The 57,671-nt window shown below is 56.0% G+C and carries 52 protein-coding genes (1 of these 52 running past the window's edge); 40 read left to right on the top strand and 12 right to left on the bottom strand.

Features of this window, described 5'->3' with window-relative positions; all coding sequences use genetic code 11:
* On the top strand, nucleotides 1-542 hold the end of the coding sequence (gene otsA / locus SK47_RS13275) for an alpha,alpha-trehalose-phosphate synthase (RefSeq protein ID WP_003859691.1). Its footprint begins 883 nt before the window's first position; only the last 542 of its 1,425 coding nucleotides appear in the window; the start codon falls outside the window, past its left edge; the stop codon is at nucleotides 540-542.
* Nucleotides 543-557: 15 nt separating this feature from the next.
* Here otsA and uspC read toward each other — a convergent pair whose 3' ends face one another.
* Nucleotides 558-986 (bottom strand): universal stress protein UspC, encoded by a 429-nt coding sequence (gene uspC / locus SK47_RS13270; RefSeq protein ID WP_003859692.1) that lies wholly within the window; start codon nucleotides 984-986, stop codon nucleotides 558-560.
* Between the two features lie 796 nt (nucleotides 987-1,782).
* On the opposite strand from uspC, the gene flhD reads away from it, so the two are divergent.
* From flhD to cheW, 6 genes are all read left to right on the top strand, one after another.
* Nucleotides 1,783-2,133: a flagellar transcriptional regulator FlhD gene (gene flhD / locus SK47_RS13265; protein ID WP_003859693.1), complete on the top strand. Its 351-nt coding sequence runs from the start codon at nucleotides 1,783-1,785 to the stop codon at nucleotides 2,131-2,133.
* A 2-nt stretch (nucleotides 2,134-2,135) separates the two neighbouring features.
* Nucleotides 2,136-2,714 carry a flagellar transcriptional regulator FlhC gene (gene flhC / locus SK47_RS13260; RefSeq protein WP_003859695.1) on the top strand — a complete coding sequence of 193 codons (579 nt, stop codon included), beginning with the start codon at nucleotides 2,136-2,138 and terminating at the stop codon, nucleotides 2,712-2,714.
* 123 nt (nucleotides 2,715-2,837) lie between these two features.
* A complete protein-coding gene (motA, locus tag SK47_RS13255) occupies nucleotides 2,838-3,725 on the top strand; it encodes a flagellar motor stator protein MotA (protein ID WP_003859696.1) in 888 nt (295 codons plus the stop codon).
* Nucleotides 3,722-4,651: a flagellar motor protein MotB gene (gene motB, locus SK47_RS13250; protein WP_045337563.1), complete on the top strand. Its 930-nt coding sequence runs from the start codon at nucleotides 3,722-3,724 to the stop codon at nucleotides 4,649-4,651. Before motA ends, motB begins: the two co-directional genes overlap by 4 nt.
* 4 nt (nucleotides 4,652-4,655) lie before the next feature.
* The gene (gene cheA, locus SK47_RS13245) at nucleotides 4,656-6,665 is read left to right on the top strand and encodes a chemotaxis protein CheA (protein WP_048244462.1); all 2,010 of its coding nucleotides are present in this window, start codon (nucleotides 4,656-4,658) and stop codon (nucleotides 6,663-6,665) included.
* Between the two features lie 19 nt (nucleotides 6,666-6,684).
* A complete protein-coding gene (gene cheW, locus SK47_RS13240; protein WP_003859699.1) occupies nucleotides 6,685-7,188 on the top strand; it encodes a chemotaxis protein CheW in 504 nt (167 codons plus the stop codon).
* Nucleotides 7,189-7,233: 45 nt separating this feature from the next.
* On the opposite strand, the gene SK47_RS13235 is transcribed toward cheW, so the two are convergent.
* Nucleotides 7,234-8,493: a dicarboxylate/amino acid:cation symporter gene (locus SK47_RS13235; protein ID WP_003859700.1), complete on the bottom strand. Its 1,260-nt coding sequence runs from the start codon at nucleotides 8,491-8,493 to the stop codon at nucleotides 7,234-7,236.
* Between the two features lie 425 nt (nucleotides 8,494-8,918).
* On the opposite strand from SK47_RS13235, the gene SK47_RS13230 reads away from it, so the two are divergent.
* The 16 genes from SK47_RS13230 (at nucleotide 8,919) to SK47_RS13155 (ending at nucleotide 27,288) form a co-directional block, all read left to right on the top strand.
* Complete coding sequence (locus SK47_RS13230) at nucleotides 8,919-9,491, top strand: Csu type fimbrial protein (RefSeq protein ID WP_003859701.1); 573 nt, start codon at nucleotides 8,919-8,921, stop codon at nucleotides 9,489-9,491.
* 7 nt (nucleotides 9,492-9,498) lie between these two features.
* A complete protein-coding gene (locus SK47_RS13225; RefSeq protein WP_032609535.1) occupies nucleotides 9,499-10,047 on the top strand; it encodes a Csu type fimbrial protein in 549 nt (182 codons plus the stop codon).
* A gap of 16 nt (nucleotides 10,048-10,063) precedes the next feature.
* Complete coding sequence (locus tag SK47_RS13220; RefSeq protein WP_022651454.1) at nucleotides 10,064-10,825, top strand: fimbrial biogenesis chaperone; 762 nt, start codon at nucleotides 10,064-10,066, stop codon at nucleotides 10,823-10,825.
* The gene (locus tag SK47_RS13215) at nucleotides 10,801-13,185 is read left to right on the top strand and encodes a fimbria/pilus outer membrane usher protein (RefSeq protein ID WP_022651453.1); all 2,385 of its coding nucleotides are present in this window, start codon (nucleotides 10,801-10,803) and stop codon (nucleotides 13,183-13,185) included. The genes SK47_RS13220 and SK47_RS13215 overlap by 25 nt, the downstream gene beginning before the upstream one ends.
* Entirely contained in the window at nucleotides 13,182-14,144 is a 963-nt protein-coding gene (locus tag SK47_RS13210) for a Csu type fimbrial protein (protein ID WP_022651452.1), read from the top strand. The genes SK47_RS13215 and SK47_RS13210 overlap by 4 nt, the downstream gene beginning before the upstream one ends.
* A gap of 85 nt (nucleotides 14,145-14,229) precedes the next feature.
* The gene (gene tar, locus SK47_RS13205) at nucleotides 14,230-15,897 is read left to right on the top strand and encodes a methyl-accepting chemotaxis protein II (protein WP_023314355.1); all 1,668 of its coding nucleotides are present in this window, start codon (nucleotides 14,230-14,232) and stop codon (nucleotides 15,895-15,897) included.
* A 44-nt stretch (nucleotides 15,898-15,941) separates the two neighbouring features.
* Nucleotides 15,942-17,543, top strand: a complete 1,602-nt coding sequence (gene tap / locus SK47_RS13200) for a methyl-accepting chemotaxis protein IV (RefSeq protein ID WP_022651450.1) — start codon at nucleotides 15,942-15,944, stop codon at nucleotides 17,541-17,543.
* A gap of 19 nt (nucleotides 17,544-17,562) precedes the next feature.
* A complete protein-coding gene (gene cheR, locus SK47_RS13195; RefSeq protein ID WP_003859714.1) occupies nucleotides 17,563-18,429 on the top strand; it encodes a protein-glutamate O-methyltransferase CheR in 867 nt (288 codons plus the stop codon).
* A complete protein-coding gene (locus SK47_RS13190) occupies nucleotides 18,426-19,475 on the top strand; it encodes a protein-glutamate methylesterase/protein-glutamine glutaminase (RefSeq protein WP_048244460.1) in 1,050 nt (349 codons plus the stop codon). The genes cheR and SK47_RS13190 overlap by 4 nt, the downstream gene beginning before the upstream one ends.
* Before the next feature lie 17 nt (nucleotides 19,476-19,492).
* Nucleotides 19,493-19,882 carry a chemotaxis response regulator CheY gene (cheY, locus tag SK47_RS13185; protein ID WP_000763862.1) on the top strand — a complete coding sequence of 130 codons (390 nt, stop codon included), beginning with the start codon at nucleotides 19,493-19,495 and terminating at the stop codon, nucleotides 19,880-19,882.
* Nucleotides 19,883-19,892: 10 nt separating this feature from the next.
* Nucleotides 19,893-20,537, top strand: coding sequence for a protein phosphatase CheZ (gene cheZ, locus SK47_RS13180; RefSeq protein WP_003859718.1), 645 nt, complete (start codon nucleotides 19,893-19,895; stop codon nucleotides 20,535-20,537).
* A 150-nt stretch (nucleotides 20,538-20,687) separates the two neighbouring features.
* A complete protein-coding gene (gene flhB, locus SK47_RS13175) occupies nucleotides 20,688-21,836 on the top strand; it encodes a flagellar biosynthesis protein FlhB (protein WP_003859720.1) in 1,149 nt (382 codons plus the stop codon).
* A complete protein-coding gene (flhA, locus tag SK47_RS13170) occupies nucleotides 21,829-23,907 on the top strand; it encodes a flagellar biosynthesis protein FlhA (protein WP_048244458.1) in 2,079 nt (692 codons plus the stop codon). The genes flhB and flhA overlap by 8 nt, the downstream gene beginning before the upstream one ends.
* Nucleotides 23,907-24,299: a flagellar protein FlhE gene (locus SK47_RS13165; protein ID WP_003859725.1), complete on the top strand. Its 393-nt coding sequence runs from the start codon at nucleotides 23,907-23,909 to the stop codon at nucleotides 24,297-24,299. Before flhA ends, SK47_RS13165 begins: the two co-directional genes overlap by 1 nt.
* 261 nt (nucleotides 24,300-24,560) lie before the next feature.
* Nucleotides 24,561-26,144, top strand: a complete 1,584-nt coding sequence (locus SK47_RS13160) for an MFS transporter (RefSeq protein ID WP_048244456.1) — start codon at nucleotides 24,561-24,563, stop codon at nucleotides 26,142-26,144.
* A gap of 4 nt (nucleotides 26,145-26,148) precedes the next feature.
* A complete protein-coding gene (locus SK47_RS13155; protein ID WP_048209383.1) occupies nucleotides 26,149-27,288 on the top strand; it encodes a beta-galactosidase BglB in 1,140 nt (379 codons plus the stop codon).
* Nucleotides 27,289-27,322: 34 nt separating this feature from the next.
* On the opposite strand, the gene argS is transcribed toward SK47_RS13155, so the two are convergent.
* The gene (argS, locus tag SK47_RS13150) at nucleotides 27,323-29,056 is read right to left on the bottom strand and encodes an arginine--tRNA ligase (RefSeq protein WP_032609527.1); all 1,734 of its coding nucleotides are present in this window, start codon (nucleotides 29,054-29,056) and stop codon (nucleotides 27,323-27,325) included.
* A gap of 238 nt (nucleotides 29,057-29,294) precedes the next feature.
* Here argS and SK47_RS13145 point away from each other — a divergent pair, with 238 nt between their 5' ends.
* Together SK47_RS13145 and cutC are read left to right on the top strand one after the other, a co-directional pair.
* Nucleotides 29,295-29,855 (top strand): VOC family protein, encoded by a 561-nt coding sequence (locus tag SK47_RS13145; RefSeq protein ID WP_045896070.1) that lies wholly within the window; start codon nucleotides 29,295-29,297, stop codon nucleotides 29,853-29,855.
* Nucleotides 29,856-29,933: 78 nt separating this feature from the next.
* Nucleotides 29,934-30,677 (top strand): copper homeostasis protein CutC, encoded by a 744-nt coding sequence (cutC, locus tag SK47_RS13140; protein ID WP_023324878.1) that lies wholly within the window; start codon nucleotides 29,934-29,936, stop codon nucleotides 30,675-30,677.
* A 260-nt stretch (nucleotides 30,678-30,937) separates the two neighbouring features.
* On the opposite strand, the gene cmoB is transcribed toward cutC, so the two are convergent.
* Genes cmoB through SK47_RS13115 form a run of 5 tightly spaced genes read right to left on the bottom strand, consistent with a single transcriptional unit; the run spans nucleotide 30,938 to nucleotide 34,518 of the window.
* Nucleotides 30,938-31,909 (bottom strand): tRNA 5-methoxyuridine(34)/uridine 5-oxyacetic acid(34) synthase CmoB, encoded by a 972-nt coding sequence (cmoB, locus tag SK47_RS13135; RefSeq protein WP_003859733.1) that lies wholly within the window; start codon nucleotides 31,907-31,909, stop codon nucleotides 30,938-30,940.
* Nucleotides 31,906-32,649 carry a carboxy-S-adenosyl-L-methionine synthase CmoA gene (gene cmoA, locus SK47_RS13130; protein ID WP_003859735.1) on the bottom strand — a complete coding sequence of 248 codons (744 nt, stop codon included), beginning with the start codon at nucleotides 32,647-32,649 and terminating at the stop codon, nucleotides 31,906-31,908. Before cmoA ends, cmoB begins: the two co-directional genes overlap by 4 nt.
* A 40-nt stretch (nucleotides 32,650-32,689) precedes the next feature.
* Nucleotides 32,690-33,085, bottom strand: coding sequence for an MAPEG family protein (locus SK47_RS13125; protein ID WP_003859737.1), 396 nt, complete (start codon nucleotides 33,083-33,085; stop codon nucleotides 32,690-32,692).
* Between the two features lie 51 nt (nucleotides 33,086-33,136).
* Entirely contained in the window at nucleotides 33,137-33,955 is an 819-nt protein-coding gene (locus tag SK47_RS13120) for a DUF72 domain-containing protein (RefSeq protein WP_023314350.1), read from the bottom strand.
* Nucleotides 33,952-34,518 carry a hydrolase gene (locus tag SK47_RS13115; RefSeq protein ID WP_017384353.1) on the bottom strand — a complete coding sequence of 189 codons (567 nt, stop codon included), beginning with the start codon at nucleotides 34,516-34,518 and terminating at the stop codon, nucleotides 33,952-33,954. Before SK47_RS13115 ends, SK47_RS13120 begins: the two co-directional genes overlap by 4 nt.
* Nucleotides 34,519-34,780: 262 nt before the next feature.
* Between SK47_RS13115 and aspS the strand changes: the two genes are divergently transcribed.
* From aspS to ruvB, 6 genes are all read left to right on the top strand, one after another.
* Nucleotides 34,781-36,553, top strand: a complete 1,773-nt coding sequence (gene aspS / locus SK47_RS13110) for an aspartate--tRNA ligase (RefSeq protein WP_021240440.1) — start codon at nucleotides 34,781-34,783, stop codon at nucleotides 36,551-36,553.
* A gap of 1 nt (nucleotide 36,554) precedes the next feature.
* On the top strand, nucleotides 36,555-36,998 hold the full coding sequence (gene nudB, locus SK47_RS13105; RefSeq protein ID WP_003859745.1) for a dihydroneopterin triphosphate diphosphatase: 444 nt from the start codon (nucleotides 36,555-36,557) through the stop codon (nucleotides 36,996-36,998).
* A 27-nt stretch (nucleotides 36,999-37,025) separates the two neighbouring features.
* Entirely contained in the window at nucleotides 37,026-37,766 is a 741-nt protein-coding gene (locus tag SK47_RS13100) for a YebC/PmpR family DNA-binding transcriptional regulator (RefSeq protein ID WP_003859747.1), read from the top strand.
* A 34-nt stretch (nucleotides 37,767-37,800) separates the two neighbouring features.
* Nucleotides 37,801-38,322 (top strand): crossover junction endodeoxyribonuclease RuvC, encoded by a 522-nt coding sequence (gene ruvC / locus SK47_RS13095; protein WP_003859749.1) that lies wholly within the window; start codon nucleotides 37,801-37,803, stop codon nucleotides 38,320-38,322.
* A gap of 80 nt (nucleotides 38,323-38,402) precedes the next feature.
* Entirely contained in the window at nucleotides 38,403-39,017 is a 615-nt protein-coding gene (gene ruvA, locus SK47_RS13090) for a Holliday junction branch migration protein RuvA (protein ID WP_003859751.1), read from the top strand.
* Nucleotides 39,018-39,025: 8 nt separating this feature from the next.
* Nucleotides 39,026-40,036 carry a Holliday junction branch migration DNA helicase RuvB gene (gene ruvB / locus SK47_RS13085; protein ID WP_003859753.1) on the top strand — a complete coding sequence of 337 codons (1,011 nt, stop codon included), beginning with the start codon at nucleotides 39,026-39,028 and terminating at the stop codon, nucleotides 40,034-40,036.
* Nucleotides 40,037-40,088: 52 nt separating this feature from the next.
* Here the strand turns inward: ruvB and znuB are convergent, their stop codons facing one another.
* Both znuB and znuC read right to left on the bottom strand, forming a co-directional pair.
* Nucleotides 40,089-40,874: a zinc ABC transporter permease subunit ZnuB gene (gene znuB, locus SK47_RS13080; protein WP_003859755.1), complete on the bottom strand. Its 786-nt coding sequence runs from the start codon at nucleotides 40,872-40,874 to the stop codon at nucleotides 40,089-40,091.
* Nucleotides 40,871-41,626, bottom strand: coding sequence for a zinc ABC transporter ATP-binding protein ZnuC (gene znuC, locus SK47_RS13075; protein ID WP_003859757.1), 756 nt, complete (start codon nucleotides 41,624-41,626; stop codon nucleotides 40,871-40,873). Before znuC ends, znuB begins: the two co-directional genes overlap by 4 nt.
* Before the next feature lie 77 nt (nucleotides 41,627-41,703).
* Between znuC and znuA the strand changes: the two genes are divergently transcribed.
* The 3 genes from znuA to lpxM all read left to right on the top strand — a co-directional run bounded on the left by znuA (nucleotide 41,704) and on the right by lpxM (nucleotide 45,072).
* Entirely contained in the window at nucleotides 41,704-42,648 is a 945-nt protein-coding gene (gene znuA, locus SK47_RS13070) for a zinc ABC transporter substrate-binding protein ZnuA (RefSeq protein WP_003859760.1), read from the top strand.
* A gap of 15 nt (nucleotides 42,649-42,663) precedes the next feature.
* Nucleotides 42,664-43,983, top strand: a complete 1,320-nt coding sequence (mepM, locus tag SK47_RS13065; RefSeq protein WP_003859762.1) for a murein DD-endopeptidase MepM — start codon at nucleotides 42,664-42,666, stop codon at nucleotides 43,981-43,983.
* A 117-nt stretch (nucleotides 43,984-44,100) separates the two neighbouring features.
* Nucleotides 44,101-45,072: a lauroyl-Kdo(2)-lipid IV(A) myristoyltransferase gene (gene lpxM, locus SK47_RS13060; protein WP_022651444.1), complete on the top strand. Its 972-nt coding sequence runs from the start codon at nucleotides 44,101-44,103 to the stop codon at nucleotides 45,070-45,072.
* Between the two features lie 43 nt (nucleotides 45,073-45,115).
* Here the strand turns inward: lpxM and pyk are convergent, their stop codons facing one another.
* Together pyk and SK47_RS13050 are read right to left on the bottom strand one after the other, a co-directional pair.
* On the bottom strand, nucleotides 45,116-46,558 hold the full coding sequence (gene pyk, locus SK47_RS13055) for a pyruvate kinase (RefSeq protein WP_003859767.1): 1,443 nt from the start codon (nucleotides 46,556-46,558) through the stop codon (nucleotides 45,116-45,118).
* 114 nt (nucleotides 46,559-46,672) lie between these two features.
* Entirely contained in the window at nucleotides 46,673-47,542 is an 870-nt protein-coding gene (locus SK47_RS13050) for a MurR/RpiR family transcriptional regulator (protein WP_003859769.1), read from the bottom strand.
* Nucleotides 47,543-47,898: 356 nt separating this feature from the next.
* On the opposite strand from SK47_RS13050, the gene zwf reads away from it, so the two are divergent.
* The 6 genes from zwf to SK47_RS24145 form a co-directional block, all read left to right on the top strand.
* Nucleotides 47,899-49,374, top strand: coding sequence for a glucose-6-phosphate dehydrogenase (gene zwf / locus SK47_RS13045; RefSeq protein ID WP_003859771.1), 1,476 nt, complete (start codon nucleotides 47,899-47,901; stop codon nucleotides 49,372-49,374).
* A gap of 233 nt (nucleotides 49,375-49,607) precedes the next feature.
* On the top strand, nucleotides 49,608-51,419 hold the full coding sequence (gene edd, locus SK47_RS13040) for a phosphogluconate dehydratase (protein WP_032659039.1): 1,812 nt from the start codon (nucleotides 49,608-49,610) through the stop codon (nucleotides 51,417-51,419).
* Nucleotides 51,420-51,458: 39 nt separating this feature from the next.
* Nucleotides 51,459-52,100 carry a bifunctional 4-hydroxy-2-oxoglutarate aldolase/2-dehydro-3-deoxy-phosphogluconate aldolase gene (gene kdgA, locus SK47_RS13035; protein ID WP_003859774.1) on the top strand — a complete coding sequence of 214 codons (642 nt, stop codon included), beginning with the start codon at nucleotides 51,459-51,461 and terminating at the stop codon, nucleotides 52,098-52,100.
* Nucleotides 52,101-52,433: 333 nt separating this feature from the next.
* Nucleotides 52,434-54,947: a DUF2345 domain-containing protein gene (locus tag SK47_RS13030; RefSeq protein WP_048244453.1), complete on the top strand. Its 2,514-nt coding sequence runs from the start codon at nucleotides 52,434-52,436 to the stop codon at nucleotides 54,945-54,947.
* A complete protein-coding gene (locus tag SK47_RS13025) occupies nucleotides 54,944-57,058 on the top strand; it encodes a T6SS effector phospholipase Tle3 domain-containing protein (RefSeq protein WP_023324872.1) in 2,115 nt (704 codons plus the stop codon). The genes SK47_RS13030 and SK47_RS13025 overlap by 4 nt, the downstream gene beginning before the upstream one ends.
* 9 nt (nucleotides 57,059-57,067) lie before the next feature.
* Nucleotides 57,068-57,671 (top strand): T6SS immunity protein Tli3 family protein (locus SK47_RS24145; RefSeq protein WP_048244451.1); only part of this gene is annotated, 604 nt, incomplete at its 3' end.

Genomic DNA, 57,671 nt, shown 5'->3' with positions numbered 1-57,671 from the left:
AGATAGCGCCGACCTCGCGCGGTGAGGTTCAGGCCTACCAGGATATTCGTCACCAGCTTGAGACCGAAGCAGGGCGCATCAACGGGCGCTATGGCCAGCTCGGCTGGACTCCACTTTTCTATCTGAATCAGCATTTTGAGCGCAAAATCCTGATGAAAGTGTTCCGCTATGCGGACGTCGGGCTGGTCACGCCGCTGCGCGACGGGATGAATCTGGTGGCAAAAGAGTATGTCGCAGCACAAGATCCTGCTGACCCGGGCGTGCTGGTGCTGTCCCAATTTGCCGGTGCGGCAAACGAGTTAACCTCAGCGCTGATTGTGAACCCTTACGATCGCGATGACGTGGCAAATGCCCTGAATCGCGCGTTAACCATGCCGCTTGCGGAACGCATTTCACGTCATTCGGAAATGATGGAGACCATCGTCAAGAATGATATCAACCGCTGGCAGGCGCGTTTTATTGACGATTTACGCGCGATCCAGCCGCAAAGTCAGGAAGGTGATCTGCAAAAAAAGATCGCGACCTTCCCTAAACTCGCCTGATTTCCTTCGGGGGCATTAATTGCCCCCGAGAGGCACCAGCAGGACATCCACCTGGCTTGACGAAACGATGGATTTTGCCGAGCATGCCGCCCGGGAAAAAAAGCTCTGGTTATGATTTCCGCAAATGACCAAATCAATATTCTGTTTCCGACAAATGTCGAGAATATGTTCACTTAATTCCCCGGTGGCAATCACCGTCTGATGGACAGGATAGTTTGCCCGCTCAACCAGCTCGCGCAGAAATTGCTGCGTTTCTTCCTGAAGAACCTCACGAATATCTTCCAGCATAGGCGCTGCCAGTTGGTTATACATTTCGGGTTCAGCTGCCAGGGTGATCAGACTTATGCGGGCGTTGTTCGGGCGGGCAATGGAAACGGCACGGGCGACGAGTTGATGACTTTCTGGGGAAACCGCAACAGAAACAAGAAGATGGGAGTAACTCATCACACACTCCTTTTATGTCAGAATGACACGTTTCTCAAGCTTTACCGCGAATCTGCCGCTTCTGCAAGAGGTACATGCGACAATAGTGTGAACCTTATCATAATTATTCATTAATTATTCTTATAAGAAGAATAACGAAATGGCGGCGCTAAATGAAAGTAATTAACAACTTAACGTAAATCACACATTTAGCCTTCCGTGCTGTTAAATCGCGTTAACCGATCGTCAACGCAAGCGTGATGCTGACCCCTGGAAGCTCCTGTCTCGAATTGAAAGCTTAACCTGCTGTTTTTACTTAATTAACTCTGGCTGTTCCCTGACGTTCGCGCCCGTTCAGACGCGGAAGGGCAGCGCTTCTCCGACATAGCAATTTTCATACCCGATCCACTCATCCCTCTGCATGAGTATTCGTTCCACAAGAATATAACCAAGCTTTGGTTGCTCAATAAATAGTCAAATTACAAGTCATGCTGATGGATTTATGGGTTACATTCGCGTAAATTATGTGACGAAGATCACATTTTTTTTAAATTCCAGGGGGGGCTGCATTGTATGTGTCAAAACTGACGAGTAGAGTTTGCGTCGAATTAGGAAAAATCTTAGTTATTTGTAAGAAAAGATAAAATGTGTAACCGACATTTTGGCCATGTTAACCGGTCACGCGCTTTACGACGTACAAACCTAAATTCAACTATGCATTTGGCCTTTTCTTTTTATACCGGGTGATTTCCCGGCGACATCACGGGGTGCGGTCTTTCCGCATAAAAATAATAGTTGGTTATTCGGGATGGGAAAAATGCATACATCCGAGTTGCTAAAACATATTTATGACATCAATTTGTCGTATTTATTGCTCGCGCAGCGTTTGATTAGTCAGGACAAACCGTCAGCGATGTTTCGTCTGGGTGTTAACGAAGAGATGGCAACCATGCTGGGTGGATTAACCCTCCCGCAAATGGTCAAGCTGGCTGAAACCAATCAACTTGTCTGCCAGTTCCGTTTTGATAACCCGCAGACCATTACGCGTCTGACTCAGGAATCCCGCGTGGACGATCTGCAACAAATCCACACCGGTATTCTTCTCTCCACCCGCCTGCTCAACGAAATCAGCCAGCCTGATGACGTAGCCCGGAAGAAAAGGGCTTAACAATGAGCGAAAAAAGCATTGTTCAGGAAGCCCGTGATATCCAGCTGGCAATGGAACTCATCACGCTGGGCGCGCGTTTACAAATGCTGGAAAGCGAGACGCAGTTGAGCCGTGGTCGTCTGATCAAGCTGTACAAAGAACTGCGTGGTAGCCCGCCGCCAAAAGGCATGCTGCCGTTTTCCACTGACTGGTTCATGACCTGGGAGCAGAACATTCATGCTTCCATGTTCTGTAACGCCTGGCAGTACCTGCTTAAAACGGGTTTATGCAGCGGCGTTGATGCCGTGATCAAAGCCTACAAACTTTACCTTGAGCAATGCCCGCAGCAGGAAGAGGGACCTCTGCTGGCGCTGACCCGCGCCTGGACGCTGGTGCGTTTTGTTGAAAGCGGCATGCTTGAATTGTCGCGCTGCAACTGCTGTGACGGCAATTTTATTACCCACGCGCATCAGCCTGCGGGCAGCTTCGCCTGTAGTTTGTGCCAGCCTCCATCCCGAGCCGTAAAAAGACGTAAACTTTCCCGGGATGCTGCCGATATTATTCCACAACTGCTGGATGAACAGATCGAACACGCTGTTTAACCCGAACCTGTGGGCAAGATTCCAGCAGCGGTAAGCGATTACCGCTGCTTTTTTTTACCCTGCGTTCAGGTCTCGCGCTCGAAATGAACGTCCTGCCATAGTCACTAGCGGAAGGATGATGTCGTGCTTATCTTATTAGGTTACCTGGTAGTTCTCGGTACAGTTTTCGGCGGTTACATGATGACCGGCGGGCACCTTGGAGCACTCTATCAACCGGCTGAACTTGTTATCATCGGCGGTGCAGGGGTAGGGGCTTTTATCGTTGGTAACAACGGTAAATCGATCAAGGGCACGCTGAAGGCGATTCCGCTGCTGTTTCGTCGCTCGAAATACACCAAAAGCATGTATATGGATCTGCTGGCGCTGCTCTATCGCCTGATGGCGAAGTCACGTCAGCAGGGGATGTTCTCGCTGGAGCGGGACATCGAAAACCCGAAAGAGAGCGAAATTTTCGCCAGCTACCCGCGTATTCTGGCCGACGCGATGATGCTCGATTTTATCGTCGATTACCTGCGCCTGATCATCAGCGGCAACATGAACACCTTCGAAATTGAAGCCCTGATGGACGAAGAGATTGAAACCCATGAGAGCGAATCCGAAGTGCCGGCCAACAGCCTGGCGCTGGTGGGCGACTCGCTTCCGGCGTTCGGCATCGTGGCGGCGGTAATGGGCGTGGTACATGCCCTGGCCTCGGCGGATCGCCCGGCGGCTGAACTGGGCGCGCTGATTGCCCACGCGATGGTGGGGACGTTCCTCGGTATTTTACTGGCCTACGGCTTTATCTCCCCGCTGGCGAGCGTGCTGCGCCAGAAGAGCGCCGAAACCACCAAAATGATGCAGTGCGTGAAAATTACGCTGCTCTCAAACCTCAACGGTTATGCCCCGCCGATCGCCGTCGAATTTGGTCGTAAGACGCTCTACTCCAGCGAACGTCCGTCGTTTATCGAACTGGAAGAGCACGTGCGCGCGGTGAAAAACCCCAACCAACAGACGACAACTGAGGACGCATGAAAAACCAGTCCCATCCGATCGTCATCGTAAAAAAGCGCAAGCATAAGGCGCACGGGCACGGTTCTCACGGCTCCTGGAAGATCGCGTACGCCGACTTTATGACCGCCATGATGGCGTTCTTCCTGGTGATGTGGCTGATCTCCATCTCCAGCCCGAAAGAGCTTATCCAGATTGCGGAATATTTCAGGACGCCGCTGGCGACGGCGGTCACCGGCGGGCCGCGCATTTCGAACAGCGACAGCCCGATCCCCGGCGGCGGTGACGATTACACCCAGCAGCAGGGCGAAGTGAAAAAACAGCCTAACATTGACGAGCTGAAAAAACGGATGGAGCAGGCGCGCCTGAAAAAACTGCGCGGTGACCTGGATCAGCTGATTGAAGCGGACCCCAAGCTGCGTGCGCTGCGTCCGCATCTGAAAATTGACCTGGTACAGGAAGGGCTGCGTATTCAGATCATCGACAGTCAGAACCGGCCGATGTTTAAAACCGGCAGCGCCGATGTCGAGCCCTACATGCGCGATATTCTGCGTGCGATTGCACCGGTACTGAACGGTATTCCTAACCGCATTAGCCTGTCCGGACACACGGATGATTTCCCGTACGCCACGGGAGAGAAAGGATACAGCAACTGGGAGCTTTCTGCCGATCGCGCCAACGCCTCGCGTCGCGAGCTGGTGGCGGGTGGGCTTGATGATGGCAAGGTCCTGCGCGTGGTCGGCATGGCTGCAACCATGCGCCTTACCGACCGCGGACCGGATGACGCCATCAACCGTCGTATCAGTCTTTTAGTGCTGAACCAGCAGGCGGAGCAGGCCATCCTGCATGAAAACGCCGAAAGTCAGAATGAGTCACTGGACGATTTAAAACAGCCTGGGGCCGTCCCTTCGGCTGCCGTTCCAACATCGCCACCAGCCAATCCGAGGTGATAGCGTGAGCATGGATATTACCGATTTTTACCAGACATTTTTTGATGAAGCCGACGAATTGTTGGCCGATATGGAGCAACATTTGCTGGATCTGGTGCCCGAGGCGCCGGACTCAGAACAGCTCAATGCCATCTTCCGTGCGGCGCATTCCATTAAAGGCGGAGCCGGAACGTTTGGATTTACCATTTTGCAGGAAACCACCCATTTAATGGAAAACCTGCTGGATGAAGCACGACGCGGTGAGATGCAGCTCAATACCGACATTATCAACCTGTTTTTGGAAACGAAAGATATTATGCAGGAACAGCTCGACGCCTATAAAAGTTCGGCAGAGCCTGATGCCGCCAGCTTTGAATACATCTGCAACGCGCTGCGTCAGTTAGCGCTGGAAGCCAAAGGTGAGGCGTCTGCGCCCGCTGTCCCTGCGGCAAAACTGAGCGTTGTTGACGCCGTGGCCGAACCCGCTACGGCGCCTGACGCGCCCGCAGGAAAACTGCGCGTGGTGCTGTCACGTCTGAAGGAGAACGAGGTCAACCTGCTGGAAGAGGAGCTGGAGAACCTGGCGACGCTCAGCAACGTGGTGAAGGGCAAAGACAGCCTGGCCGCGACGCTTGACGGCGGGATCGGTCAGGATGACATCGTGGCAGTGCTCTGCTTCGTCATTGAAGCGGATCAGATTGCGTTTGAAACCGAGGCGGCGGCCGTTGAAGCGCCAGCTCCGGCAGAGAATACCCCTGCGGTAGTTGCCGCTGCCCCGGCACTGAAAGCCGTGCCAAAAGAGACGGCTGCCCCGGCCCGCGGTGAAAAACCGGCGGCGCGTTCCAGCGAGTCCACGAGCATTCGCGTGGCGGTGGAGAAAGTGGATCAGCTAATCAACCTGGTGGGTGAACTGGTGATCACCCAGTCGATGCTGGCCCAGCGTTCCAACGAGCTGGACCCGGTGACTCACGGCGATCTCATCACCAGCATGGGCCAGTTACAACGTAACGCCCGCGATTTGCAGGAATCGGTGATGTCCATCCGCATGATGCCGATGGAATATGTCTTCAGCCGCTTCCCGCGCCTGGTGCGCGACCTGGCCGGCAAGCTCAACAAACAGATCGAACTCACGCTGATGGGCAGCTCCACCGAGCTGGACAAGAGCCTGATCGAACGCATTATCGACCCGTTAACGCACCTGGTGCGTAACAGCCTCGACCACGGCATCGAGCTGCCGGAAAATCGCGTGGCAGCCGGAAAATCGCCCGTGGGCAACCTGATCCTGTCAGCGGAACATCAGGGCGGCAACATCTGCATCGAAGTGACCGATGACGGCGCGGGCCTGAACCGCGAGCGCATTCTGGCGAAGGCGATCTCGCAGGGAATGGCGGTCAACGAAAACATGACGGACGAAGAAGTGGGCATGCTGATTTTTGCCCCGGGCTTCTCAACCGCAGAGCAGGTCACCGACGTTTCCGGCCGTGGCGTGGGCATGGACGTGGTGAAACGTAACATTCAGGAGATGGGCGGTCACGTTGAGATCCAGTCTAAGCAGGGTGCAGGCACCACGATTCGTATCCTGCTGCCGCTGACGCTGGCCATTCTTGACGGCATGTCCGTTAAAGTGGCGGACGAAGTCTTTATTCTGCCGCTGAACGCGGTGATGGAGTCCCTCCAGCCGCGTGAAGAAGATCTGCATCCGCTGGCGGGCGGGGAGCGCGTGCTCGAAGTACGCGGCGAGTATCTGCCGCTGGTGGAACTGTGGAAAGTGTTCGAAGTGGACGGGGCAAAAACCGAGGCCACGCAGGGTATCGTTGTGATCCTGCAAAGCGCCGGACGCCGCTACGCGCTGCTGGTTGATCAGCTGATTGGTCAGCATCAGGTGGTGGTTAAGAACCTGGAAAGCAACTACCGCAAAGTGCCGGGGATCTCTGCTGCCACCATCCTGGGTGATGGTAGCGTCGCGCTGATCGTCGATGTATCGGCACTTCAGGGATTAAATCGTGAACAACGTGTGGCGAACACAGCCGCCTGATTAAGTAAAAGGTAATAACATGACCGGTATGAGTAACGTAACGAAACTGGCGGGCGAGCCATCGGGGCAGGAATTCCTGGTTTTCACTTTAGGTGATGAAGAGTACGGTATCGACATCCTGAAAGTGCAGGAAATTCGTGGTTACGACCAGGTAACGCGCATTGCGAACACGCCAGCGTTTATCAAGGGTGTGACCAACCTGCGCGGTGTGATTGTGCCTATCGTGGACCTGCGCGTGAAATTCAGCCAGGGCGATGTGGAGTACAACGATAACACGGTGGTGATCGTCCTGAATCTGGGGCAGCGCGTGGTGGGGATCGTGGTGGATGGCGTGTCTGATGTACTGTCGCTGACCGCAGATCAAATCCGTCCTGCGCCGGAGTTTGCGGTCACGCTGTCGACGGAATACCTGACGGGGTTGGGTGCGCTCGGCGAGCGTATGCTAATTCTGGTGAATATTGAGAAGCTGCTGAACAGTGAAGAGATGGCGCTGCTGGATATTGCGGCGAATCATGTAGCATAAAATGAAGCCGGGTAAGCGTCAGCGCCACCCGGCTCTTTTGTATCCTTACGCCTCCTGCTCCACCAGCTCTGCCTCCGCTTCCCGCGCCCCTTCATTCTGCGACAGCATCGCCGTCGCAATCCCGTTCCCCAGCACGTTAATGGCGGACCGACCCATATCCAGGAAATGATCAATCCCCATCAGCAGCAGGATCCCGGCCACCGGGATATTAAAGCTCGGAATGGTTGCCGCCAACACCACCAGCGACGAGCGCGGTACACCCGCAATGCCTTTCGAGGCCAGCATCAGCGTTAACATCAGCACCGTCACCTCGGTGAAACTCAGGTGAATGTTGTACGCCTGGGCGATAAACATTGAGGCGAACGAGCAGTACACCATGGAGCCGACCAGGTTAAACGAGTAGCCGATCGGCAGGACGAAAGAGGCGATATTCCGTGAACAGCCGAAGCGCGCTAACTGCTCCAGCGTTTTCGGGTATGCCGCTTCAGAGCTGCTGGTGGTAAACGCGACCAGCACCGGATCTTTCAGCATCGCCACCAGACGAAAAATCTCTTTTTTCAGCACCATGTAACCTACCGCCAGCAATACCAGACAGGTCAGAAGGATCGCCACATAGTAACCGCCAATAAACGAGGCATAGTTCAGCAAAATGCCCAGCCCCTGGGTGGCAATGACGGACGAAATTGCGGCAAAAATGGCCAGCGGCGCAACGTACATCACGTAGCCCGTCACCTTCAGCATAATGTGGGAGACCACATCCAGCGCCGCGACCAGCGGGGCGTTGAATTTTTGGCCCAGTGACGCGCCGCCAATGCCGAAGAACATCGAGAAGACCACAATTTGCAGGATCTCATTGTTCGCCATCGCGCCGGCAATGCTGGTTGGAATGGTGTGTGACAGGAAGGCTTTCAGCGACATCCCACTAACGGCCAGGCCGGTATCAACTGTCTCTGTGGGTATGCTCAGGTTCAGACCGCTGCCGGGTTGTTCAAGGGTAACAATAAACAGCCCCACCAGAATGGAAAGCACGGATGAGCTGATAAACCACACCATCGCTTTACCCCCGACGCGCCCAATCGTCGACGTTTCACCCAGCTTCATAATGCCCACCGTCAGGGTGCTGAACACCAGCGGGGCAATCACCATCTTAATCAGCCGCAGGAAAATATCGGTCAGTAGCGTAATGTTCTCCGACCAGGCCTGTATCGCGTCGGACGAAGCATACTCATGGATCGCCGCACCTGAAAGAATACCCGCCAGCATGAAAATCACGATGAAGAGCGTGAGTTTGTTTGCACTTGCCACAAAAAATCCTCTATGCGCTAAAAGAGTTTCCTGCGTCGATGCATACAAAATTTTTATTTAAGCGCAGGAAAATATTCGAGGCATAAATTGAAGTAAAGCTGCGTGAGTTACAACTTGTTTTTAATTTTTATGAAATTCGTTGTTTTTATCATAACGATATATTGTGATGCAGATCACATTACACGCGATATATCCTCAGATTAAGCAAGAATAATGCCCGTTTTATTTTGCTAACTCTTTGTAATGTTTGTTAATAGTCTGTTAATTGGGGGCGGGTGTCTCACCTTCATTGAAAGTGGTTGAAGCGTGAACCATAAACTAAATTCTCAGTAACCGCGCCGGGGAATGTTTAAGCGGGGCTAACATACTGAACAGTATGAATAAAATATGGCAAGCGGACCATTATTTCTTCTGGAGGGTGGTAAATGAAAAGAAAACTTCTTTTTATCTGCGCGGGTACACTGCTGACGGCGGCGACTGTCGGTCAGGCGCTGGCAGTCACCAGTAGCGGTACTATCGGGGCGACGCTGACGTTGACGAACGGTTGTTTGATCAACGGCTCGCCAACGCAAAACGGCATTAACTTCGGGACACTCGATTTCGGGACCCATCCTGCGACATTCTCCACCCTGACAACCCAGTTAACCGGGGCCAGCGGCGGAAATACCTTTACCATTCAATGTACCACTGCCAGTTACACGGTGGCGATCACCGGCAACACCAACGCGACCGCACCCGGAACCGTTGTCGGCACCCCCGGCACACCCGCCCGATATCTGGTGAACACCGCCAATGCGGCACAGGGCGTGGCATACAGCCTCTATAGCGACAGCGGGTACAACAACGTGATTGCTAACAACGCCGCGTTGCCCGTAGCTTCCACAGCGGGCGGGGTGAACAGCTATACCCTCTACGGGCGCATAACAGGCGGCGGCAATAGCGTAACGGTTGTACCGGGAACCTATACCGACACGATTAACGTCAGCGTCACCTACTGATTCAGCCATGAAGGCATTGTGTTTATGTCTGCGCGAAAGCGCAGAGGGCGTCGTGCACCCTTTTTTGGCCCTGATCGTCGGGCTGATGATGATCTGCGACGCCAGGGCGGTGACATCCCAGTCCTTCAGGGTGAGCGCGACGGTAGTACCAGGATGCTCGGTGAGTACCGGCACGGGCGGGCGCTTTGGGACGCTGGATTTTGGAACCCGCAATGGCGTGGACAACACGCCGGTCAGCACCAGCTTTGTCGCCGACGGCGCGTTGTCCATCGCCTGCACACCGGGTGTGGCGCTAAGTATGAGCATTAACGGCGGTCAGAATTATAGCTCTGTGAGGCGGATGACGCGTTCAGGCGGGACAGAGGTGGTCGGTTACCGGCTCTACAGCAGCAGCTCACTGGCCGCGAACAGTGAAATTGGCGTTAACCAGGCCATACCGATTACCTATACCAACAGCAATAACATCGCGTTGCCTCTTTTTGGCGTCGCGCTCCTGACGGGGTTTAGCCTGCCGGGAACATATTCAGATCAACTCACCGTGACCTTGTCATGGTAGGAAAGGGAGAACATCGATGAAGCCATTTTTCAGGCGATCAGGCCTGGTGGGTCTGTTGGGGGCAACGGCTCTGGCAGCGGGCCAGGCGCAGGCAGCGGCAACCATTCTTTTGTGGCCCATCGATCCGTGGCTTTCGGCAGAGGCCAGAGCAACTGAATTGTGGATCCAGAATCAGGGCAACAGCGCCACGACAATGCAGATACGCATTGTGCGCTGGAAACAGGAGGGCGGATATGAGCGTTACACCGCCCAGCAGGATGTGGTCGCCAGCCCGCCGATCGTGACTATCGCTAAAGGCAGTAAACAGCTTATTCGCCTGATCAAGCAGGGGACGATCCCGTCGGGGGTTGAGCAGGCCTACCGCATTATTGTGGATGAAATTCCCCAGCCGGATGCCAAAGCGGAACCGTCCATGGGCCTCAAACTGCAAATGCGCTATTCGATTCCTTTATTTGTTTATGGGCAGGGGATCCCCACCCTCAACGAAGGGGCACACCACGCGCTGGCGAACACCCAACAGCTGAGCTGGCGGGTCGTTCAGGAGGGGGGGAAACCCGCGCTTCAGGTCCGTAATCAGGGGGATGTTCACGTCCGGCTCAGCCAGGTTGCGGTTGAGCAGGGCGGGCAAAAACGCACGGTTGCCGAGGGGCTGCTGGGTTATGTGCTGCCAGGCAGCACCCGAAGCTGGCCGCTTCCGGCAGGGATTTATCAGCCGAACCGGATGAGCGCGCAAATTAATGCCAGGGATACGCAATGGCAATCGACGCCCGTCAACTGAAACCGGCGATGATGATCCTGCTTTGCGTCAGTACCAGCGCCTTTGCCGAAACCGGTGACGACAGTTTACCGCCGCCGCCGGATGCACGGACGATGAACGGCGAAGCAGTATTCCAGCTCGCCCTGGTGCTGAACCACTATGACACGGGTCTGGTGGTGCCGGTGACGCAGCGCGAGGGTGCCTGGTTTATTTCGGGCGCGGATTTGCTCCGCGCCGGGCTGCCGCCCGCGCATGTGCCTGCCGGAGAGGTGAATCTCTCGACGCTTACGTCGGTACGCGCAGAGTACGACAGCACGGCCCAGCGTCTGTTGCTGACGGTCCCCCGGGACTGGGTCGCCGCGCGGATCACGCCGTTCAGCGAACAGAACACGCATAGCAAGCCGCACTATGGCCGCGGCGCGTTGCTCAATTACGACGTTTATACCAACCATTCCGAGCACACGGGCGGCCAGGCGTCGGTCTGGCACGAGTTCCGCTATTTCAATGAGGATTATTCGTTTTCATCGACGGGTTACGCCCGGCAGAATTTCACCGGTAACAGCGGGCAGCAGGAAGGGTACGTGCGCTACGACTCAACGTTTCTGATCACCAACGAGGAAGATGCCACCACCTGGACCGTCGGGGACGTCATCAGCGATGCGCTGAGCTGGAGCACCAGCGTGCGCATGGGCGGGATCAGCTACGGGCGCGACTTCTCCCTGCGTCCTGATCTGGTGACCTGGCCGCTGCCGGCGTTTTCCGGCGAGGCGGCTGTCCCGACCTCGGTCGATCTCTTTATTAATGGCTACCGTTCCGGCTCCACCCGCCTTCAGCCGGGGCCGTTCACTCTCACCAATCTGCCGTATATCAACGGTGCCGGGGATGCGGTGCTGGTTACCACTGATGCGCTGGGTCGTCAGGTGAGTACCACGCTGCCGTTTTATGTCAGCAGCGATCTGCTTAAGCAGGGGTTAAGCGACGGCGCCGTGACGCTGGGCAGCCTGCGGCGTAACTACGGTATTGAGAATTTTGACTATGGCCCGGCGGCGGGCAGCGGATCGTATCGCTACGGGGTGACCGACTGGCTGACGCTGGAGGGGCATGCGGAAGGGGCGGAGTCGCTGGCGCTCGGCGGAGCGGGCACGGTGCTGAAGCTCGGGCGTTTTGGCGTGGTAAATACCTCGTGGACCCAAAGCCGCATGCGCGGCGATAGCGGCGGCCAGATAAACTGGGGCTATCAGTACAACACCAGCGAGTTTAGCGTAGCGACCCAGCATACCCGGCGCGACCGTGGCTTCGGCAACCTCGCCCTGTACGATCAGCCCACCGTTTATGATGAAAATGATAACCCCGTTGCCAGCCTGAGCCGCAATACCGACCAGTATTCCTTAACCTTCAACCTCGGCGGTTACGGCAATATCGGCGCGGCGTGGATCGGGGTTGAAAGTTTTGACAGCAAAAAAACTGAGCTGCTCAACCTCTCCTGGAGCCGTAATTTGTGGGGCTCAAGCAGTATTTATCTGGCTGCCAGCCGTGACCAGCAGCGGGGCGACTGGACGGTTGCGCTGTCGTTGCAGGTTCCCCTCGGCGAACGTGACAGCGCCGCCGTCACCTTTGAAAACACCCCTGACGCAGGCAGCACTCAACGCATTAACTACAACCACTCGATGCCTTCAGACGGCGGCTTTAGCTGGAACATGGCCTGGGCCAACCAGTCGCGGTCGAGTAACTATCAGCAGGCTACGCTCGGCTGGCGGAATAACAACGTGGAGCTACAGGGCGGCGGCTACGGTGAGAAGGGCATGATGACCTGGTGGGGCGAGGCGATGGGTTCTGTTGTGCTGATGGACGGTGAGCTGTTTGCGGCGAACAAAATCAACGATGCGTTTGTGGTGATCAGCACCGACGGACATCCGGACGTACCCGTCAGCTACGAAAACCAGCCGGTTGGTAAAACCAATAACAAAGGTTATCTGTTGGTCAGCGGCGTTTCCGCCTATTACCCGGCAAGCTACCGCATTGATACCCTGAACTTACCTGCGGATACCCGGCTGAAAGAGACCGAGCGTCGGGTAGCGATTCGTCGGCATAACGGTTATCTGGTGGATTTCCCGATGGAGCAGGAGCGGGTTGCCAGCGTCATTCTGCACGATGCGCAGGGCAATGCGATCCCGGTGGGAAGCCAGGTCAGACGCGCATCCCGCAGCAGCGCGGTTGTCGGCTATGACGGCCTCGCCTGGCTGGAAAACCTCAACGATGTGAATCCGCTTGAGGTCATCACCCCGGAGGGTAAACGCTGTACGGCAACGCTGACCGTTGGCGCAAACCCTGAGCATAAGCTGCAAACCTACGGTCCGCTGACCTGTCGGGAGGCGCCGTGAGACGCCTGTTAATCGCGCTTCTGCTGCTGTGCTCCGGCGGCAGCTGGGCGGCCTGTACCGTCAGTACGGTGAATGCCTCGTTTGGCAGCGTCACCTCGTTCGCACTCAGCGGCACCGGGGAAGTGGAAACGACGGGCACGCTGGTGGTGACCTGCGATACCGTTCTCAACCTGTTAACCAACGACTCGGTGACGCTGAATTACACTTCGGCATCCGTCTTTGCGAATAGCCGGGCGACCATGAAGCGTACGGACAACGCGGCTATTACCGATGTCATTCCTACGCGCCTGTGCGGGGCGTCCGGCTGCGGCGGAAACAGTGAAATACAAATCAGCAAAGCCTATACCTGGAGCGGAAACACGCTGCTCGGGCTGCTGGGTTCAAGGCGCTACAACATTCCCCTTTATTTCCGGACCGTAATGGGGCAGAACGTCACCGCCGGGCCGTATCAGGTGTTGTTAACGTTCAGCATTAACTACAACGTGTGCGCCGTTGGCGCGGTCGGAGCGTGCCTGACCCCGCAAACCGGCACGGCAACCACCTCGATCCTCCTCAACATGACCGTCACCAACGATTGCAGCACCATGACCACGCCGGACGTGAATTTTAACAGCGCGCCGCTGGTGCAAAATTTTCCCACCGTTTCACAGTCGGTTGCCGTCACCTGTACCAAAGGCAGCACCTACACCATAGGCATTAATAATGGGGCAAATGCCCTGAACAACGTGCGTCGTATGGTCAGCGGCAGCAACTTCATGAGTTACGACATCTACAAAGAGGCGACCAGCAACCGCTGGGGTAGCAGCGGCAGCGAGCGCTGGGCCAGCGCCAGCTCATCGCAGGTCAGTACGGACGGGCTTTTACGTACCTACAACTACACCGCCAAAGTTCTGACCAGCCAGGCCACGCCGCCTGCCGGAACCTACACCGACACGCTGATTGTCGACGTCGCATTCTGACTCCCGCGCTTTTCCCTTTCGCAAATGTAAAGTTCCTGTGGCCTGTGCCGATAACACCGTTAATAAATCTATGAGAAGGTGTTGTATGTTGAACCGTATCCGCGTTGTCACAATGCTTATGATGGTGCTGGTCATTTTCGCACTTCTTCAGCTTACTTCTGGCGGCCTCTTTTTCTCGTCGTTAAAACAGAACCAGGACAGCTTCGCGGCCTCGAACGATTTGCGAATGCAGCAAAGCGAACTGACCACGACCTGGGATCTGATGTTGCAGACGCGTATCAACCTGAGCCGCTCGTCTGCCCGCATGATGATGGACCCAAATAACCAGCAGAGCAGCGCAAAAACGGAACTGCTGAAGAATGCGCGCGCCACGCTGGCAGACGCGGCGAAACATTACGACGCCTTCAAAAAAATCGCCCCTCAGCCGGCAATGGCGCAGGCGAGCGCGAACATAGATGAAAAATATCAGGCCTACTTCGCCGGCCTCACGGAGCTGGTGCAGTTCCTGGAGAAGGGCAATATGGACGCCTATTTCGCGCAGCCGACCCAGGGAATGCAGAACGCCCTCGGCGCGGCGCTCGGCGAGTACGCTAAAGCCAGCGGCGAGCTTTATCACTCCGCGTTCACGCAAAGCCAGAACGACTACCGTTTCGCTAAATGGCAGATGGCGGTTCTCGCCCTCGCGCTGGTCATCGTACTGGTGGCCGTGTGGTACGGCATTCGTCATATCCTTCTTAACCCGCTTGGCCGCGTCATTGCCCATATCCGTGATATTGGCCGGGGCGATCTCACGAAAACGCTGACTGTTTCTGGGCGCAATGAGATCACCGAGCTGGCAACTAGCGTCGACCATATGCAGCGTTCGCTGATTGATACCGTCGCCAACGTGCGCGAGGGGGCGGATGCCATCTATACCGGCACGAGTGAAATCGCGATGGGCAACAACGATCTTTCGTCCCGTACCGAACAGCAGGCGTCCGCTCTGGAAGAGACGGCGGCCAGCATGGAGCAGCTCACCGCGACCGTGAAGCAGAATGCCGACAACGCCCGTCAGGCGTCGCAGCTTGCAGAGAGCGCGTCCGACACCGCCCAGCGCGGCGGTCGGGTGGTCGACGGCGTGGTGAAAACCATGCATGACATTGCCGACAGCTCGAAGAAAATCGCCGACATCATCAGCGTAATCGACGGTATCGCCTTCCAGACCAATATCCTGGCGCTGAACGCGGCCGTTGAAGCGGCACGTGCGGGCGAGCAGGGGCGCGGGTTTGCCGTGGTCGCCGGCGAAGTGCGTAACCTCGCCAGCCGCAGCGCCAATGCGGCGAAAGAGATCAAAGCCCTGATTGAAGACTCTGTTTCACGCGTGGATACCGGCTCGGTGCTGGTGGAAAGTGCGGGTGAAACCATGAATGACATCGTGAATGCCGTGACGCGCGTGACGGACATCATGGGTGAAATCGCCTCTGCATCGGATGAGCAGAGTCGTGGTATTGACCAGGTCGCCCTGGCGGTATCGGAAATGGATCGTGTGACGCAGCAAAACGCCGCCCTGGTGCAGGAGTCCGCTGCCGCGGCCGCTGCGCTGGAGGACCAGGCGAGCCGCCTGAAAATGGCCGTCTCGGCGTTCCGTCTTACTTCAAAAACAACAAATACGGTCAGCTCGCGGTCGGTGTACGGCGAAGCAGCCCCGGCGCCCGTGACAGCACGTACGCGCGCAGCGGTGACCGGACAAGATGAAAACTGGGAAACATTTTGACTGACAATTAAACCGCGGCTGCTTGCCGCTTGATGGGAGCGTGGATGTTAAATCGTATTCGTATCTCGACCACACTGTTTTTGATTCTGATCCTGTGTGGGGTTTTGCAGGTTGGCAGTAACGGGTTGTCTTTCTGGGCGTTTCGCGATGGCTATCAGAATTTGCAGGAAGTTGAGACGAGTAATCAGCAGCGCTCCGCACTGGCACAAACGCGTGCCGTGCTGTTGCAGGCAAGCACTGCGCTGAACAAAGCAGGGACGTTAACCGCGCTGAGCTATCCGCCGGAGGATATTAAGGCGCTGATGGTTGTGGCCCGCAGCAGCCTGAAGCAGGCCGACGCGCAGTTTAAGGCTTTTACGGCGCAGGAGGCGGTCAGTGAGAAAGAGAAAGCGCTCAAAGTCGCCATGAAAAAGACCTTTGATGTGTGGTACGGCGATCTCGACCATCAGGCGACGTGGCTGGAGAACAACCAGCTTTCTGACTTCCTGACCGCGCCGGTGCAGGCGTCTCAGGCGGCGTTTGACGACAGCTTTAACGCATGGCAGCAGGATATTAACCAGTTTGTGGCGCGTGCCGGTGCGGACAGCCGTACCAGTTACCGCATGTCAGGGGTGATATTCCTGACTATGGTAATCCTGGCGGCCCTGCTGACCGGCGGCTCGCTGTGGTGGTCGCGCAAAATGATCGTCCAGCCGCTGGCCATCGTCAGCAGTCACTTCGACAGTATTGCGAAGGGCGACCTGGCGCGTCCGGTGGCCGTGTATGGCAGGAATGAAATATCAGCGATTTTCGCCAGCCTGAAGGCGATGCAGAGTTCGCTGCGGGAAACGGTAAGCAACGTTCGCCAGGGCAGTTACGCCATGCATACCGGGATCTCCGAGATTGCGGCAGGCAATAACGACCTCTCTTCCCGCACTGAACAGCAGGCGGCATCGCTGGCGCAGACGGCGGCCAGCATGGAGCAGCTGACCGCGACGGTAAGCCAGAACGCCGATAACGCGCGTCAGGCGTCCGACTTGTCAAAACAGGCAGCGATGACGGCGAAACGTGGGGGCGATCAGGCTTCTCATGTTGCCAGCACGATGCAGGAGATTGCCGCCAGCTCGCAGAAAATTGGCGACATTATCAGCGTTATCGACGGGATCGCGTTCCAGACCAATATTCTGGCGCTGAACGCGGCGGTGGAAGCGGCGCGTGCCGGCGAGCAGGGGCGCGGGTTCGCGGTGGTTGCCGGTGAAGTCCGAAACCTCGCCAGCCGCAGCGCCAATGCGGCGAAAGAGATCAAAGGGCTGATAGAAGAGTCGGTCTCCCGCGTTCAGCAGGGCTCCGCGCTGGTGGATACCGCCGCGCAGACCATGCACGAGATAGTCACCTCCGTGACGCGGGTTAACGACATTATGGGCGAGATTGCCTCGGCGTCTGATGAACAACGCCGTGGTATTGAGCAGGTGGCGCAGGCCGTTACACAGATGGATCAGGTTACACAGCAGAACGCCTCACTGGTGGAAGAGGCGGCGGCTGCGACCGATCAGCTGGCAAACCAGGCGGATCACCTTACCGGGTTAGTCGCCGTATTTAATGTGAAAGAGCACGTTGAAGCAGTAACAGAAGTCGGACGGTCACAGGCCGTGCCCGTTGTATCCTGAATGTGATTGAGAAGGCGCTATGACATCACCCATGCCCTCAGGGCAAACGTCATTATTGTTGCAGATGACACAGCGCCTCGCGCTGTCCGACGCGCATTTTCGTCGGATATGTCAGTTAATCTACCAGCGTGCGGGGATCGTGCTTGCGGACCATAAGCGAGACATGGTCTACAACCGGCTGGTGCGGCGCTTGCGCACGCTGGGGCTGGACGATTTTGGCCGCTATCTGAGCATGCTCGAAGCGAACCAGAACAGCGCCGAATGGCAGGCATTTATCAACTCATTAACCACCAACCTGACCGCGTTTTTCCGCGAGGCGCATCACTTCCCGGTGCTGGCGGAACACGCCCGCCGCCGTGGCGGAGAGTATCGCGTCTGGAGCGCGGCGGCCTCTACCGGGGAAGAGCCGTACTCGCTGGCCATCACCCTGGCGGACACCCTGGGCATGGCGCCGGGTCGCTGGAAAGTGTACGCCAGCGACATCGACACGGAAGTGCTGGAAAAAGCCCGTAACGGCGTTTATCGCCAGGATGAGCTGAAAACGCTGTCTCCCCAGCAGCTACAGCGTTACTTCATGCGCGGTACCGGCCCGCATGAAGGACTGGTGCGCGTACGCCAGGAGCTGGCGAACTGCGTGGAATTTGCCCCCGTTAATTTACTGGATAAGCAGTACAACGTGCCGGGGCCATTCGACGCCATTTTTTGTCGTAACGTGATGATCTATTTTGATAAAACGACGCAGCAGGACATTTTGCGTCGCTTTGTTCCGTTGCTCAAGCCTGACGGTTTACTGTTTGCCGGGCACTCGGAAAACTTCAGCAACCTCGTGCGTGAGTTTAGCCTGCGTGGGCAAACGGTATATGCGCTGAGTAAGGAAAAAGCATGAGTAAAATCAGGGTATTGTCTGTCGATGATTCGGCGCTGATGCGTCAGATCATGACCGAAATCATCAATAGCCACAGCGATATGGAGATGGTGGCGACAGCGCCCGATCCGCTGGTCGCGCGGGATTTGATCAAAAAATATAACCCCGACGTGCTGACGCTGGATGTTGAAATGCCGCGCATGGATGGCATCGATTTTCTGGAAAAATTAATGCGCCTGCGCCCGATGCCGGTGGTGATGGTGTCATCTCTGACCGGTAAGGGTTCAGAAATCACCCTGCGCGCGCTGGAGCTGGGGGCGGTGGATTTTGTCACCAAGCCGCAGCTCGGCATTCGCGAGGGGATGCTGGCGTACAGCGAGATGATCGCCGAGAAGATCCGCACCGCGTCCCGGGCGAAGCTTGCCGCGCATAAACCGACGGCAGCCCCGGCAACCCTGAAGGCGGGGCCGTTACTCAGCTCGGAAAAGTTGCTGGTGATTGGCGCGTCAACCGGAGGAACAGAGGCAATTCGCCATGTACTCCAGCCATTGCCGCTCTCAAGCCCGGGTATTCTGATTACGCAACATATGCCGCCGGGCTTTACCCGCTCGTTCGCGGAGCGCCTGAATAAGCTGTGCCAGATCAGCGTGAAAGAGGCGGAAGACGGCGAGCGCATGCTGCCGGGTCACGCCTATATCGCCCCGGGTGACAAGCACATGGAGCTGGCGCGCAGCGGGGCGAACTATCAAATCAAAATTCATGACGGGCCGCCGGTTAACCGGCACCGTCCGTCGGTGGATGTGCTGTTTCATTCGGTGGCGAAACATGCGGGGCGCAACGCCGTTGGGGTGATCCTGACGGGGATGGGTAACGACGGCGCCGCCGGAATGCTTGCGATGCACCAGGCTGGCGCCTGGACGATTGCGCAGAATGAAGCAAGTTGTGTGGTGTTCGGCATGCCGCGCGAGGCCATCAATATGGGTGGCGTAAGCGAAGTGGTCGATCTTAGCCAGGTAAGCCAGCAGATGCTGGCGAAAATCAGTGCCGGACAGGCAATACGTATTTGACTCAGGAGTATTATTTTATGGCGGATAAAGAGCTTAAGTTTTTGGTTGTGGATGACTTTTCCACCATGCGTCGCATTGTGCGCAACCTGCTGAAAGAGCTGGGCTTCAACAATGTTGAAGAAGCAGAAGACGGGGTGGATGCGCTGAACAAGCTCCAGGCTGGCGGGTTTGGTTTTGTGATTTCCGACTGGAACATGCCGAACATGGACGGTCTCGAACTGCTGAAAACCATCCGCGCGGATGCAGGTATGGCCTCTCTGCCGGTACTGATGGTGACCGCAGAAGCGAAGAAAGAGAACATTATTGCCGCTGCACAGGCGGGCGCAAGCGGCTACGTGGTGAAGCCATTCACCGCGGCGACTCTGGAAGAGAAGCTCGGGAAGATCTTCGAGAAACTCGGCATGTGAGGTGATGGATATGTTGCAACCTGCTATGAAACCCGTTGAAGAACATTCGCCGAGCGACATTATTGCCCGCATTGGTAGCCTGACCCGCATGCTGCGCGACAGCCTGCGTGAGCTGGGGCTGGACCAGGCGATCGCCGAAGCGGCGGAAGCCATCCCTGACGCGCGCGACCGTCTGGACTACGTCGTGCAGATGACCGCGCAGGCGGCCGAGCGTGCGCTGAACAGCGTTGAAGCCTCGCAGCCGCACCAGGATGCCATGGAGAAGGGTGCGAAAGCGCTGAGCAAACGCTGGGATGAGTGGTTTGAGAACCCTATTGAGCTGGCGGATGCCCGCGAACTGGTAACGGATACCCGTCAGTACCTGGGTGACGTGCCGGGCCACACCAGCTTCACTAACGCCCAGCTGCTGGACATCATGATGGCGCAGGATTTCCAGGACCTTACCGGCCAGGTGATCAAGCGCATGATGGATGTGATTCAGGAGATTGAACGTCAGCTGCTGATGGTGCTGCTGGAGAACATTCCGGAACCGGCTGCCCGTCCGAAACGCGAGAACGAAAGCCTGCTCAATGGTCCACAGCTTGACACCAGCAAAGCGGGCGTGGTGGCAAGCCAGGATCAGGTGGACGATCTGCTGGATAGCCTTGGTTTCTGATTGCCCGTTCTGCCTCAGGTCGTTAACGCGGCCTGAGGCAGCTCAGAACAAAAACAGCGAAAAGAGCCCGAATAAACGGGCTTTTCCCGCCATTGGATTTTCTCTGCGCTGGCATGATACCCGTGAATTAATGGGCTGCGAGCAGGCACAGTGGCAGAAGAGAACGACGACAAAACAGAAGCCCCCACACCCCACCGACTTGAAAAAGCCCGTGAGGATGGGCAGATCCCCCGATCCCGAGAGCTGACATCCCTGCTGATCCTGGTGGTGGGCGTCTGCATAATCTGGTGGGGCGGGGAGATGCTCGCCCGCAGACTGGCGGGAATGCTCTCTGCTGGCTTACGTTTTGATCACAGCATGGTCAATGACCCCAATCTGATCCTCATTCAAATCATCAACCTTGTGAAAAGCGCGATGATCGCCTTGCTGCCGCTGATCGCGGGCGTGGTCATCGTGGCCCTTGTTTCGCCGGTCATGCTCGGTGGCCTGGTGTTCAGCGGTAAATCGCTGCAACCGAAATTCTCCAAGCTCAACCCGCTACCCGGTATTGCGAAAATGTTCTCCGCGCAAACCGGGGCTGAGCTTCTTAAAGCGATCCTGAAATCGCTTCTTATGGGCAGTACAGCCGGGTTTTTTCTGTGGCACCACTGGCCGGAGATGATGCGCCTGATCAGCGAGTCCCCGATGACGGCGATGAAAAATGCCCTGAACCTGGTCGGGTTATGCTCGCTGCTGGTGGTACTGAGCATTATTCCGATGGTGGCGTTCGACGTTATCTTCCAGATCTATTCCCATATCAAAAAGCTGCGAATGTCGCGTCAGGACATCCGCGATGAATATAAACAGATGGAAGGCGACCCCCACGTTAAGGGCCGTATCCGGCAGATGCAGCGTGCCGCCGCGCGTCGGCGCATGATGGAAGATGTGCCGAAAGCCGACGTCATCGTCACCAACCCGACCCACTACTCCGTGGCGCTTCAGTACGACGAAAACAAAATGAGCGCGCCGAAAGTGGTGGCGAAAGGGGCCGGGCTGATTGCGCTGCGCATTCGTGAAATCGCGACGGAAAACCGCGTACCGATCCTGGAAGCACCGCCGCTGGCCCGTGCGCTGTATCGCCACGCGGAAATTGGACAACAGATCCCGGGCCAGCTCTACGCCGCTGTCGCAGAGGTGCTGGCCTGGGTGTGGCAACTGAAACGCTGGCGTTTAGCGGGCGGTCAACGACCTGTAAAACCTGAGAACCTTCCGGTGCCTGAAGCACTGGATTTTTTGAACGAGAAGGACACTGATGGCTAATCTGGTGGCAATGTTGCGCCTGCCCGGCAACCTGAAATCGACGCAATGGCAGATCCTTGCCGGACCGATTCTGATCCTGCTAATTCTGTCGATGATGGTGCTGCCGTTACCGGCATTTATTCTCGACCTGCTTTTCACCTTCAACATTGCGTTGTCCATCATGGTGTTGCTGGTGGCGATGTTCACCCAGCGCACGCTGGAGTTCGCCGCGTTTCCAACGATCCTGCTGTTCACCACGCTGCTGCGTCTGGCGCTGAACGTTGCCTCCACGCGTATCATCCTGATGGAAGGGCACACCGGCGCGGCGGCGGCGGGCAAGGTGGTCGAAGCCTTCGGTCACTTCCTGGTGGGCGGCAACTTCGCCATCGGTATCGTGGTGTTCGTCATTCTGGTGATTATCAACTTCATGGTTATCACTAAAGGTGCGGGGCGTATCGCAGAAGTAGGCGCGCGCTTCGTGCTCGACGGGATGCCGGGTAAGCAGATGGCCATCGACGCCGACCTGAATGCCGGGCTGATCGCGGAAGATGAAGCAAAAAAACGCCGTGCCGAAGTGACCCAGGAGGCAGATTTCTACGGCTCCATGGACGGTGCGAGTAAGTTTGTGCGCGGTGACGCCATCGCGGGCATTCTGATCATGGTGATTAACGTAGTCGGCGGCCTGCTTGTCGGCGTGCTGCAACACGGCATGGACATGGGCCACGCAGCGGAAAGCTATACGCTGCTGACCATTGGTGATGGTCTGGTGGCGCAGATCCCGGCGCTGGTAATCTCCACCGCGGCGGGTGTGATTGTGACCCGCGTCAGCACCGATCAGGATGTAGGCGAGCAGATGGTGGGGCAGTTGTTCAGCAACCCGCGCGTTATGCTGCTCTCCGCGGCGGTACTGGGCCTGCTCGGTATGGTGCCTGGCATGCCAAACCTGGTATTCCTGCTGTTTACTGCCGCGCTGCTGGGCCTTGCCTGGTGGATGCGTGGCCGTGAAACGCAGCCTAAGGCAGAGCCAGCGCCGGTCAAAATGCCTGAGAACACCCAGGCGGTGGAGGCCACCTGGAACGACGTTCAGCTCGAAGATTCGCTGGGGATGGAAGTGGGGTACCGCCTGATCCCGATGGTGGATTTCCAGCAGGATGGTGAACTGCTTGGCCGTATCCGCAGCATTCGTAAAAAATTCGCCCAGGATATGGGCTTCCTGCCGCCGGTGGTCCACATCCGGGACAACATGGATCTCCCGCCCGCGCGCTATCGCATCCTGATGAAAGGGGTAGAAATCGGCAGCGGTGATGCGTACCCCGGCCGCTGGCTGGCAATTAACCCGGGCACGGCCGCAGGCACGTTGCCGGGTGAGCAGACGACCGACCCGGCCTTTGGTCTGGCGGCAATCTGGATTGAGAGCGCTCTGAAAGAGCAGGCGCAGATCCAGGGTTACACGGTTGTTGAGGCCAGTACCGTGGTGGCGACGCACCTCAACCATCTGATTGGCCAGTTCTCTGCGGAACTGTTTGGTCGTCAGGAGGCGCAGCAGCTGCTCGACCGCGTAACGCAGGAGATGCCGAAACTGACCGAAGATTTAGTGCCGGGCGTGCTGACCTTAACCACCCTGCATAAAGTGCTGCAAAACCTGCTCGACGAGAAGGTGCCCATTCGCGATATGCGTACCATCCTTGAGACGCTGGCCGAACATGCGCCGCTGCAAAGCGATCCGCACGAACTGACGGCGGTGGTACGCGTGGCGCTCGGACGCGCCATTACCCAGCAATGGTTCCCGGGAACCGGCGAAGTGCAGGTCATTGGCCTGGATACGCCGCTGGAACGGCTGCTGCTTCAGGCGTTGCAGGGCGGTGGCGGGCTGGAGCCGGGTATGGCGGACAGATTACTGGCGCAAACCCAGGAGGCGCTGGCGCGTCAGGAGATGCTGGGCGCGCCGCCGGTGCTGCTGGTGAATCATGCGCTGCGTCCGCTGCTATCGCGCTTCCTGCGCCGGAGCCTGAACCAGCTGGTGGTACTGTCGAATATGGAGCTGTCCGATAACCGCAATATTCGCATGACGGCGACCATAGGAGGGAAATAATGCGGAAGTGGCTGTGGATCTTACTTTTCCCGCTGGCGGCGCAGGCCGCAGGCGAGGGGGCATGGCAGGCCAGCAGTATAGGCTTAACGCTCAACCATCGCGGGGAGTCGATCTCCTCCCGTCCGTTGTCCGCCTCTGAGCCCGTGTCCGGGCAGATGACGCTGGTGGCCTGGAATTACACCCTGACGGGACCCACACCAGCCGGGTTGCGAGTGCGGCTGTGCTCGCTGACCCGCTGCGCGGAAATCGAGGGACAAAGTGGCACCACCCAGGCCTTCAACGGGGTGTCTGCTCAGGAGCCTTTACGCTTTATCTGGGAAGTGCCAGGCGGTGGACGTCTGATCCCGGCGCTGAAAGTTCAGCGCAACGAGGTGCTCGTCAACTACCGCTAACTGCCTGCCTTTTCACCAGCCTTCAGGCATTTCTGAAGGCTGGCTCGCAAAAATGACCTTCCCTTTTGATACAAAAGAAACGCTGTTTTATAAATCAGTGACACGCGTATTGACACTCTTTGCATTTTTGCCATTCACCCCTTTGTGATGGCAGAAACAGAAAGGTATCAACAGGTCGATACTTTTACTGTAGCCGTGTAAAAACTCCCGGACGAGGTTTGCTTACAGGGAGTCTCCCAAAACTGATTAGGGTTGACGGCAATGAAAACACGTAAAATTGGACTCGCAAATTATCTTGCTTACGGGTCAGGGGACTTCCTCGGGGCGGGAACCACCGCCCTGACGGCCGCCTGGCTTTTGTATTTTTATACCACCTTCTGTGGACTCACACCGATTGAAGCAACCTTTATCTTCGCCGCCGCAAGGGTGCTGGATGCGGTTGTCAGCCCGTTAATGGGCTTTTTAACCGATAACTTTGGCACCACCTGGCTGGGCAAGCGTTTTGGCCGTCGTAAGTTCTTCATCCTGCTCGGTATTCCCTGCGTTTTCAGCTACTCGCTGATGTGGGTAGGGGACATGAGTTTCTGGTACTACCTGCTGACCTATCTGATCTTTGATATCGTCTACACCATGATCCTGGTGCCATACGAAACGCTGGTGCCGGAGATGACGGACGATTTCAAACAGAAAACCAAATTCTCCGGGGCGCGTATCTCTATGGCGCAGATGTCCGCTATTCTGGCTTCCTTCCTCCCGGGGATCCTGCTCACGCATTTCGGCAAAGACAACGCGATCTCCTTCTTCTATGCAAGCCTGGTCTTCTCCGTACTCTGCGCACTGATGCTTACGTTCGTCTGGTTCTTTACCTGGGAGCGCCCGCGGGAAGAGTGGTCTGAAGCGGCCCTGCGTGCTGAAGAAGAGAAGAAAAAGCTGACCCTTGGGCAGAGCCTGAATCGCCTTTTTGTTGAATTAAGTTCGACGCTGCGTATCAAGATTTTCCGCCAGCATCTGGGGATGTACCTTGGCGGCTACATCGCACAGGACGTCTTTAATGCCGTGTTTACCTATTACGTGGTATTTGTGCTGATGCAGGAGGCGTCAATGGCGTCCAACCTGCTGGGCACGATGGCCATCTTCCAGTTCCTCGCCGTGATCGGCATGATCCCGCTGTGCATTCGCTTCGGACCTGCGCCGTCTTACCGCATGGTGGTCGTGCTGTTTGGCCTGGCCTCGCTCTCTTACGCGGTGCTTTATTACGCGGGCCTGAGCGACGTTTACGCTCTGCTGCTGCTGATCTCTGCGGTTGCCGGTCTTGGTCGCGGGGGGATCAACTACGTACCGTGGAATACCTACACCTACATTGCTGACGTGGACGAAGTGATCACCGGTCAGCGTCGCGAAGGGATCTTCGCGGGCATCATGACGCTGACCCGTAAAGCGTCCCAGGCCGGTGCGGTAATGCTGGTGGGGATCGTGATGCAGGTGTCTGGCTTTGTCAGCGGTCAAAAAGTGCAGCCTGCGGAAGTGAGCCACACCATTCTGATGATCCTGAGCGTCGGCACCATTCTGGTACTGTTCTGCGGCTTCCTGGTCTCCCTGCGCTTCAAACTCAATTTGCAGACCCACAGCACCCTGCGTGAAGAGACCGCGAAAATGCGCGAGTCCGGCCATGCGATGCCAGAGGCGGTGACCCCGCAGGCCCGCGCCACCGTGGAGATGCTGGCCGGTATGCCGTATGAATCCCTGTGGGGCAACAACAATATCGGTTATCTGAATCGCAATAAGCCGGCGGCCCCTTCGCTGAAGGATCGCGCGGTACTGAATTCGACATACAACAGAGGTTAAGATGATGAAAGTTTGGCCTGTCAAACATAGCCCATTACTGCGTCAGCCTGAGCGCTTTATCGCCAGGGATGAGCTGAAATCGCTGATTCAAAAGGTGACGCATAACCTGGTCAATATCCACGACAAAACGGGTGAGTTTTTACTGCGGCTGGACGACGGGCGCGTGATCGACACCAAAGGCTGGGCCGGATGGGAATGGACCCACGGCGTCGGTTTATACGGTATCTGGCAGTATTACTGCCAGACCGGTGACGAAGGCATGCGCGAGATTATCGACAGCTGGTTTACTGACCGTTTCGCTGAAGGCGCAACCACCAAAAACGTGAATACCATGTCGCCGTTCCTGACGCTGGCGTATCGCTACGAAGAGACCAAAAACCCGGCCTGGCTGCCGTGGCTGGAAAGCTGGGCGGAATGGGCGATGAATGAGATGCCGCGCACCGAACATGGTGGCATGCAGCACATCACCCTGGCGGAAGAGAACCATCAGCAAATGTGGGATGACACGCTGATGATGACGGTGCTGCCGCTGGCGAAAATCGGCAAGCTGCTGAACAAGCCGGAGTACGTCGAGGAGGCGATCTATCAGTTCCTGCTCCACGTACAGAACCTGATGGATCGGGAGACGGGGCTGTGGTTCCACGGCTGGAATTACGACGGCAATCACAACTTTGCCCGGGCCCGCTGGGCGCGTGGCAACAGCTGGCTGACCATCGTGATCCCGGATTTCCTCGAGCTGGTGGATCTGCCGGAAAACAACGCCGTTCGTCGCTATCTGGTGCAGGTACTGAACGCGCAGATCGCCGCACTGGCAAAATGTCAGGACGAGAGTGGCTTGTGGCATACGCTGCTGGACGATCCTGAATCTTATCTGGAGGCGTCGGCCACGGCAGGGTTTGCCTACGGCATTCTGAAAGCCGTGCGCAAGCGTTATGTCGGCGCAGAGTACGCAGAGGTGGCGGAGAAAGCGATTCGCGGTATCGTGAAAAACATCTCGCCGGAAGGGGAGCTGCTGCAAACCTCGTTCGGGACCGGGATGGGCAGCGATCTGGCGTTTTACCGCCAGATACCGCTGACCTCGATGCCGTACGGGCAGGCGATGGCGATACTGTGCCTGACGGAGTATTTGCGGAAGTATTTCTGATAATAAAAAACCCGGCGCTTGCCGGGTTTATTTTTTACATACGCTCTACGGTTTCGATACCCAGAGTATCCAGACCGAGCTTCAGGGTCTTCGCCGTCAGCTGCGCGAGCTTCAGGCGGCTGTGGCGCACCGCTTCGCTCTCGGCAGAGAGGATAGGGCAGTGTTCGTAGAAGCCAGAGAACAGACCGGCCAGATCGTACAGGTAAGCACACATAACGTGCGGCGTACCGTCACGCGCGACCACGGAGAGCGTCTCTTCGAACTGAAGCAGGCGGGCAGCCAGCTGTGCTTCACGGTCTTCGGTAATAGACACCGTAGCATTCGCCAGCACGCTTTCGTCGATATTGGCTTTACGGAAGACGGAGAGTACGCGGGTGTAAGCGTACTGCATGTATGGCGCCGTGTTGCCTTCAAACGCCAGCATGTTGTCCCAGTCGAAGATATAGTCGGTGGTACGGTTCTTGGAGAGATCCGCGTATTTCACCGCGCCAATTCCCACCGCGTTAGCAAGTTTCTCCAGCTCGTCAGCAGGCATGTCCGGGTTCTTCTCGGCCACTAGGCGACGCGCGCGTTCCAGCGCTTCATCCAGCAGATCGGAAAGCTTCACGGTGCCGCCCGCACGGGTTTTGAACGGCTTACCGTCTTTACCCAGCATCATGCCGAACATGTGATGTTCCAGCGGCACGGAATCCGGCACATAACCCGCTTTACGCACGATAGTCCACGCCTGCATCAGATGCTGATGCTGACGGGAGTCGATGTAATACAGCACGCGGTCCGCATGCAGGGTTTCGTAACGGTATTTCGCACAGGCGATGTCGGTGGTGGTGTAAAGATAGCCGCCATCCTTTTTCTGGACGATCACGCCCATCGGTTCGCCTTCCTTGTTTTTATACTCATCAAGGAACACCACCGTTGCGCCTTCGCTTTCCACCGCCAGATTTTTAGCTTTCAGGTCCGCCACAATGCCTGGCAGCATCGGGTTATACAGGCTTTCACCCATCACGTCGTCACGGGTCAGGGTCACGTTCAGACGATTATAGGTAAGCTGGTTCTGGGACATGGTAATGTCCACCAGCTTGCGCCACATCTCGAGGAAGTACGGGTCGCCACCTTGAAGTTTCACCACGTAGCTGCGCGCGCGCTCGGCGAAGGCTTCGTCTTCGTCATAGTGCTTTTTGGCTTCACGGTAGAAACCTTCCAGGTCTGCCAGCGCCATTTCGCCTGCGTTTTCCTGCTGCTGTTTTTCCAGATACGCGATCAGCATGCCGAACTGCGTGCCCCAGTCGCCTACGTGGTTAGCGCGGATCACCTTGTGACCAAGGAACTCCAGGGTACGCACTGCCGCGTCACCGATGATGGTGGAGCGCAGGTGACCGACGTGCATCTCTTTCGCCACGTTTGGCGCGGAGTAGTCAACCACCACGGTCTGCGCTTCTGGCTGAGCCACGCCCAGACGGTCAGATTTCAGCGCCGCGTCAACGTGGCTTGCCAGGAATGCAGGCTCAAGGAAAATGTTGATAAAGCCTGGACCGGCGATTTCGGTTTTGCTGGCGATGCCGGTGAGATCCAGATGCGTCAGTACCTGCTCAGCGAGCTGTCGCGGCGGCATGCCCAGTTTTTTAGCCACTGCCATCACGCCATTAGCCTGATAGTCGCCAAACTGTACTTTCGCTGACTGACGAACCTGTGGTTCGCAATCCGCAGGCGCACCTGCGGCAATCAGTGCCTGACTGACTTTTTCTGAGAGAAGAGCCTGAATATTCACCTGGATACCTTACGTTTTTGATGCGGGTAAAAAACACCCACGCCAGTTTAAGAATTTAGGGCGGGAGTATACTGCAAATGCCTTCGGGCGTCAGCCCTGCGGGGGGCGAAGATCGCTCAGAATCCAGGCGAAGACGGTATGCATAATCATGCAGTCGAAAAAACCGTGATTCTGCGGTTGGTCGACAGGGGGCAACAGAGTAAATTAGCGGCTTTGCGACACGAAACGAGACTGACCTATGGCGAACTGGCACACCATTGACGAACTGCATGATATTTCCGCAGATTTACCGCGCTTCACCCAGGCGTTCACAGAACTTGCCACCCGTCTCGGGCTGGATATCGCGCCGCTTGAGGCCGATCACATCTCTTTGCGCTGCCACCAGAATGCCACCGCCGAACGCTGGCGGCGTGGCTTTGAACAGTGCGGAGAACTGCTGTCGGAGAATATCATTAACGGTCGCCCGATCTGCCTGTTCAAACTTCATGCGCCGGTAACGGTGGCGCACTGGCAATTCACCGTTGTGGAACTGCCCTGGCCAGGAGAGAAGCGTTATCCGCACGAAGGCTGGGAGCATATCGAAATTGTTCTGCCTGGGGAGCCCGAGACGCTGAACGCCCGTGCGCTGACGCTGCTTTCCGACGAGGGGTTAAGCCAGCCGGGTATTTTCGTCAAAACCAGCTCGCCAAAAGGGGAGCGCGAACGCTTACCGAACCCTACGCTTGCCGTAACGGACGGCAACGTGACGGTGAAATTCCATCCCTGGACTATCGAGCAGATCATCGCCAGCGAAGCGTAAGCATTGTGAGCGTCGATCCAGACACCAATCGGGCAACGTGCCACGATGGTACGTTGAGTGAAATTTAAGGAGGATGACATGGCGCTGCTGGAAATTTGTTGTTACAGCGTGGAGTGTGCCGTCACTGCGCAACGGCACGGGGCCGATCGCATCGAGCTTTGCGCGGCACCGAAAGAAGGAGGATTAACCCCGTCCTCTGGCGTGCTGAAATCAGCCCGTCAGGCCATCACTATTCCGGTGCACCCGATTATTCGCCCGCGCGGCGGTGATTTTTGTTATACGGCGGGTGAGTTCAGTGCCATGCTTGAGGATATCGCCCTCGTCCGTGATTTAGGTTTTCCGGGGCTGGTGATCGGTGTACTGGACGAAGACGGCAACATCGATCTTCCGCGTATGCGTCAGGTCATGCGCGCCGCCCGGGGGATGGCGGTCACTTTTCATCGTGCGTTCGATATGTGTCAAGATCCGATACAAGCCTTTGATACGCTGGCAGAACTGGGCGTGGCGCGCGTTCTGACGTCGGGCCAGCAGTCCTCGGCTGAAAAAGGACTGAAATTAATTACGGAACTAAAAGCACATTCCGGTGTTCCAATAATCATGGCGGGCGCAGGAGTACGCGCCAGCAATCTGGAACTGTTTTTAAACGCAGGGGTGGAAGAGCTGCACAGCTCAGCGGGTAAATGGATACCTTCACCCATGCGTTATCGCAATACAGGGTTGTCAATGTCGACGGATGCTGAAGCGGATGAGTACTCGCGCTACGGTGTGGATGGAGAGTCGGTTGCGGTAATGAAATCGTTGATTGAACGTCATCACGTGTAGCAACGTACCGGTTTTTACCGCGCATCATGTCGCCCAATATGATGCTTGCTTGTACCAGGCCCCTGCAAATTACACAGGGGCCTTTTTTTCTCCTTCATATTTCAAGCCGCAGCCGCGTTGGCCGCCTCGCTCACCCCGGTCACTTACTGATGTAAGCTCCCGGGGATTCGCTGCGTTGCCGCCTTGCTGCAACTTGAACTATTTTGGAGAAAACGTGCGACGCGTAGGCCGGGTAAGGCGCAGCCGCCACCCGGCACAAACTACGGCTTCGTCGCAATCAATACCGCACGCATCGGGGCCGGATAGCCTTCGATGGTTTTACTGTGATCGTCCGGGTCGAGGAATTGCTCCAGCGATTCGGTGATCATCCAGTCGGTGCGACGCTGTTCTTCAATCGACGTCACGCACACATCGGCGATGCGTACATCGACAAACCCACATTTCTCCAGCCAGTTCTTCAGCGCCAGCGCGGAAGGGATGAAGTAAACGTTGCGCATCTGCGCATAGCGATCGCCCGGCACCAGAACGGCATGTTCATCGCCTTCGATAACCAACGTTTCGAGCACCAGTTCGCCGCCGCTGACCAGCTGATCTTTCAATTGCCAGAGATGCTCCAGCGGGGAACGACGGTGGTACAGCACGCCCATCGAGAAAACGGTATCAAAGGCTTTCAGGGCAGGGAGTTGCTCGATACCCAGCGGCAACAGGTGCGCACGCTGGTCGTTACCCAACAGCTTACGCACCGCTTCAAACTGGCACAGGAACAGCTGCATCGGATCGATACCGACGACCAGATGCGCGCCTGCGCCGATCATGCGCCACATGTGATAGCCGCTACCGCAGCCCACGTCCAGAATGGTGCGCCCGGTCAGGTCGGATAAATGCGGCAGAACGCGATCCCACTTCCAGTCAGAGCGCCACTCGGTGTTGATGTTTACGCCGTAAAGTGAAAACGGCCCTTTGCGCCACGGCATCAGGTTACGCATCAGCGTTTCGATGCGGTTGATCTGCCCGGCCGGGAGCGGCTCTTCGCTCTCCGCCGTCACGCTGTGCAGTAAATCCAGACGATGAGGCGTCAGTTCAGGCAGAAACTCCACGGCGTTGGACCACTGCTTCAACAGACCATGCTGCTGATCGCGCTGCCAGGTGGCAATTTGCGCAGGCAGGGTTTCCAGCCAGTGGGAAAGATGGTTTTTGGCAATCAGCTGATAGAAATTACCGAACTCGATCATGCTGCGTCTCCGGCTTTCAGCGCCACCAGAGAACCAAAGTTAAAGCACTGGAACCACAGTTCGCTGTGTTCAAATCCGGCTTTGCGCAGGCGCGCTTTGTGGGTTTCTACGGAATCCGTCAGCATGACGTTTTCAAGCATGCTGCGCTTCTGGCTGATCTCCAGCTCGCTGTAGCCATTTGCACGCTTGAAATCATGGTGCATGTTGAACAGCAGTTCGCCCACGCTGGCGTCTTCAAAGCTGAATTTCTCAGACAACACCAGCGCGCCGCCCGGGTTAAGGCCTTGATAAATTTTATCCAGCAACCGCTGACGATCGTCCGGCACCAGGAACTGAAGGGTAAAGTTCAGAACCACCATCGAGGCGTTCTGGATGTCGATATCGCGGATATCGCCTTCTACCACCTCCACAGGCGTAGGGGCTTTATACGCGTCAATGTGGCGACGGCAGCGTTCGACCATGGCCGGTGAGTTATCGACAGCCACAATCTTGCAGCCTTCGTGATGAACGTTACGACGAATGGACAGCGTTGCCGCTCCCAGCGAACAGCCCAGGTCATAGACCTGCGTGCCGGGTTGAACAAAACGCTCCGCCAGCATGCCGATCATGGAGATAATATTGGAATAACCGGGAACAGAGCGCTGGATCATATCCGGGAAGACTTCGGCTACCCGTTCATCAAAGGTCCAGTCGCCCAGGCTGGCGATAGGCGCGGAAAAAAGCGTGTCGCGATCTGACATAACGTAAAAATCCGGGAAAAATAAAGGGGCATATTGTGCGCTAATGGAAGGAGAAAACCAACTCCCACGGCATATACCAAAGGTTAGCCAGCACCATCAGCAAAAGCGAGCACCAGGTCGCGCTCATGCCGGAACGACGCCAGCGGATCAGGCGGTGGTGAAAACCATAATAATGCATCAAACGCCCTGCTATCAGCAGCAGCCCGCAGACGTGCACCATCCAGGTTTCAGCGCCATCCATCTCCATTAACAGCAGTAAAATTAACGCGACGGGAATGTACTCGACCGCGTTGCCGTGGATCCGGATTGCGCTTTGCAGCTCAGAAAAGCCCCCGTCACCGTACGAGACGCGGTACTGCATTCTCAGGCGCACAACATCAAATGAAAACTTAATCAGCAGTAATGCACCTAACACCGCATACAGCGCGCTGACCATACTAACTCCCTGTTTTTGGCAGATGGCACGTCTCTATGATAGGGGGTGATTTCAGAAAAGAGAAGATTGTTGTGGGATGGACGGCGCGGGGCCAACCGACGGAACCGCCTGCTGCAAGGCCTGCCAGAGAGCATCGACCAGTTCAGGCGCCTGTGCGATATCCGGCGTATGTAAAAAAAGGTACGGCGTGGTGGTGTGCTCCCATTTCGCCAGCGTTTGCAGCCAGACGGCGAACATCTCTTCATTTTGCTGCATGTTATCGCTGCCGATAAACCGGACCATCGGGTTCTGCGCCGTTACGATCGCATGGACGGGCACTTTCGGTTTTTTGCGCTGGGCATCAACAACGGCTTCGCTGTGCGGGATTGCGCTGTGCACGGGGCGGCTGTCGAGGATCACGCGGTTGACCGATCGTTCATGCAGGCCGCGATTGAGCGCTTTCTCCGCGTCGCCTTTGGCAAAGAATTCCGGATGCCTCACTTCTACGCCGTAGGTGAAATCAAGTGGCAGGGCCTCGAGAAACTGCCAGAGGGCGGGCAGGTCGCGTGGGCCAAACGTGGCGGGAAGCTGGAGCCAGTACTGGCCAATACGGTTGGCCAGAGGCGACATCCGGGTGAAAAACTCGTGGGTTAAATCATCGCAGTTGCGCAGCGCGGCGTTGTGGGAGATGGTCGCCGGGAATTTAAAGCAAAAGCGGAAGTCGTCGGTGGTTTGCTCGCGCCAGCGTTCGACGATCTCCGCGCGGGGCAGAGCGTACAGCGTGGTATTGCCCTCCACGCAGTTAAAGTGTCGGGCATACTCTTCAAGGTTGGTAATACCCAGGCGCACCCATTTCGGGTGCGACCACTGGGGCAGGCCCACGTACATCATAGCGCGCTGAGGATCTCATCCGTGCTGCGCACGCGACCGATACGCGGGAAGATATGGGTCATGCTGCCCTGGTGCTGATCCGCAGAGGCTGCGCTGCACGCATCTTCCGCGATCACCAGGTTAAAGCCCAGCTCCCAGGCGTTACGGGCGGTGGATTCCACACCAATGTTGGTGGAGATCCCGCACAGAATAATCGTGTCGATCCCGCGACGGCGCAGCTGGAGCTCCAGGTCGGTGCCGTAGAATGCGCCCCACTGGCGTTTGGTGACTTCTATATCGCTGTCGCGTTTACCGAGCGAGACAGGATATGTCCACCAGTTGTCCGGCAGCGCCTGCGCCGGGGCCTGAGCATCAACCGGCTGTTTTAACGCTTCGGCGAAATCAGCGGACCAGCCGACGCGCACCATAACAACAGGCGAGCCGCTGGCGCGGCATTTTTCTGCCAGGCGCGCAGCGCGGCTGACCACATCGTCAGCGGTGTGCGGACCACCGGCAAAAGGCAGAATGCCTTCCTGTAAATCAATGACCACAAGGGCGGTTTTGGTGGCATCAAGTGTAAACATCGTCGCTCCCGTTAAATGATTGCTTTTCTACACCTTACGACGTGATGGCCTGTTATCGGTCGGATAATTTTGTTAATTTTTGTGAGAATAGGCAGTAAGAGTTCAGCAAACGCGCGTCAGGCCGTGCTTCGCTCTTATCGTGCGGCAGAATTTCCAGTATAATAGCCGCCTTTTTTCATCCAGTTGTGACATACAGAAAGCTGCGACATCGTAGCCTGCGAGACAGGCGACAATCAGCCTGCGGCTAATTAAGGGATATCTCATGCGTACAGAATATTGCGGGCAGCTGCGTCAGTCCCACGTCGGGCAGCAGGTCACCCTGTGTGGTTGGGTCAATCGTCGTCGCGATCTTGGTAGCCTTATCTTTATTGATATGCGTGACCGCGAAGGTATCGTTCAGGTGTTCTTCGATCCGGATCGCGCTGATGCGTTGAAGCTGGCTTCTGAGCTGCGCAATGAGTTCTGCATTCAGGTGACGGGCACCGTGCGTGCGCGTGACGAGAAAAACGTCAACGCCGACATGGCGACCGGCGCTATCGAAGTGCTGGCGTCCGATCTGACGATCATCAACCGCGCGGAAGCGTTGCCGCTGGACTCCAACCACGTCAACACCGAAGAAGCGCGTCTGAAATACCGCTACCTGGATCTGCGTCGTCCGGAAATGGCTCAGCGCCTGAAAACCCGTGCGAAAATCACCAGCCTGGTGCGCCGTTTTATGGATGACCACGGTTTCCTTGATATCGAAACCCCGATGCTGACCAAAGCCACGCCGGAAGGCGCGCGCGATTACCTGGTGCCATCCCGCGTCCATAAAGGCAAATTCTATGCGCTGCCGCAGTCTCCACAGCTGTTCAAACAGCTGCTGATGATGTCTGGCTTCGATCGCTACTATCAGATCGTGAAATGCTTCCGCGACGAAGACCTGCGCGCTGACCGTCAGCCAGAATTTACCCAGATCGATGTGGAAACCTCCTTCATGACCGCTGAGCAGGTGCGTGAAGTGATGGAAGCCCTGGTACGTAGCCTGTGGAACGACGTGAAAGGCGTCGAACTGGGCGATTTCCCAATCATGACCTTCGCGGAAGCCGAGCGTCGCTACGGCTCCGACAAACCAGACCTGCGTAACCCGATGGAGCTGGTGGACGTGGCAGACCTGGTGAAAGCCGTTGAGTTCGCGGTCTTTGCTGGCCCGGCTAACGATCCGAAAGGCCGCGTGGCGGCACTGCGCGTGCCGGGCGGAGCGGCTCTGAGCCGTAAGCAGATTGACGACTACGGCAACTTCATCAAGATCTACGGCGCGAAAGGTCTGGCCTATATTAAAGTGACCGAGCGTGCGAAAGGTCTGGAAGGTATCACCAGCCCGGTTGCGAAATTCCTGAACGCGGACATCGTGGAAGCGATCCTGGAGCGCACCGGCGCGCAGGACGGCGACATGATCTTCTTCGGCGCAGACAACAAGAAAGTGGTTGCGGATGCGATGGGCGCGCTGCGTCTGAAGCTCGGCAAAGACCTGAACCTGACCGACGAAAGTAAATGGGCGCCGCTGTGGGTGATCGACTTCCCGATGTTTGAAGACGACGGTGAAGGCGGCCTGACCGCGATGCACCACCCGTTCACCTCGCCAAAAGACATGACGGCTGCCGAGCTGAAAGCGGCACCGGAAGAGGCCGTCGCCAACGCCTACGATATGGTCATCAACGGCTACGAAGTGGGCGGTGGTTCCGTGCGTATTCACAGCGGCGAAATGCAGCAGACCGTGTTTGGCATCCTGGGCATCAACGAACAGGAGCAGCGCGAGAAGTTTGGCTTCCTGCTGGACGCCCTGAAGTACGGTACCCCTCCGCACGCGGGTCTGGCTTTCGGTCTTGACCGTTTGACCATGCTGCTGACCGGCACCGATAACATCCGTGATGTGATCGCCTTCCCGAAAACCACCGCAGCGGCGTGTCTGATGACTGAAGCGCCAAGCTTTGCCAACCCGGCCGCGCTGGCTGAGCTGGGCATTGAGGTGGTGAAGAAGGAAGAGAAAAACTGATATGGCATATAAGCGTCCCGTTTCGGTTCTGGTGGTCATTTATGCAGAAGACACGAAGCGGGTGCTGATGTTGCAGCGGCGCGACGATCCGGATTTCTGGCAGTCGGTTACCGGCAGCCTGGAAGAGGGGGAGACCGCACCGCAGGCCGCCGCGCGTGAAGTAAAGGAAGAGGTCGCCATTGATGTTGCTTACGAGCAACTGACCCTGAAGGACTGTCAGCGCACGGTGGAGTTTGAAATTTTTAGCCATTTACGTCATCGCTATGCACCGGGAATTGAGCGCAATACGGAATCATGGTTCTGCCTTGCGCTTCCCCATGAGCGGGAGATCGTGTTCACGGAACACCTGACCTACCGCTGGGTGGATGCGGCGGATGCCGCCGCACTGACCAAGTCGTGGAGCAACCGGCAGGCGATTGAAGAATTTGTAATTAACGCTGCCTGAGAAGGCGCGATTTTTGGAGAACTTTTTATGGCAGGTCATAGTAAGTGGGCCAACACCAAACACCGCAAAGCGGCACAGGATGCCAAACGCGGTAAAATCTTTACCAAAATCATTCGTGAGCTGGTGACAGCGGCGCGTCTGGGCGGCGGCGATCCGGCCTCTAACCCACGTCTGCGCGCGGCGGTGGATAAAGCCCTGTCCAACAACATGACGCGTGACACCCTGAACCGTGCAATCGCACGTGGCGTGGGCGGTGATGAAGACGCGAACATGGAAACCATCATTTATGAAGGTTACGGTCCTGGCGGTACGGCGGTGATGGTTGAGTGTCTGTCCGACAACCGTAACCGTACCGTTGCGGAAGTGCGCCACGCGTTCACCAAAACCGGCGGCAACCTGGGCACTGACGGTTCTGTAGCGTACCTGTTCAGCAAAAAAGGCGTCATCTCCTTCGAGAAAGGCGACGAAGATGCGATCATGGAAGCGGCGCTGGAAGCCGGTGCGGAAGACGTGGTGACCTACGACGACGGCGCTATTGATGTTTACACCGCATGGGAAGAGATGGGGGCCGTGCGTGATGCGCTGGAAGCGGCTGGCCTGAAGGCGGATAACGCTGAAGTCTCCATGATCCCGTCTACCAAAGCGGACATGGATGCGGAAACCGCACCGAAACTGCTGCGTCTGATCGACATGCTCGAAGACTGCGACGACGTACAGGAAGTGTACCACAACGGTGAAATCTCTGATGAGGTTGCAGCGACTCTCTGATGAGAGCGTGTAGATCCGTTACAGGAGACGCGTGATGTCGATTATTCTCGGGATTGACCCAGGCTCACGCGTCACCGGGTATGGCGTTATCCGTCAGGTGGGACGCCAGTTAACCTACCTCGGCAGTGGGTGTATTCGCACCAAAGTGGACGATCTGCCGTCGCGCCTGAAGCTCATCTATGCGGGCGTGTCGGAGATCATCACCCAGTTTCAGCCGGACTATTTCGCCATCGAGCAGGTCTTTATGGCGAAAAATGCTGACTCGGCGTTAAAGCTCGGTCAGGCGCGCGGCGTGGCGATTGTTGCCGCCGTGAACCAGGATCTGCCGGTGTTCGAGTATGCGGCCCGTCAGGTTAAGCAGACGGTGGTGGGCATTGGTAGCGCGGAGAAAAGCCAGGTGCAGCACATGGTGCGTACCCTGCTGAAGCTCCCTGCGAACCCGCAGGCCGACGCCGCGGATGCGCTGGCCATTGCGATTACCCACTGTCACGTCAGCCAGAATGCGATGCAAATGAGCGAGTCGCGGCTCAATCTGGCGCGAGGCAGGTTACGATAATGACAAATCAGGCTGGATGTTTATCCAGCCTTTTTTTATTATGTCGGCAGATAATTTCTTCCAGAACGCAGGAGCGTCACGTGATAGGCAGACTCAGAGGCATCATCATTGAAAAACAACCCCCGTTAGTGCTGCTGGAAGTGGGTGGCGTGGGCTATGAAGTCCATATGCCGATGACCTGCTTCTACGAGCTGCCGGAGGCGGGCAAAGAGGCGGTTGTCTTTACCCAGTTTGTGGTGCGTGAAGACGCTCAGCTGCTGTACGGATTCAATAACAAACAGGAACGCACCCTGTTCCGCGAATTGATCAAAACCAACGGCGTCGGGCCGAAGCTGGCGCTTGCGATTCTGTCCGGTATGTCAGCGCCACAGTTTGTGAACGCCGTTGAGCGTGAAGATCCGGCTGCGTTAATTAAACTTCCGGGCATCGGGAAGAAAACTGCCGAGCGTTTAATTGTCGAGATGAAGGACCGCTTTAAAGGTCTGCATGGCGATCTGTTCACGCCGGCAGCCGATCTGGTGCTGACTTCCCCGGGCGCGCCTGCATCGGATGATGATGCCGAGCAGGAAGCGGTTGCCGCGCTGGTGGCGCTGGGCTATAAACCTCAGGAGGCCAGCCGGATGGTGAGCAAAATTGCTAAACCGGATGCCAGCAGTGAAACCCTGATTCGTGAAGCGCTGCGCGCTGCATTGTGAGGTAAAGGATGATTGAAGCAGACCGCCTGGTATCGGCAGGCACCATTCAGCCAGATGACGTGGTGGATCGCGCGATCCGTCCCAAACTGCTGGATGAGTATATCGGCCAGCCGCAGGTTCGTTCTCAGATGGAGATTTTCATCCAGGCGGCAAAGCTGCGCGGCGATGCGCTCGATCACCTGCTGATTTTTGGTCCGCCGGGGTTAGGTAAAACCACCCTGGCGAATATCGTCGCCAACGAAATGGGCGTTAACCTGCGTACCACTTCCGGCCCGGTACTGGAGAAAGCAGGGGACCTGGCGGCGATGCTGACTAACCTCGAACCGCATGACGTGCTGTTTATCGACGAGATCCACCGTCTTTCTCCGGTGGTGGAGGAAGTGCTCTATCCGGCAATGGAGGATTACCAGCTGGATATCATGATCGGTGAAGGTCCGGCCGCGCGCTCGATCAAAATCGATCTGCCACCGTTTACCCTGATTGGCGCCACGACCCGTGCCGGCTCGCTGACCTCTCCACTGCGTGACCGTTTTGGTATCGTGCAGCGTCTGGAGTTTTATCAGGTGCCCGACCTTCAGCATATTGTGGGGCGCAGCGCGCGCTACATGGGGCTGGATATGAGCGAAGAGGGGGCGTTTGAAGTGGCGAAGCGCTCCCGCGGTACGCCGCGTATCGCCAACCGCCTGCTGCGCCGGGTGCGTGACTTTGCCGAGGTGAAGCACGACGGCACTATATCGGCCGAGATCGCCGCCCAGGCGCTGGATATGCTGAACGTCGATGCTGAAGGTTTTGACTATATGGACCGTAAGCTGCTGCTGGCGGTGCTGGATAAGTTCTTTGGCGGGCCAGTAGGGCTGGATAACCTGGCGGCGGCAATTGGCGAAGAGCGTGAGACTATCGAAGATGTGCTGGAGCCGTATCTGATCCAGCAAGGCTTCTTGCAGCGTACCCCGCGCGGTCGTATGGCGACGGTGCGGGCGTGGAATCATTTCGGCATTACGCCGCCCGCGATGCCGTAAGTAGCGATAAATTCTAGCCCCGGTAAGCGAAGCGCCACCGGGGACATGCTGACTACTGCGCGGTCTTTTTCATCATACTGAAAATAAACAACACCGCCGCGCACAATACCACCGACGGCCCCGCTGGCGTGTCATAAAACGCCGAGAAGGTTAACCCGCCCGTCACCGCAATCATTCCGATAATCACCGCGATACCGGCCATTTGCTCCGGCGTACGCGCAAAACGGCGCGCCGTGGCGGCAGGGATTATCAGCAGCGACGTGATGATCAGCGCGCCGACAAACTTCATCGCCACACCGATGGTTAACGCCGTCACCAGCATCAACAGCAGCTTCACGCGCTGAAGCTTCACGCCGTCGACAAAGGCCAGATCCGGGCTGACGGTCATCGCCAGTAAACTCCGCCACTGCCACAGCAGGATCCCGAGCACCACCGCCACGCCAATGGCAATGGAAATGAGATCTTCGGGCGTGACGGCCAGCAGATCGCCAAACAGGTAGGCCATCAGATCTACGCGGATGTTTGACATCAGGCTCACTACCACCAGGCCCAGCGACAGGGCGCTGTGCGCCATAATGCCGAGCAGGGTATCAATTGCCAGGTGAGGGCGTTTTTCCAGCCAGACCAGACCGGCAGCCAGCAGCAGCGTGACGACAATCACCGCATAAAACGGGTTCACGTCCAGTAATAAACCAAACGCGACACCCAGCAATGAAGCATGGGCCAGCGTATCGCCGAAATAGGACATTCTGCGCCAGACGACAAACGAGCCGAGTGGACCCGCGGCGCAGGCAAGCATAATCCCGGCCAGCCAGCCGGGCAGTAACAGTTCAATCATGAGTGTCCATTTCCCCGACGCAGGACAATTCGTCCCTGTAAATCATGGCGGTGATTGTGATTATGGCGATAGATGCCCAGCTGTTCGGCGCCACGATGGCCAAACATGGAGATAAATTCGGGATGCATTGACACCACTTCCGGCGTGCCGGAACAACAAATGTGATGGTTCAGGCACAGTACTTCGTCGGTTTTGGCCATCACCAGATGCAGATCATGGGAGACCATCAGCACCGCGCAGTTAAGCTCCCGACGGAGCTGGTCAATCAGATCGTACAGCGCAACCTGACCGTTGACGTCAACACCCTGCGTCGGCTCGTCCAGGACCAGCAGCTGAGGGCTGCTGAGCAGGGCACGGGCAAGCAATACGCGCTGGGTTTCACCGCCCGACAGCTTTTGCAAGGGCGCCTCAACAAGATGTCCCGCCTGAACGCGTTTCAGCGCCGGGAGGATATCCGCTTTACGCGTACCGGGACGGAGGCGCAGGAAGCGGCTCACCGTCAGGGGCAGGGTGGCATCAAGATGTAATTTTTGCGGCACATAGCCGATACGCAATTTGTCTTCGCGGACGATAACACCTGCGTCAGGGGCTACCAGGCCTAATACGACGCGCACCAGCGTCGATTTGCCTGCACCGTTAGGGCCGAGCAGCGTGAGTATTTTGCCGGGCTTCAGATTCAGCGACACGTCAGAAAGGACGCGGCGCTGGCCGAATGAGACCGAAACATTTTCAAGAGAAACTAAAGTCGTCATGTCAATTTAAGCTTGCAGAAGTCATCGAATGTTATAATATCACATTCCACGCATTCATTACGATGATTAGTCGCATTATGTTACAGAAAAATACGCTTCTTTTCGCAGCTTTATCCGCTGCTCTTTGGGGTACAACAGCACAAGATGTTAACGCCGCTGTTGTCGCTTCGCTTAAACCGCTTGGATTTATCGCCTCTGCCATCGCGGACGGGGTCACTGAGACACAGGTTCTGCTGCCTGACGGGGCTTCCGAGCATGATTATTCTCTGCGTCCATCTGATGTAAAACGCTTACAGAACGCGGACTTAGTCGTCTGGATTGGTCCTGAGATGGAAGCGTTCATGCAGAAGTCAGCCAGACAGCTTCCCGCTGAGAAACAGGTGACGATTGCCGGGCTGTCCGGCGTGAAACCGTTACTCATGAAAGGAGCTGAGGACGAGGGTGATGAGCATGACCACGACCATGCTCATGGTGAAAAAGGTGACGACCATCACCATCACGGTGAATACAACATGCATCTCTGGCTCTCCCCAGAGATAGCGCGGCTTACAGCGGTTGCAATCCACGACAAATTAGTGGAACTTATGCCGCAAAGTCGAATCAAACTCGACGCCAACCTGAAGGATTTTGAGGCTCAATTAGCCGCAACCGACAAACAGGTGGGTAACGAGCTCGCACCGCTTAAAGGAAAAGGGTACTTCGTTTTTCATGATGCCTACGGGTATTACGAGAAACATTACGGTCTGACCCCGCTGGGGCATTTTACCGTCAACCCTGAAATTCAGCCTGGTGCGCAGCGTTTACATGAAATCAGAACACAGTTGGTTGAGCAAAAAGCGACATGCGTTTTTGCTGAGCCACAGTTCAGGCCAGCGGTCGTAGAAGCCGTGGCCAGGGGAACATCCGTGCGCATGGGAACCCTTGACCCGCTAGGTACGAACATCCAGTTGAGCAAAGCGAGCTATTCGCAGTTCCTCAGCCAACTGGCGAATCAGTATGCGAGCTGCCTGAAAGGAGATTAACGAGGAAGTGAATACGTGCAACAGATAGCCCGCTCTGTCGCCCTGGCATTTAACAATCTGCCTCGACCCCACCGCGTTATGCTGGGGTCGCTTACAGTTCTCACATTAGCGGTCGCCGTCTGGCGGCCCTATGTTTACCACCCGAGTTCCGCCCCAATCATCAAAACCATCGAACTGGAGAAGAGCGAGATCCGCTCTCTGCTGCCCGAGGCCAGCGAGCCTATCGATCAGGCCGCTCAGGAAGATGAAGCGATTCCCCAGGATGAGCTGGATGACAAGATCCAGAATGAAGCTGGCATTCATGAATATGTTGTATCCACTGGCGATACGCTGAGCAGCGTCCTGAACCAGTACGGTATCGACATGGGCAACATCAGCCAGCTCGCCGCATCCGATAAAGAACTGCGTAACCTGAAAATTGGTCAGCAACTTTCCTGGACCTTAACGCCCGACGGCGATCTGCAACGTTTGACCTGGGAGATGTCCCGTCGCGAAACCCGCACCTACGATCGCACTGCAAACGGTTTCAAAATGACCAGTGAATTGCAGCAGGGCGACTGGGTTAACAGCGTCATGAAAGGGACCGTCGGCGGCAGCTTTGTTTCCAGCGCACGCGATGCCGGCCTGACCAGCGCTGAAATCAGCTCGGTGATCAAAGCCATGCAGTGGCAGATGGATTTCCGCAAACTGAAAAAAGGCGATCAGTTCTCTGTCCTGATGTCCCGCGAAATGCTGGACGGTAAGCGCGAGCAGAGCCAGCTGGTGGGCGTTCGTCTGCGTTCAGACGGCAAAGACTACTACGCTATTCGCGCGGAAGACGGTAAGTTCTATGACCGCAGCGGTACGGGTCTGGCAAAAGGCTTCCTGCGTTTCCCAACGGCGAAACAGTTCCGCGTCTCCTCCAACTTTAACCCGCGTCGTCTGAACCCGGTAACGGGCCGCGTAGCGCCGCACCGTGGCGTTGACTTCGCTATGCCGCAGGGCACGCCAGTGCTGGCGGTAGGAGATGGTGAAGTGGTCATGGCGAAACGCAGCGGTGCTGCTGGCTATTACGTTGCTATTCGTCACGGTCGTACGTACACCACCCGCTACATGCACCTGCGTAAACTGCTGGTCAAACCGGGCCAGAAGGTGAAACGTGGCGATCGCATCGCGCTGTCCGGTAACACCGGCCGGTCGACGGGGCCGCACCTGCACTATGAAGTGTGGATCAACCAGCAGGCGGTTAACCCGCTGACGGCGAAACTGCCGCGCACCGAAGGGCTGACCGGGAAAGATCGCAAAGATTACCTGGCGCAGGTGAAAGAGGTGATGCCGCAGCTGCGCTTCGACTAAGCTCTCCTGATTTAAAAAGCCGGCGTCAGTATGCGCCGGCTTTTTCTTTTGTGCGCGGGCGGCAGCCTCGCTACACTATCCGCATATATTTTTGCGTCACCAGACCCTGGAACCCGCATGGAAACCAAAAAAAACAATATTGAGTACATTCCTGAGTTTGAAAAATCTTTTCGCCACCCGCGTAACTGGGGCGCCTGGATTGGCGTATACGCGTTTGCTGGCATGGCGTTGCTACCTGCTTCCCTCCGCGATCCGGTGCTCGGTAAAGTGGGGCGCCTGGCAGGGCGCTTGGGTAAAAGCGCGCGCCGACGCGCGCAAATAAACCTGTTGTACTGTTTCCCGGATAAAAGCGACGCCGAACGCGAAGCAATCATTGATGACATGTATACCACTGCGCCGCAGGCGATGGCGATGATGGCGGAACTGGCGCTGAAAGGGCCGGAGAAGATCGTCGAACGCGTTGACTGGAAAGGGCTGGAGATCATCGACGAGATGCGTCGCAATGATGAAAAGGTGATTTTCCTGGTGCCGCACGGCTGGGGGGTCGACATTCCGGCGATGTTAATGGCGTCGCAGGGCCAGAAAATGGCGGCGATGTTCCATAATCAGGGAAACAAAATCTACGATTTCGTCTGGAATACCGTGCGCCGTCGCTTTGGCGGACGCTTGCACGCCCGAAACGATGGCATTAAGCCTTTCATTCAGTCGGTACGTCAGGGTTACTGGGGCTACTATCTGCCCGATCAGGACCATGGTCCTGAGCACAGCGAGTTTGTCGATTTCTTCGCAACCTATAAAGCCACGCTACCAGCGATTGGTCGCCTGATGAAAGTCTGCCGCGCCCGCGTGATCCCACTGTTCCCGGCTTATGACGGTAAAACGCATCGCCTGAGCATTGAGGTACGTCCGCCGATGGACGATCTGCTGACCGCAGACGATCACACCATCGCACGCCGCATGAATGAAGAGGTGGAAGTGCTGGTGGGGCCGCATAAGGAGCAATATACGTGGATCCTGAAGCTGCTCAAAACGCGTAAACCTGGCGAAACAGAGCCGTACAAGCGTAAAGAGCTTTTCCCGAAGAAATAGGAAACCTTCACCCCTCTCCCCTTAGGGGAGAGGGGATCAGAGCTTACTCTACGGTCAGTACGCGGGTGGTATTGGTTGAGCCGATGGTGCTCATCACGTCACCCTGCGTCACGATAACGATATCACCGGATACCAGATAACCTTTGTCGCGCAGCAGGTTCACGGCATCGTGCGCGGCGGCCACGCCGTCGTTGGTGCTGTCGAAGTATACTGGCGTCACGCCGCGATACAGCGCCGTCAGGTTCAGCGTACGCTCGTGACGGGACATGGCGAAGATCGGCAGACCGGAGCTGATACGGGACGTCATTAGCGCGGTACGGCCAGATTCGGTCATGGTGATGATCGCCGTGACCCCTTTCAGGTGGTTGGCTGCGTACATCGCAGACATCGCAATCGCTTCTTCCACGTTGTCGAACTGGATATCCAGGCGGTGCTTGGAGACGTTAATGCTTGGGATCTTCTCTGCACCCAGGCAGACGCGCGCCATGGCGGCCACGGTTTCCGCCGGATACTGACCCGCCGCGGTTTCCGCTGACAGCATCACCGCGTCAGTACCATCCAGCACGGCGTTCGCCACATCCATGACTTCTGCACGGGTCGGCATTGGGTTGGTGATCATGGATTCCATCATCTGGGTGGCGGTGATCACCGCGCGGTTCAGCTGACGCGCGCGACGGATCAGCGCTTTCTGGATACCGACCAGTTCAGGGTCGCCAATTTCCACGCCCAGGTCACCACGGGCAACCATCACCACGTCAGACGCCAGGATCACGTCGTCCATCGCGTCCTGATCGCAGACCGCTTCAGCGCGTTCCACTTTTGCAACGATTTTCGCATCGCAGCCTGCATCGCGCGCCAGGCGGCGAGCATAGTTCAGATCTTCACCGCAGCGCGGGAAGGAGACGGCCAGATAATCCACGCCGATCTGCGCTGCGGTCACGATATCCGCTTTGTCTTTATCGGTCAGCGCTTCGGCAGACAGGCCACCGCCGAGTTTGTTGATGCCTTTGTTGTTGGAGAGCGGGCCGCCGACGGTCACTTCGGTGAACACCTTCATACCCTGAACTTCCAGCACTTTCAGCTGTACGCGTCCGTCGTCCAGCAGCAGGATGTCGCCAGGCACAACGTCAGCAGGCAGACCTTTGTAGTCGATACCCACTTTTTCCTTATCGCCTTCGCCTTTGCTCAGGTTGGCGTCCAGCAGGAATTTATCGCCGATGTTGAGGAAGACTTTGCCTTCTTTAAAGGTCGATACGCGGATTTTTGGACCTTGCAGGTCACCGAGGATAGCAACATGGCGGCCCAGTTTAGCTGCGATTTCACGCACTTTGTCGGCACGTAATTTATGGTCTTCTGGCGTACCGTGAGAGAAGTTCATACGCACCACGTTAGCACCCGCGGCGATAATCTTTTCGAGGTTATTATCGCGGTCGGTGGCCGGGCCTAAGGTGGTGACGATCTTGGTTCTGCGAAGCCTTCTGGACATGTAATACTCCGTTGACTGAAACAACTTTGGTGTTGCGTGAACATAGAATCGGCCTTCATCTATCGCAAGGCAGTAGCGAGGGGACCGAATGCCGTAAATCGTACTTCGTCGTTATTAGGGAACATCGCTCTTTATAAGCAATTCTTTATCAAAACGCGATTCTTTCAGGGCTTCCTTGACCCGCTTCAAGTTATCCCGGAATTTTGCGCCCCGGCGTAAGGTAAAACCTGTCGCCAGTACGTCGATGACCGTCAACTGCGCCAGGCGGGAGACCATCGGCATGTACATGTCGGTATCCTCCGGTACGTCCAGGGTAATGGCGAGCGTCGCTTCCCGGGCGAGCGGCGTACCTGCCGTCGTCAGGGCGATGACCATCGCATCGTTGTCACGCGCGAGCTGCGCCAGCTCCACCTGGCTCTTGGTGCGGCCCGTATGAGAGATGAGTACCACGACATCATCTTCGCTACAATTCATACAGCTCATGCGTTGCAGCACAATGTCATCGGAGTAAATCACCGGCACGTTAAAGCGAAAGAACTTATTCATGGCGTCATGCGCCACGGCGGCGGACGAGCCAAGGCCAAAGAAGGCAATCCGTTTGGCCTGCGTGAGAAGATCGACCGCGCGATTTACTGAACTCATGTCCAGAGACTGGCGAACGTGGTCGAGCGTGGCCATTGCCGATTCAAATATTTTTGCGGTGTATGCATCAACGCTGTCGTCTTCATCGACATTGCGATTAACATACGGGGTGCCGTTTGCCAGACTTTGGGCCAGATGCAGTTTAAAATCAGGAAAGCCGCGCGTGTCCAGACTACGACAGAATCGATTGACCGTCGGTTCGCTGACGCCCGATTCCTGTGCCAGAGCGGCGATGCTTGAATGAATCGCCTGAGCGGGCGCGGCGAGAATAACTTCAGCCACTTTGCGCTCGGATTTGCTAAGGTGTTCCAGTTGAAACTGGATTTTTTCCAGCATGTTCATTGTTAACAAGACGCTCATGAGGGCATAAACGATTTCATAAAGAGATGAAACCTTGATTCGATTTAGCCGATATTACCCCCAGGACTCCCGAAAGGGTAATCGTCGACAAGAAATGTTGTTGTTTTTTTTCATTACTTGATCGACGTCGGGTTTTGCTCTGACCCCGTTGCGCAAAGAATCGACGTTTGTTGCGTCATCAGACGGGCGTAATGGCCCAGGCGACGAAAAATCACCGTATCGCACGCGACGTTAAGCGCTAATGGTTTCAGGAAACGCGTAAAAGCAGTACAGTGCATTGTAATAAAATTACAACGATACCTGGCAGAGTACCAGGCGATCTAACTGAGGAGAATGACATGGCGGTAACGCAAACAGCCCAGGCATGTGACCTGGTCATTTTCGGCGCGAAAGGCGATCTTGCACGCCGAAAATTGCTGCCTTCCCTGTATCAGCTCGAAAAAGCGGGCCAGATCCATCCCGACACCCGGATCCTTGGGGTAGGGCGCGCAGACTGGGATAAGGAGGCTTATACCAAAGTCGTGCGTGAGGCGCTCGAAACGTTCATGAAAGAGAAAATCGATGAAAGCCTTTGGGATAAGCTGAGCGGGCGTCTCGATTTCTGCAACCTGGACGTCAACGATGTAGGCGCCTTTACCCGTCTGGGTGAAATGCTTGACCAGGAAAATCGTGTCACTATTAACTATTTCGCCATGCCGCCAAGCACCTTCGGCGCCATCTGCAAAGGTCTGGGCGAGGCGAAGCTGAACGCCAAACCGGCGCGCGTAGTGATGGAGAAACCGCTGGGTACGTCGCTGGCGACCTCGCGTGAAATCAACGACCAGGTAGGCGAGTTCTTTGAGGAGTGTCAGGTTTACCGTATTGACCACTATCTGGGCAAAGAGACGGTACTGAACCTGCTGGCGCTGCGTTTTGCCAACTCCCTGTTTGTGAACAACTGGGACAACCGCACTATCGACCACGTGGAAATTACCGTGGCGGAAGAGGTGGGCATCGAAGGCCGTTGGGGCTACTTCGACCAGGCCGGCCAGATGCGTGACATGATCCAGAACCACCTGCTGCAAATTCTGTGCATGATTGCCATGTCTCCACCGTCAGATCTGACGGCCGACAGCATTCGTGACGCCAAAGTGAAAGTGCTGAAATCACTGCGCCGTATTGACCGCTCCAACGTGCGTGAGAAAACCGTGCGCGGCCAGTACACCGCAGGTTTTGCCCAGGGGAAAAAAGTTCCTGGCTATCTGGAAGAAGAGGGCGCGAACAAGTCCAGCAACACCGAGACGTTTGTGGCGATCCGCGTGGATATCGACGACTGGCGCTGGGCCGGTGTGCCGTTCTACCTGCGTACCGGGAAACGTCTGCCGGCAAAATGCTCCGAAGTGGTGGTCTACTTCAAAAATCCGGAACTGAACCTGTTCAAAGAATCCTGGCAGGAACTGCCGCAGAATAAACTGACCATCCGTCTGCAACCGGACGAGGGTGTGGATATTCAGATCCTGAACAAAGTGCCGGGTCTTGATCACAAACACAACCTGCAAACCACCAAGCTCGACCTGAGCTACTCTGAAACCTTCAACCAGACGCATCTGGCCGACGCTTACGAGCGTCTGCTGCTGGAAACCATGCGTGGTATCCAGGCGCTGTTCGTCCGCCGCGATGAAGTGGAAGAGGCGTGGAAGTGGGTCGACTCCATCACCGAAGCGTGGGCAGCCGATCAGGACGCGCCAAAACCGTATCAGGCGGGAACATGGGGACCTGTCGCCTCCGTTGCGATGATCACCCGTGATGGCCGCTCCTGGAACGAGTTTGAATAACCACCTTCTCTAGCCCAAAGGTGTTATTTTACCGGTAACATGATCTAACACAGCAAGTGGCATAATTTTTATCTTTTAAGCTCCGCGTGGATTCACCCGCGGAGCTTTTTTTATTACACTCCCTTCAGACATTTTGCCCCTGTGCTCCGGATATCAGGCGTTTCAGCGTTGTTAACAACCGTCAGAAACTGTGTAAACTCCCGAGCCTGGACAGATAAATTAGAGGAGCTTTTATGAATCCGACATTGTTACGCGTAACACAACGCATTGTTGAACGCTCGCAAGAGACCCGTGCTGCCTACCTTGCCCGCATCGAACAGGCGAAGAGTGAAACGGTCCATCGCTCACAGCTGGCCTGCGGGAATCTGGCCCACGGCTTTGCGGCCTGCCAGCCTGGTGATAAAGACGCGCTGAAAAGCATGTTGCGTAACAATATCGCCATCATTACCTCCTATAACGACATGCTTTCAGCCCACCAGCCGTATGAGGTCTACCCGTCTATCATCCGCAATGCGCTGCACAGCGTGAACGCGGTGGGCCAGGTTGCAGGCGGCGTGCCGGCCATGTGTGATGGCGTAACCCAGGGCCAGGACGGTATGGAACTGTCCCTGCTGAGCCGCGAAGTGATCGCCATGTCGGCGGCAGTGGGCCTGTCTCACAATATGTTTGATGGCGCGCTCTATCTGGGCGTGTGCGACAAAATCGTCCCGGGGCTGGTGATGGCCGCGCTGTCGTTTGGCCATCTGCCAGCGATTTTTGTGCCGTCAGGCCCGATGGCAAGCGGTCTGCCAAACAAGGAAAAAGTCCGTATCCGCCAGCTGTATGCCGAAGGAAAAGCGGACCGTCAGGCACTGCTGGAAGCGGAAGCCGCGTCTTATCACGCGCCGGGCACCTGTACGTTCTACGGTACGGCCAACACCAACCAGATGGTGGTGGAGTTTATGGGGATGCAGCTACCGGGCTCGTCGTTCATCCAGCCGGATGCGCCACTGCGTAAAGCGCTGACCGAAGCCGCAGCCCGTCAGGTGACGCGCCTGACCGGTAACGGCAACGAGTGGATGCCAATGGGCAAAATGGTGGATGAAAAAGTTATCGTAAACGGGATTGTCGCCCTGCTGGCGACCGGCGGTTCAACCAACCATACCATGCACCTTGTCGCGATGGCGCGCGCGGCGGGCATTCTGATTAACTGGGATGACTTCTCCGATATCTCCTCTGTGGTACCGCTGATGGCGCGTCTGTACCCGAACGGTCCGGCGGACATCAACCACTTCCAGGCCGCGGGCGGCGTGCCGGTGCTGATGCGCGAGCTGCTGAAAGGCGGCCTGCTGCATGAGGATGTCAACACGGTGGCGGGCTTTGGCCTGCATCGCTATACCCTTGAACCCTGGCTGAACAACGGTGAGCTGGACTGGCGCGAAGGAGCGAGCGACTCGCTCGATCCTCAGGTTATCGCAACCTTCGAACAGCCGTTCTCTCCTCACGGCGGCACCAAAGTGCTGAGCGGTAACCTTGGACGTGCCGTGATGAAAACCTCTGCCGTGCCGGAAGAGAATCAGGTGATTGAAGCCCCGGCGGTGGTGTTTGAAAGCCAGCACGACGTTTTACCTGCTTTTGACGCGGGTCTGCTTGATAAAGACTGTGTGGTCGTGGTGCGTCATCAGGGACCAAAAGCGAACGGGATGCCAGAATTACATAAACTTATGCCGCCGCTTGGTGTATTATTGGACCGCCGTTTCAAAATTGCACTGGTGACCGATGGACGCCTCTCGGGGGCATCCGGTAAAGTGCCTTCAGCGATTCATGTCACCCCGGAAGCCTACGACGGCGGCCTGCTGGCGAAAGTGCGTGATGGTGACATGATCCGCGTTAACGGTCAGACAGGCGAGTTAACCCTGCTGGTGGACGAAGCAGAGCTGGCGGCGCGTCAGCCACATATTCCTGACCTGAGCGCATCCCGCGTGGGTACCGGACGCGAAATGTTTGGTGCGTTGCGTGAGAAACTCTCCGGTGCGGAGCAGGGCGCAACCTGTATTACGTTTTAAGACGACTTGATTTTAACGATCTGGCGAGAGAAAACTCTGATGAAAAACTGGAAAACAAGTGCAGAAGCAATCCTGACTACTGGCCCTGTCGTGCCGGTTATTGTGGTAAACAAACTTGAGCACGCTGTCCCAATGGCGAAGGCACTGGTTGCGGGTGGCGTTCGTGTTCTGGAAGTGACCCTGCGTACGGCCTGTGCGATGGATGCGATTCGCGCTATCGCCAAAGAAGTGCCGGAAGCGATCATCGGTGCAGGTACGGTTCTGAATGCGCAGCAGCTGGCGGAAGTGACCGAAGCGGGCGCACAGTTTGCCATCAGCCCGGGGCTGACCGAGCCCCTGCTGAAAGCCGCAACCGAAGGTTCTATTCCGCTGATCCCGGGTATCAGCACCGTTTCTGAACTGATGCTGGGCATGGACTACGGCCTGAAAGAGTTCAAATTTTTCCCGGCTGAAGCGAACGGCGGCACCAAAGCGTTGCAGGCGATTGCGGGCCCATTCTCCCAGGTGCGTTTCTGCCCAACGGGCGGCATCTCTCCGGCCAACTACCGTGACTACCTGGCGCTGAAAAGCGTGCTGTGCATCGGTGGCTCCTGGCTGGTTCCGGCGGATGCGCTGGAAGCAGGCGACTGGGATCGCATCACTAAACTGGCTCGCGAAGCGGTAGAAGGCGCGAAACAGTAACAAATGCCCAATGCATAAAGCAGGCCCTCTGGCCTGATGCTGGTCACTTTATGTGACCAGCATGTATAAGTTCTTCTTCTCTACACAACATTTCTAATATCCCTAACCCCAGGCGTATTATTTTTCATTATTAAATAATCCTTCACTTATATATTTGGTGAATAAATCATTCTGAATTTATGTGTGATAAAATTGTCTGGTCCTTTTTTATTTATTCTGTGAATAGATTCACTTCCCGTGAATTAATTCAACCTGAAGTTGGGTATTTTAATGGGGGGGCGATGGGTGTATTGTTTTTAATGAACGGAATGTTTGTTAAAAGGATAGCTAATAATGTCAGGGGAATCTGAGGTAGCTCAAAGGCAGGACACGTTAAACAGATATTTATTGTATTTCCCGCGTAGCAAAAATGTTATTTCAGATGTTCATTCTTTTACAGGAAAAGAGATATTAAGCGAGCCTTATCGCTATACCATTCGCTTTACCAGTCCGGATCTAAACATTGCCATTAATGCTGTTCTTAATCAAAGGGCTGAGTTTATTCTGCGTGCACCCAATCTGGAAGCCTCATGGCATGGGCAAACCTCCTGGCTGCCGGTTCGCCAGATTAATGGCACGATCACCCAATTTTCGCGGCTGATGTCTTCAGGTGACGAAGCACTGTATGAATGCGTGCTGGAGCATGAGCTGGCGCTGCTGGATCAAAATTACCGTTCTGCGGTTTACATGAACATGACAGTCCCGGAGCTCGTTACAAAGCTGATGAAGGACAGTGGTCACTTTGACGGCTACAACATTGATTTTGACCAACTGAGCCACAGTTATCCACGACGGGAAATGATCGTTCAGTGGAAAGAAACCGATTTGCGGTTCATCCGTCGGCTGCTGGCAGAGATAGGGATCTGGTTCCGATTTGAGAATCACAACAAAGTGAAAACGGAAACCGTCGTTATTTTTGGGGATTCTGCGCGTCGTTACAACTTCAGCGACAAACAGATGCCTTATGTCCGACATTCAGGCATGACCAGTTATAGCGAATACATTACCGATCTGGAGGAGCAGCACGGCCTGATCCCCAAAAATGTGTTGGTTCGCACCTATAACTACCGTGACCCGCAATCGCCGCAGACGGATAAGACCGTTAAAACGAGCGATATTCCCGAAGGTGTAACGACAGGCCAACACTATCACTATGCCGATCACTATCTGACTGCGGGGGATTTTCACGGTGAAGAGGCGGAAACCGCCGCATTTTACGCTCGTCTGCGTTATGAACGCCTGTTGAACGGACAGAGTCTTCTGGGGGCGACAACCAGCGATCCCGAGCTTCAGCCAGGCATTATGTTTTATCCCTCAGGGCCTGTACCTGACGGGTTTAAGTCCGGGTTTGTGATAACTGCGATGACTATCCGCGGCAGCCGTGCTGAACACTATCGCGCCGTACTTTCTGGGATCCCCTATATCCAGGGCTATAGCTTCCGTCCTGAATACTTATCCCGGCCGGTGATAGCCGGAACGGTGCCCGCCAGAGTGAAGGCTATCGGGGGAGATAAAACCTATGCCGGACTTGATGCGGTTGGGCGCTACAGGGTTAAGTTCGATTTTGACCTTGATGAAAAACGGGTCGGATTCGAAAGCGCCCTGGTACGCCTCGGCAGGCCGTACGCCGGTGACACCTTTGGTATTCACTTTCCGCTACTGGAGGGGACTGAAGTTGCCGTTGGTTTCGAAGGCGGCGATCCGGACAGACCTTTTATCGCGCATGTCATGCACGACGGCAGCCACCCGGATTTAGTCACAAACCGTAACGATACCCGAAACGTGATCCGCACGGCCGCGTTGAACAAGATCCGTCTTGAAGATCGTCGCGGGCAGGAGCACATCAAAATCGCTACGGAGTACGGCAAAGGGCAAGTGAGTGTGGGTCACCTGGTTGATGCTGAAGGCAAAAAGCGCGGGGAAGGTGTGGAGGCTCGCACCGACGACTGGATGGCGCTGCGTGCTGCGAAAGGCGTGATGATCACCACGGAAGCCCAGCCCCGCGCGGGGGGGAAGCAACTGGATATGACAGCGGCTATTGCACAACTTGAAAAGGCGTTGTCGCTGGCGATGACCCTACAGCAAAGTGCGCTTACGGCAGGCGCGAGTAATGTGGAAACCGATCGGCAAAATGCGCTCAGCCAGACGCTGAGTCATCTCGCGGAGCCCGGTATTTTGGCATATGGAAAAAGTGGAATTGCGCTGGTTACGCCGGACAGCCTGCAACTTTCCGCCGGGAAAGACCTGATTGCCACAGCGGGCGGGAATGCCAGCGTGAATGTGGTGAAAAAATTCTCGCTGGCCGTAGGGGAAAAACTGTCGCTGTTTGCCCGCAAACTCGGCATCCAGATGATTGCCGGTGCGGGGGATATTACGACGCAGGCGCAGCGGGGCGAAATGCACATGCTGTCGCAGCAGGATTTCACGCTCACGAGCACCGCCGGGAAAATGAACGGCAGTGCCAGAAAGGGAATGCAGTTTGTCTGCGGGGGCGGCGGGATCCGTATCAGCCCGACCGGACTGGTCACCATTTTCTCGCCGACGGGCATTGAGCTCAAAGCGCCGAGCCTGAAATACGACGGTCCGGAAAGTGTGTCGGTACCGACGCCATCCTTTGAGAAAGGCGCCTTTAAACTTCGCTACAAACTGCACGCCGGCGATGATCCGGAGCAAATTCTGGCAAACAAAAAATTCAGGCTGACCAGTGCATCCGGACAGGTGGTGGAAGGCGTGACGGACAGCTGCGGTCGTTCACCCCTGCTCGATGCTGACGACCTCGACAGCTATAAAATGGAGATAATGGAATGACGGAGGCGAAGACAAAACCCTACGCTCCACGGGTGGTATCAGAAGGCGATATTCCGGTACACAAAACCCTGGGCGAAGTCGCCCAGACGCGCAACGTCGGGATACCGCGCCCGATGCCCGGCATTGTGATCCTCGTCCATGGCGTGAACGACGTGGGTGAAGCCTACCAGAACCAGGAGAAAGGTATACTTGCCGGGCTGGGTAAGCGACTTAACCGGCAGGATTTTTACGCCCACGAATGGAAAGACTACAGAATTATCACTCCAGGGCGTTCCCCCATCATCCCGTTTTACTGGGGATATAAACCGGTTACGCATGCTGATTACCGGGCGGACCAGAAGCGCTACCGGGAGGAGGTCGGGAAGCTGAGTGACAAAGCGCATCTTCCCTATGATGCGTACCAGGAAGATAACGAGACGAATAAAAAGTCGCTGGGTAATGACGGAAAAGGGCCGTTTCAGTACCAGAACGATAACTTTAAAAATGCACTTGATACGAGTTTTGCCAAGGGGGGCGGGACCTTTGCCAACGCAACGACGACGATCCCGGATATGCTGGGACCCGGCGCCGGTGGCTTCGGCGTTGCCGCTGCGGGATTTGCCTCGCTGCACTTCAATGATGGCGATTTTACCCATCCCATTTATGAAAACCCGCACCGCATTTACCAGTTTTTTGCCGCTCAACGGCTGGCGGATTTGATTATTCAGATTCGAAGTGAGCCGATTACGGCGAAAGATGTGATTAACGTTGTGGCCCATAGTCAGGGCACGATTATTACTATGCTGGCAAATATGCTGGTGAAACAGGCCGGGTATGCTCCGGTAAACTGTGTGATTCTTAATCACTCACCGTATTCTCTTGAGTCGCGCGTGGCTGAAAATATTCAGCCGGGTTATCAACAGACCGACGATGCCAGACAGCAGACATTTAAAAATTTCTGTCGCCTGATGCATACGCAATGGAAAGGGGGTGGGAAAATGGCAGAGAGCGAATTACAGGCTCTGGAGGCCTCCTGTACCCTGCGTAAACCTTCCGATAATCCGCTGCGAACGGATGACAGATATTGCCGAAGCAACGACGGTAAAGTGTATAACTACTTTTGCCCGAACGATGGCGTCGTGTCGCTGGAGAATGTGCAGGGGTTTGGCTGGCGGGGCATTCCTCAGAATATTGCCAGTGATATACCGAATCTGTTTCAGCGTGTGTTTTACCAGCATGGTGAAGTAGGAAACATCCCTGACGCTAACCCCTTTGAGTTACCGCCGCGAAATGAGGGGGATGCAAAATATGCCTTTCTCACGAACGCCAGTTACAGCGCTCGCGATGTGGTGATAAACGGTGAGGAGTTACCGGAACCTTTTATTTTCAAACTTCAGGGGGAGGATAATCACCCGGATAACGATCCTAAAACCAGTGATAAACCGTATACCTATTATGTCGATCCGGACAGCCCGGACGCCTACATTTCCTATTCCGCCAAAGCCAGCGCCATTAAGCGCACGGTAACGACAACCTTTGCAGTGAACCGCTATCAAAATATTGGCTGGCAGCCGGGTCACGTTTTATCTGCTTCAGAGCTTAAAGAAGAGAGTTTTGAACGCAAGCATGAGGTTATTTATGGTGAGGTGTCAGGTTCGCGTGATTTTCAGTTAGTTACCCTTACCTGGAAGAAAACACCGGAAGAACTGCAAGCGGAATGGCAGAAAATCGACCCGGTGGGCTACAGCCAGCACTCCTCTATTGTGATGAGCGAATTTGCGCCATCGCACGCTATGGCGTTTGATTTGGCTATTGGGCAGTGCAAATCATTCGATTATCAGGCGGGGAAATTTTGGGAAGGGTTGTTACATCGTGCAGACTGGCGCGATCCTCAGAATGAAAATCCCTATGCAAGGGCATATTACCGGACGGGTAAGCTAGATGAACCTACAACCAAATTTTTCATGAATAAGCCATATGACGTGCTGCCGAAAGGTGAGTATGGGGTGGTAAATAAGTTCAATAATGCAACGACTGTCAAGCCGTCCAGTGATCTTGTCGCAGGGAATCAGGACGTCGCAAATCTGCAATGGGACATGCCAAAGCCCATAAGTGACAGTCAACTGGCTTAAGGATAGAGCATGAAAATATCATTTATGGGTCTGATGGCCACTGCTGTTTTACTGGCGATCGGATGCCAGGCGAAAGAACCGCCAACGCAGGTGGTGTACCGGTTCGATGATCATCGTTATCTCGAACTGAAAGGCTGGGGCTGCGAAGGCGAACTCTGGTACACGGATACTGAGCTGGGTATACATACCCAACCTGTTAGCCAATTTTACAAGATCTTCACCAAAAAATTCATACATCCATCGGAGCGTTATATAGCTATCCCTACCTGGGGCTCTCCAGGAACAATAATTTCAAAAGATTATGGTAAAACCTGGTCCCCTCAGTTTTATTCAGCGGGTTCTAACGAACCGAATGGAGATTCTTCACCGCCCTACGATGACATTATTTCCTTTACTGTTGTTAAGGACCAGGGATTTATGCTGACCAAACACCGGCTGTATATGTCGTCAAAACCGTTTGAAGACCCGCGCATTCTGCCCGGCGGGCCGGGGATTGCCTATACCGTGGATGACGGAATGGGAAATAAAGTAAGCGATACGCTGGACCCCCGTTTCCCTGGCTGGGCCTGGGGAATGGTCTATATGACTAAGCAGGGGCTTAAGCACAGCACAC

Source organism: Enterobacter sp. BWH52 (assembly GCF_001037565.1).
GTDB classification, from domain to species: Bacteria; Pseudomonadota; Gammaproteobacteria; order Enterobacterales; family Enterobacteriaceae; genus Enterobacter; species Enterobacter hormaechei_C.
The sequence above is the reverse complement of the archived record's forward strand: the minus strand, read 5'-3'. Positions and strand labels throughout refer to the sequence as shown.

Coding starts and splice junctions, on each gene's coding strand:
- uspC (WP_003859692.1), bottom strand. CDS start 986: ATGAGTTACTCCCATCTTCTTGTTTCTGTTGCGGTTTCCCCAGAAAGT.
- flhD (WP_003859693.1), top strand. CDS start 1,783: ATGCATACATCCGAGTTGCTAAAACATATTTATGACATCAATTTGTCG.
- flhC (WP_003859695.1), top strand. CDS start 2,136: ATGAGCGAAAAAAGCATTGTTCAGGAAGCCCGTGATATCCAGCTGGCA.
- motB (WP_045337563.1), top strand. CDS start 3,722: ATGAAAAACCAGTCCCATCCGATCGTCATCGTAAAAAAGCGCAAGCAT.
- cheW (WP_003859699.1), top strand. CDS start 6,685: ATGACCGGTATGAGTAACGTAACGAAACTGGCGGGCGAGCCATCGGGG.
- SK47_RS13230 (WP_003859701.1), top strand. CDS start 8,919: ATGAAAAGAAAACTTCTTTTTATCTGCGCGGGTACACTGCTGACGGCG.
- SK47_RS13225 (WP_032609535.1), top strand. CDS start 9,499: ATGAAGGCATTGTGTTTATGTCTGCGCGAAAGCGCAGAGGGCGTCGTG.
- SK47_RS13220 (WP_022651454.1), top strand. CDS start 10,064: ATGAAGCCATTTTTCAGGCGATCAGGCCTGGTGGGTCTGTTGGGGGCA.
- SK47_RS13215 (WP_022651453.1), top strand. CDS start 10,801: ATGGCAATCGACGCCCGTCAACTGAAACCGGCGATGATGATCCTGCTT.
- tar (WP_023314355.1), top strand. CDS start 14,230: ATGTTGAACCGTATCCGCGTTGTCACAATGCTTATGATGGTGCTGGTC.
- tap (WP_022651450.1), top strand. CDS start 15,942: ATGTTAAATCGTATTCGTATCTCGACCACACTGTTTTTGATTCTGATC.
- cheR (WP_003859714.1), top strand. CDS start 17,563: ATGACATCACCCATGCCCTCAGGGCAAACGTCATTATTGTTGCAGATG.
- SK47_RS13190 (WP_048244460.1), top strand. CDS start 18,426: ATGAGTAAAATCAGGGTATTGTCTGTCGATGATTCGGCGCTGATGCGT.
- cheY (WP_000763862.1), top strand. CDS start 19,493: ATGGCGGATAAAGAGCTTAAGTTTTTGGTTGTGGATGACTTTTCCACC.
- cheZ (WP_003859718.1), top strand. CDS start 19,893: ATGTTGCAACCTGCTATGAAACCCGTTGAAGAACATTCGCCGAGCGAC.
- flhA (WP_048244458.1), top strand. CDS start 21,829: ATGGCTAATCTGGTGGCAATGTTGCGCCTGCCCGGCAACCTGAAATCG.
- SK47_RS13165 (WP_003859725.1), top strand. CDS start 23,907: ATGCGGAAGTGGCTGTGGATCTTACTTTTCCCGCTGGCGGCGCAGGCC.
- SK47_RS13160 (WP_048244456.1), top strand. CDS start 24,561: ATGAAAACACGTAAAATTGGACTCGCAAATTATCTTGCTTACGGGTCA.
- SK47_RS13155 (WP_048209383.1), top strand. CDS start 26,149: ATGAAAGTTTGGCCTGTCAAACATAGCCCATTACTGCGTCAGCCTGAG.
- SK47_RS13145 (WP_045896070.1), top strand. CDS start 29,295: ATGGCGAACTGGCACACCATTGACGAACTGCATGATATTTCCGCAGAT.
- cutC (WP_023324878.1), top strand. CDS start 29,934: ATGGCGCTGCTGGAAATTTGTTGTTACAGCGTGGAGTGTGCCGTCACT.
- cmoB (WP_003859733.1), bottom strand. CDS start 31,909: ATGATCGAGTTCGGTAATTTCTATCAGCTGATTGCCAAAAACCATCTT.
- cmoA (WP_003859735.1), bottom strand. CDS start 32,649: ATGTCAGATCGCGACACGCTTTTTTCCGCGCCTATCGCCAGCCTGGGC.
- SK47_RS13125 (WP_003859737.1), bottom strand. CDS start 33,085: ATGGTCAGCGCGCTGTATGCGGTGTTAGGTGCATTACTGCTGATTAAG.
- SK47_RS13120 (WP_023314350.1), bottom strand. CDS start 33,955: ATGATGTACGTGGGCCTGCCCCAGTGGTCGCACCCGAAATGGGTGCGC.
- SK47_RS13115 (WP_017384353.1), bottom strand. CDS start 34,518: ATGTTTACACTTGATGCCACCAAAACCGCCCTTGTGGTCATTGATTTA.
- aspS (WP_021240440.1), top strand. CDS start 34,781: ATGCGTACAGAATATTGCGGGCAGCTGCGTCAGTCCCACGTCGGGCAG.
- nudB (WP_003859745.1), top strand. CDS start 36,555: ATGGCATATAAGCGTCCCGTTTCGGTTCTGGTGGTCATTTATGCAGAA.
- SK47_RS13100 (WP_003859747.1), top strand. CDS start 37,026: ATGGCAGGTCATAGTAAGTGGGCCAACACCAAACACCGCAAAGCGGCA.
- ruvC (WP_003859749.1), top strand. CDS start 37,801: ATGTCGATTATTCTCGGGATTGACCCAGGCTCACGCGTCACCGGGTAT.
- ruvB (WP_003859753.1), top strand. CDS start 39,026: ATGATTGAAGCAGACCGCCTGGTATCGGCAGGCACCATTCAGCCAGAT.
- znuB (WP_003859755.1), bottom strand. CDS start 40,874: ATGATTGAACTGTTACTGCCCGGCTGGCTGGCCGGGATTATGCTTGCC.
- znuC (WP_003859757.1), bottom strand. CDS start 41,626: ATGACGACTTTAGTTTCTCTTGAAAATGTTTCGGTCTCATTCGGCCAG.
- znuA (WP_003859760.1), top strand. CDS start 41,704: ATGTTACAGAAAAATACGCTTCTTTTCGCAGCTTTATCCGCTGCTCTT.
- lpxM (WP_022651444.1), top strand. CDS start 44,101: ATGGAAACCAAAAAAAACAATATTGAGTACATTCCTGAGTTTGAAAAA.
- pyk (WP_003859767.1), bottom strand. CDS start 46,558: ATGTCCAGAAGGCTTCGCAGAACCAAGATCGTCACCACCTTAGGCCCG.
- SK47_RS13050 (WP_003859769.1), bottom strand. CDS start 47,542: ATGAACATGCTGGAAAAAATCCAGTTTCAACTGGAACACCTTAGCAAA.
- zwf (WP_003859771.1), top strand. CDS start 47,899: ATGGCGGTAACGCAAACAGCCCAGGCATGTGACCTGGTCATTTTCGGC.
- edd (WP_032659039.1), top strand. CDS start 49,608: ATGAATCCGACATTGTTACGCGTAACACAACGCATTGTTGAACGCTCG.
- kdgA (WP_003859774.1), top strand. CDS start 51,459: ATGAAAAACTGGAAAACAAGTGCAGAAGCAATCCTGACTACTGGCCCT.
- SK47_RS13030 (WP_048244453.1), top strand. CDS start 52,434: ATGTCAGGGGAATCTGAGGTAGCTCAAAGGCAGGACACGTTAAACAGA.
- SK47_RS13025 (WP_023324872.1), top strand. CDS start 54,944: ATGACGGAGGCGAAGACAAAACCCTACGCTCCACGGGTGGTATCAGAA.